Origin of the sequence: Bradyrhizobium rifense (genome assembly GCF_008123425.1) — a bacterium.
Classification (GTDB): domain Bacteria; phylum Pseudomonadota; class Alphaproteobacteria; order Rhizobiales; family Xanthobacteraceae; genus Bradyrhizobium; species Bradyrhizobium rifense.
In genome coordinates, this window is the sequence record NZ_VSSS01000015.1 from 1 (window position 1) to 56,539 (window position 56,539).

Annotated in this window: 53 protein-coding genes (1 of these 53 cut by a window edge); 39 read left to right on the plus strand and 14 right to left on the minus strand. The window is 64.2% G+C overall.

The window, feature by feature from the left end; all coding sequences use genetic code 11:
• From FXB40_RS08465 to FXB40_RS08500, 8 genes are all read left to right on the plus strand, one after another.
• Positions 1-2,765 (plus strand): efflux RND transporter permease subunit (locus FXB40_RS08465; RefSeq protein ID WP_148771755.1); only part of this gene is annotated, 2,765 nt, incomplete at its 5' end.
• 33 nt (positions 2,766-2,798) lie between these two features.
• The gene (locus FXB40_RS08470; RefSeq protein ID WP_148771756.1) at positions 2,799-3,398 is read left to right on the plus strand and encodes a TetR/AcrR family transcriptional regulator; all 600 of its coding nucleotides are present in this window, start codon (positions 2,799-2,801) and stop codon (positions 3,396-3,398) included.
• Between the two features lie 70 nt (positions 3,399-3,468).
• Entirely contained in the window at positions 3,469-4,092 is a 624-nt protein-coding gene (locus FXB40_RS08475; RefSeq protein ID WP_148771757.1) for a flavin reductase family protein, read from the plus strand.
• Positions 4,093-4,276: 184 nt separating this feature from the next.
• Positions 4,277-6,544, plus strand: a complete 2,268-nt coding sequence (locus tag FXB40_RS08480) for an acyl-CoA dehydrogenase (RefSeq protein WP_187436738.1) — start codon at positions 4,277-4,279, stop codon at positions 6,542-6,544.
• Complete coding sequence (locus FXB40_RS08485; protein WP_148771759.1) at positions 6,544-7,827, plus strand: acetyl-CoA C-acetyltransferase; 1,284 nt, start codon at positions 6,544-6,546, stop codon at positions 7,825-7,827. The genes FXB40_RS08480 and FXB40_RS08485 overlap by 1 nt, the downstream gene beginning before the upstream one ends.
• A gap of 2 nt (positions 7,828-7,829) precedes the next feature.
• On the plus strand, positions 7,830-9,926 hold the full coding sequence (locus FXB40_RS08490) for a 3-hydroxyacyl-CoA dehydrogenase NAD-binding domain-containing protein (RefSeq protein ID WP_187436739.1): 2,097 nt from the start codon (positions 7,830-7,832) through the stop codon (positions 9,924-9,926).
• A gap of 7 nt (positions 9,927-9,933) precedes the next feature.
• A complete protein-coding gene (locus FXB40_RS08495) occupies positions 9,934-10,344 on the plus strand; it encodes an acyl-CoA thioesterase (RefSeq protein ID WP_148771761.1) in 411 nt (136 codons plus the stop codon).
• Between the two features lie 222 nt (positions 10,345-10,566).
• Positions 10,567-10,758, plus strand: coding sequence for a hypothetical protein (locus tag FXB40_RS08500; protein WP_008137732.1), 192 nt, complete (start codon positions 10,567-10,569; stop codon positions 10,756-10,758).
• 118 nt (positions 10,759-10,876) lie between these two features.
• Here the strand turns inward: FXB40_RS08500 and FXB40_RS08505 are convergent, their stop codons facing one another.
• Positions 10,877-11,329, minus strand: coding sequence for a nuclear transport factor 2 family protein (locus FXB40_RS08505; protein ID WP_148771762.1), 453 nt, complete (start codon positions 11,327-11,329; stop codon positions 10,877-10,879).
• A gap of 154 nt (positions 11,330-11,483) precedes the next feature.
• Between FXB40_RS08505 and FXB40_RS08510 the strand changes: the two genes are divergently transcribed.
• Complete coding sequence (locus tag FXB40_RS08510; protein WP_148771763.1) at positions 11,484-12,158, plus strand: HAD family hydrolase; 675 nt, start codon at positions 11,484-11,486, stop codon at positions 12,156-12,158.
• 90 nt (positions 12,159-12,248) lie between these two features.
• Positions 12,249-13,097 carry a DeoR/GlpR family DNA-binding transcription regulator gene (locus tag FXB40_RS08515; protein ID WP_148771764.1) on the plus strand — a complete coding sequence of 283 codons (849 nt, stop codon included), beginning with the start codon at positions 12,249-12,251 and terminating at the stop codon, positions 13,095-13,097.
• Between the two features lie 100 nt (positions 13,098-13,197).
• Here FXB40_RS08515 and FXB40_RS08520 read toward each other — a convergent pair whose 3' ends face one another.
• On the minus strand, positions 13,198-13,884 hold the full coding sequence (locus tag FXB40_RS08520) for a glutathione S-transferase family protein (RefSeq protein ID WP_148771765.1): 687 nt from the start codon (positions 13,882-13,884) through the stop codon (positions 13,198-13,200).
• A gap of 103 nt (positions 13,885-13,987) precedes the next feature.
• Between FXB40_RS08520 and FXB40_RS08525 the strand changes: the two genes are divergently transcribed.
• The gene (locus FXB40_RS08525) at positions 13,988-14,551 is read left to right on the plus strand and encodes a TetR/AcrR family transcriptional regulator (protein WP_210352147.1); all 564 of its coding nucleotides are present in this window, start codon (positions 13,988-13,990) and stop codon (positions 14,549-14,551) included.
• Positions 14,552-14,558: 7 nt separating this feature from the next.
• Here the strand turns inward: FXB40_RS08525 and FXB40_RS08530 are convergent, their stop codons facing one another.
• Both FXB40_RS08530 and FXB40_RS08535 read right to left on the minus strand, forming a co-directional pair.
• Positions 14,559-14,981 carry a type II toxin-antitoxin system VapC family toxin gene (locus FXB40_RS08530; RefSeq protein WP_148771767.1) on the minus strand — a complete coding sequence of 141 codons (423 nt, stop codon included), beginning with the start codon at positions 14,979-14,981 and terminating at the stop codon, positions 14,559-14,561.
• The gene (locus FXB40_RS08535; protein ID WP_148771768.1) at positions 14,978-15,259 is read right to left on the minus strand and encodes a type II toxin-antitoxin system Phd/YefM family antitoxin; all 282 of its coding nucleotides are present in this window, start codon (positions 15,257-15,259) and stop codon (positions 14,978-14,980) included. The genes FXB40_RS08530 and FXB40_RS08535 overlap by 4 nt, the downstream gene beginning before the upstream one ends.
• Positions 15,260-15,489: 230 nt before the next feature.
• On the opposite strand from FXB40_RS08535, the gene glpD reads away from it, so the two are divergent.
• The 13 genes from glpD (at position 15,490) to FXB40_RS08600 (ending at position 30,809) form a co-directional block, all read left to right on the plus strand.
• The gene (gene glpD / locus FXB40_RS08540) at positions 15,490-17,040 is read left to right on the plus strand and encodes a glycerol-3-phosphate dehydrogenase (protein WP_148771769.1); all 1,551 of its coding nucleotides are present in this window, start codon (positions 15,490-15,492) and stop codon (positions 17,038-17,040) included.
• Positions 17,037-18,113 carry an ABC transporter ATP-binding protein gene (locus tag FXB40_RS08545; RefSeq protein WP_148771770.1) on the plus strand — a complete coding sequence of 359 codons (1,077 nt, stop codon included), beginning with the start codon at positions 17,037-17,039 and terminating at the stop codon, positions 18,111-18,113. The genes glpD and FXB40_RS08545 overlap by 4 nt, the downstream gene beginning before the upstream one ends.
• A gap of 12 nt (positions 18,114-18,125) precedes the next feature.
• Positions 18,126-19,211 carry an ABC transporter ATP-binding protein gene (locus FXB40_RS08550; RefSeq protein ID WP_148771771.1) on the plus strand — a complete coding sequence of 362 codons (1,086 nt, stop codon included), beginning with the start codon at positions 18,126-18,128 and terminating at the stop codon, positions 19,209-19,211.
• Positions 19,211-20,113 (plus strand): carbohydrate ABC transporter permease, encoded by a 903-nt coding sequence (locus tag FXB40_RS08555; protein WP_148771772.1) that lies wholly within the window; start codon positions 19,211-19,213, stop codon positions 20,111-20,113. Before FXB40_RS08550 ends, FXB40_RS08555 begins: the two co-directional genes overlap by 1 nt.
• Complete coding sequence (locus FXB40_RS08560; protein WP_148771773.1) at positions 20,113-20,919, plus strand: carbohydrate ABC transporter permease; 807 nt, start codon at positions 20,113-20,115, stop codon at positions 20,917-20,919. The genes FXB40_RS08555 and FXB40_RS08560 overlap by 1 nt, the downstream gene beginning before the upstream one ends.
• Positions 20,920-20,929: 10 nt before the next feature.
• On the plus strand, positions 20,930-21,259 hold the full coding sequence (locus FXB40_RS08565) for a DUF2160 domain-containing protein (RefSeq protein ID WP_148771774.1): 330 nt from the start codon (positions 20,930-20,932) through the stop codon (positions 21,257-21,259).
• 76 nt (positions 21,260-21,335) lie between these two features.
• On the plus strand, positions 21,336-23,132 hold the full coding sequence (locus FXB40_RS08570) for an ABC transporter substrate-binding protein (protein WP_148771775.1): 1,797 nt from the start codon (positions 21,336-21,338) through the stop codon (positions 23,130-23,132).
• Positions 23,133-23,530: 398 nt separating this feature from the next.
• Positions 23,531-24,967 carry an FAD-binding oxidoreductase gene (locus FXB40_RS08575; protein ID WP_148771776.1) on the plus strand — a complete coding sequence of 479 codons (1,437 nt, stop codon included), beginning with the start codon at positions 23,531-23,533 and terminating at the stop codon, positions 24,965-24,967.
• Positions 24,968-24,978: 11 nt separating this feature from the next.
• A complete protein-coding gene (locus FXB40_RS08580) occupies positions 24,979-26,064 on the plus strand; it encodes an ABC transporter substrate-binding protein (RefSeq protein WP_148771777.1) in 1,086 nt (361 codons plus the stop codon).
• A gap of 38 nt (positions 26,065-26,102) precedes the next feature.
• Positions 26,103-27,212 (plus strand): ABC transporter ATP-binding protein, encoded by a 1,110-nt coding sequence (locus tag FXB40_RS08585; RefSeq protein ID WP_148771778.1) that lies wholly within the window; start codon positions 26,103-26,105, stop codon positions 27,210-27,212.
• Positions 27,213-27,214: 2 nt separating this feature from the next.
• Positions 27,215-28,981 carry an ABC transporter permease subunit gene (locus FXB40_RS08590; protein ID WP_246207464.1) on the plus strand — a complete coding sequence of 589 codons (1,767 nt, stop codon included), beginning with the start codon at positions 27,215-27,217 and terminating at the stop codon, positions 28,979-28,981.
• A 31-nt stretch (positions 28,982-29,012) separates the two neighbouring features.
• Positions 29,013-29,918 carry a 4-hydroxy-tetrahydrodipicolinate synthase gene (gene dapA, locus FXB40_RS08595; protein WP_148771779.1) on the plus strand — a complete coding sequence of 302 codons (906 nt, stop codon included), beginning with the start codon at positions 29,013-29,015 and terminating at the stop codon, positions 29,916-29,918.
• Positions 29,919-29,930: 12 nt separating this feature from the next.
• Positions 29,931-30,809 carry an IclR family transcriptional regulator gene (locus tag FXB40_RS08600; protein WP_148771780.1) on the plus strand — a complete coding sequence of 293 codons (879 nt, stop codon included), beginning with the start codon at positions 29,931-29,933 and terminating at the stop codon, positions 30,807-30,809.
• Positions 30,810-31,138: 329 nt separating this feature from the next.
• On the opposite strand, the gene FXB40_RS08605 is transcribed toward FXB40_RS08600, so the two are convergent.
• The 5 genes from FXB40_RS08605 to FXB40_RS08625 all read right to left on the minus strand — a co-directional run bounded on the left by FXB40_RS08605 (position 31,139) and on the right by FXB40_RS08625 (position 37,798).
• Complete coding sequence (locus FXB40_RS08605; RefSeq protein ID WP_148771781.1) at positions 31,139-32,233, minus strand: alkene reductase; 1,095 nt, start codon at positions 32,231-32,233, stop codon at positions 31,139-31,141.
• A 179-nt stretch (positions 32,234-32,412) separates the two neighbouring features.
• On the minus strand, positions 32,413-32,916 hold the full coding sequence (locus FXB40_RS08610; protein ID WP_148771782.1) for a DUF1993 domain-containing protein: 504 nt from the start codon (positions 32,914-32,916) through the stop codon (positions 32,413-32,415).
• A 109-nt stretch (positions 32,917-33,025) separates the two neighbouring features.
• Positions 33,026-34,342 carry a lytic murein transglycosylase gene (locus FXB40_RS08615; RefSeq protein ID WP_148771783.1) on the minus strand — a complete coding sequence of 439 codons (1,317 nt, stop codon included), beginning with the start codon at positions 34,340-34,342 and terminating at the stop codon, positions 33,026-33,028.
• Positions 34,343-34,505: 163 nt separating this feature from the next.
• On the minus strand, positions 34,506-36,446 hold the full coding sequence (locus tag FXB40_RS08620; protein ID WP_148771784.1) for a glycosyltransferase: 1,941 nt from the start codon (positions 36,444-36,446) through the stop codon (positions 34,506-34,508).
• A complete protein-coding gene (locus FXB40_RS08625; RefSeq protein WP_148771785.1) occupies positions 36,443-37,798 on the minus strand; it encodes an HlyD family secretion protein in 1,356 nt (451 codons plus the stop codon). The genes FXB40_RS08620 and FXB40_RS08625 overlap by 4 nt, the downstream gene beginning before the upstream one ends.
• A 291-nt stretch (positions 37,799-38,089) precedes the next feature.
• Here FXB40_RS08625 and htpX point away from each other — a divergent pair, with 291 nt between their 5' ends.
• Together htpX and FXB40_RS08635 are read left to right on the plus strand one after the other, a co-directional pair.
• Positions 38,090-39,046 (plus strand): zinc metalloprotease HtpX, encoded by a 957-nt coding sequence (gene htpX, locus FXB40_RS08630; RefSeq protein WP_148771786.1) that lies wholly within the window; start codon positions 38,090-38,092, stop codon positions 39,044-39,046.
• A gap of 135 nt (positions 39,047-39,181) precedes the next feature.
• Positions 39,182-39,823: a tetratricopeptide repeat protein gene (locus tag FXB40_RS08635; RefSeq protein WP_148771787.1), complete on the plus strand. Its 642-nt coding sequence runs from the start codon at positions 39,182-39,184 to the stop codon at positions 39,821-39,823.
• Positions 39,824-39,984: 161 nt separating this feature from the next.
• Here FXB40_RS08635 and FXB40_RS08640 read toward each other — a convergent pair whose 3' ends face one another.
• Together FXB40_RS08640 and FXB40_RS08645 are read right to left on the minus strand one after the other, a co-directional pair.
• Positions 39,985-40,338 carry a hypothetical protein gene (locus FXB40_RS08640; protein WP_148771788.1) on the minus strand — a complete coding sequence of 118 codons (354 nt, stop codon included), beginning with the start codon at positions 40,336-40,338 and terminating at the stop codon, positions 39,985-39,987.
• A 177-nt stretch (positions 40,339-40,515) separates the two neighbouring features.
• Positions 40,516-41,328 (minus strand): M90 metallopeptidase family protein, encoded by an 813-nt coding sequence (locus FXB40_RS08645; protein ID WP_148771789.1) that lies wholly within the window; start codon positions 41,326-41,328, stop codon positions 40,516-40,518.
• A 229-nt stretch (positions 41,329-41,557) separates the two neighbouring features.
• Between FXB40_RS08645 and FXB40_RS08650 the strand changes: the two genes are divergently transcribed.
• Positions 41,558-41,851 (plus strand): antibiotic biosynthesis monooxygenase, encoded by a 294-nt coding sequence (locus tag FXB40_RS08650; RefSeq protein ID WP_148771790.1) that lies wholly within the window; start codon positions 41,558-41,560, stop codon positions 41,849-41,851.
• A 56-nt stretch (positions 41,852-41,907) separates the two neighbouring features.
• On the opposite strand, the gene FXB40_RS08655 is transcribed toward FXB40_RS08650, so the two are convergent.
• On the minus strand, positions 41,908-43,353 hold the full coding sequence (locus tag FXB40_RS08655; RefSeq protein ID WP_148771791.1) for a helix-turn-helix domain-containing protein: 1,446 nt from the start codon (positions 43,351-43,353) through the stop codon (positions 41,908-41,910).
• 209 nt (positions 43,354-43,562) lie between these two features.
• Here FXB40_RS08655 and FXB40_RS08660 point away from each other — a divergent pair, with 209 nt between their 5' ends.
• From FXB40_RS08660 to FXB40_RS08670, 3 genes are all read left to right on the plus strand, one after another.
• Positions 43,563-45,197, plus strand: a complete 1,635-nt coding sequence (locus tag FXB40_RS08660) for an isocitrate lyase (RefSeq protein WP_148771792.1) — start codon at positions 43,563-43,565, stop codon at positions 45,195-45,197.
• A 22-nt stretch (positions 45,198-45,219) separates the two neighbouring features.
• A complete protein-coding gene (locus FXB40_RS08665; RefSeq protein ID WP_045005285.1) occupies positions 45,220-45,426 on the plus strand; it encodes a DUF4170 domain-containing protein in 207 nt (68 codons plus the stop codon).
• A 190-nt stretch (positions 45,427-45,616) separates the two neighbouring features.
• Positions 45,617-46,171 (plus strand): hypothetical protein, encoded by a 555-nt coding sequence (locus FXB40_RS08670; RefSeq protein WP_148771793.1) that lies wholly within the window; start codon positions 45,617-45,619, stop codon positions 46,169-46,171.
• Between the two features lie 39 nt (positions 46,172-46,210).
• Here FXB40_RS08670 and FXB40_RS08675 read toward each other — a convergent pair whose 3' ends face one another.
• Positions 46,211-47,104, minus strand: a complete 894-nt coding sequence (locus tag FXB40_RS08675) for a metallophosphoesterase family protein (protein ID WP_148771794.1) — start codon at positions 47,102-47,104, stop codon at positions 46,211-46,213.
• A gap of 92 nt (positions 47,105-47,196) precedes the next feature.
• On the opposite strand from FXB40_RS08675, the gene FXB40_RS08680 reads away from it, so the two are divergent.
• From FXB40_RS08680 to FXB40_RS08700, 5 genes are read left to right on the plus strand one after another with little or no spacing between them, the layout of a single operon-like run.
• Positions 47,197-47,688 (plus strand): NUDIX domain-containing protein, encoded by a 492-nt coding sequence (locus FXB40_RS08680; protein ID WP_148771795.1) that lies wholly within the window; start codon positions 47,197-47,199, stop codon positions 47,686-47,688.
• Between the two features lie 47 nt (positions 47,689-47,735).
• Complete coding sequence (locus FXB40_RS08685) at positions 47,736-48,887, plus strand: hypothetical protein (RefSeq protein ID WP_148771796.1); 1,152 nt, start codon at positions 47,736-47,738, stop codon at positions 48,885-48,887.
• Complete coding sequence (locus FXB40_RS08690; RefSeq protein WP_148771797.1) at positions 48,884-49,819, plus strand: glycosyltransferase family 2 protein; 936 nt, start codon at positions 48,884-48,886, stop codon at positions 49,817-49,819. The genes FXB40_RS08685 and FXB40_RS08690 overlap by 4 nt, the downstream gene beginning before the upstream one ends.
• A 54-nt stretch (positions 49,820-49,873) precedes the next feature.
• Positions 49,874-50,389: a GNAT family N-acetyltransferase gene (locus FXB40_RS08695; protein ID WP_148771798.1), complete on the plus strand. Its 516-nt coding sequence runs from the start codon at positions 49,874-49,876 to the stop codon at positions 50,387-50,389.
• Positions 50,390-50,445: 56 nt separating this feature from the next.
• A complete protein-coding gene (locus tag FXB40_RS08700) occupies positions 50,446-50,913 on the plus strand; it encodes a hypothetical protein (RefSeq protein WP_148771799.1) in 468 nt (155 codons plus the stop codon).
• A 54-nt stretch (positions 50,914-50,967) separates the two neighbouring features.
• Here the strand turns inward: FXB40_RS08700 and FXB40_RS08705 are convergent, their stop codons facing one another.
• Positions 50,968-51,552 carry a hypothetical protein gene (locus FXB40_RS08705; protein WP_148771800.1) on the minus strand — a complete coding sequence of 195 codons (585 nt, stop codon included), beginning with the start codon at positions 51,550-51,552 and terminating at the stop codon, positions 50,968-50,970.
• 326 nt (positions 51,553-51,878) lie between these two features.
• Here FXB40_RS08705 and FXB40_RS08710 point away from each other — a divergent pair, with 326 nt between their 5' ends.
• From FXB40_RS08710 to FXB40_RS08725, 4 genes are all read left to right on the plus strand, one after another.
• Positions 51,879-52,631, plus strand: coding sequence for a haloacid dehalogenase type II (locus FXB40_RS08710; protein ID WP_148771801.1), 753 nt, complete (start codon positions 51,879-51,881; stop codon positions 52,629-52,631).
• An 83-nt stretch (positions 52,632-52,714) separates the two neighbouring features.
• Positions 52,715-53,485, plus strand: coding sequence for an IclR family transcriptional regulator (locus FXB40_RS08715; protein WP_148771802.1), 771 nt, complete (start codon positions 52,715-52,717; stop codon positions 53,483-53,485).
• Positions 53,486-53,775: 290 nt separating this feature from the next.
• Positions 53,776-55,056 carry an MFS transporter gene (locus tag FXB40_RS08720; RefSeq protein WP_210352144.1) on the plus strand — a complete coding sequence of 427 codons (1,281 nt, stop codon included), beginning with the start codon at positions 53,776-53,778 and terminating at the stop codon, positions 55,054-55,056.
• Positions 55,057-55,066: 10 nt separating this feature from the next.
• On the plus strand, positions 55,067-56,539 hold the 5' portion of the coding sequence (locus tag FXB40_RS08725; RefSeq protein WP_148771804.1) for an N-acyl-D-amino-acid deacylase family protein. The gene runs 138 nt beyond the window's last position; only the first 1,473 of its 1,611 coding nucleotides appear in the window; the start codon lies at positions 55,067-55,069; its stop codon lies beyond the right edge, outside the window.

The following is a 56,539-nucleotide window of genomic DNA, read 5'->3' on the forward strand; positions in this document are numbered from 1 at the left end:
CTGCCAAAGTAGTGCTAGGCCCCGTCGTCAACGACGAATTCTCTGACGTCGACTCCATCCTCTACATGATGACCGGCGACGGCGCCGATTACGCCCAGCTCAAGAAGGTCTCCGAAGGTTTCCGCCAGCGCCTGCTCAAGGTGCCCGGCGTGACCAAGGTCGACGTCTACGGCAATCAGGACGAACGCATCTTCGTCGAGTTCAGCCACGCCAAGCTCGCCACGCTGGGCATCACGCCGCAGGCGCTGTTCGACTCGCTTGCGAAGCAGAACAACGTGACTCCGGCCGGCACGGTCGAGACCTCGTCGCAGCGCGTGCCGCTGCGCGTCACCGGCGCGCTCGACGGCGCCAAGGCCGTGGCCGAGACCCCGGTCGAGAGCAACGGCCGCGTGTTCCGCCTCGGCGACATCGCCACCGTCACCCATGGCTATGTCGATCCGCCAAGCTTCGTCGTCCGTCAGGAAGGCAAGGCAGCGATCGGCATCGGCGTCGTCACCGCCAAGGGCGCCAACATCCTCGATCTCGGCAAGGAGGTCGAGAAGGCGACGGCCGAATTCATGAAGGCCGTGCCGCAGGGCGTCGACGTCAAGCTGATCGCCGACCAGCCCAAGGTGGTCGAGCACGCCGTTGGCGAGTTCGTGCACTCCTTCATGGAAGCGCTCGTCATCGTGCTGTTCGTCTCGTTCCTGGCACTCGGCTGGCGCACCGGCATCGTGGTCGCACTCTCCGTGCCGCTGGTGCTCGGCATCGTCTTCATCGTCATGAACACGATGTCGCTCGACCTGCATCGTATTACGCTCGGCGCGCTGATCATCGCGCTCGGCCTGCTCGTCGACGACGCCATCATCGCAGTCGAGATGATGGTGGTGAAAATGGAGCAGGGCTGGGACCGCATGCGCGCGGCCTCCTTTGCCTGGGAATCCACTGCGTTTCCGATGCTCACGGGAACGCTGGTCACGGCCGCTGGCTTCCTCCCCATCGGCTTTGCCAATTCCGCGGTCGGCGAATATGCCGGCAGCATCTTCTGGATCGTGGCGATCGCGCTGGTCGCCTCGTGGTTCGTGGCGGTGATCTTCACGCCCTATATCGGCGTCATGCTGCTGCCCAACATCAAGGTGCATCACAATCACGATCCGCACGCCGTCTACGAGACCCGCATGTACCGCGGCCTGCGCGCCATCGTGCAGTGGTGCGTCAATCACCGCATCACCGTGGTGGCTGCGACCGTCGGCGTCTTCATTGCGTCCATCGTCGGCTTCGGCCATGTCCAGCAGCAGTTCTTCCCGCTGTCGGAGCGGCCCGAGCTGTTCCTCCAGCTGCGCCTGCCCGAAGGCACCGCCTTCAACGTCACCGAGAAGGCGGTCAAGAAGGCCGAGACGCTGCTCAAGGACGACCAGGACATCGAGACCTATACGTCCTATGTCGGCCAGGGCTCGCCGCGCTTCTGGCTTGGCCTCAACCCGCAGCTGCCGAACGAGGCCTTTGCCGAGATCGTCATCGTCGCCAAGGGCGTCGAGGCGCGTGAGCGCGTCAAGGCCAAGATCGAGGGCGCTGTCGCCGACGGCATGCTGACCGAAGCGCGCGTGCGCGTCGACCGCTTCAATTTCGGTCCGCCGGTCGGCTTCCCCGTCCAGTTCCGCGTGATCGGCCCCGATGCCAACAAGGTGCGCGAGATCGCCTACCAGGTTCGCGACGTCATGCGGCAGAACAAGAATGTCAAGGACGTCCAGCTCGACTGGAACGAGCAGTCGCCCTATCTCAAGCTCGTTGTCGACCAGGACCGCGCCCGCGCCATGGGTCTGACCCCGCAGGACGTCTCTCAGGCGCTGGCGCTGCTGATTTCGGGCTCGCAGGTGACGACGGTGCGCGACGGCATCGAGAAGGTCGGCGTGGTGGCCCGTGCGGTCGGCTCCGAGCGTCTCGACCTCGGCGGCGTCGGCGATCTCACCATCACCTCGAAGAATGGCGTTGCCGTGCCGCTGCAGCAGATCGCCAAGATCGAATATGCCCACGAGGAGCCGATCATGTGGCGGCGTAACCGTGACATGGCGATCACCGTGCGCTCGGACGTCGTCGACGGTGTGCAGGCGCCCGACGTCACCAACCAGATCACGCCGAAGCTGCAGGCCATCAAGGACTACCTCGAGCCGGCCTACCGCATCGAGCCGGGTGGCGCGTTCGAAGAGTCTGCGAAGGGCAATGCCTCGATCTTCATCCTCTTCCCGCTGATGGTCATGGTGATGCTGACGCTGCTGATGTTCCAGCTGCAGAGCTTCTCGCGCCTGATCCTGGTGTTCCTGACCGCGCCGCTCGGCATCGTCGGAGCCTCGCTCGGGCTCAACGTCGCCAACGCTCCGTTCGGCTTCGTGGCATTGCTCGGCCTGATCGCGCTCGCCGGCATGATCATGCGCAACGCTGTCATCCTGGTCGACCAGATCGAGACTGACGTCTCCCACGGCCTGACCCGGCGGGAGGCGATCGTGGAAGCAACCGTCCGCCGCGCCCGTCCGGTGGTGCTGACGGCGCTCGCCGCCATCCTCGCCATGATCCCGCTGTCGCGCTCGGCTTTCTGGGGCCCGATGGCGATTACCATCATGGGCGGCCTGTTCGTCGCGACCTTCCTGACGCTGCTGTATCTGCCGGGCCTCTACGCCCTGTGGTTCCGCAAGAGCCTCGACGAGGCGGGCACCCCCGAGCAGCCTGCCGCGCCGCAGCATGGGAGCGATGACCAGCACGCAATTCCGCTTGCTGAAGCGGCTGAATAAGTGAGAAGACTAACGACGGACGAGTCCTGACACATGACACTGGTTGCGGAACATATCGAAGGCGACACCCGGGATCGTATTCTTGAGGTGGCTGAGCGGCTGTTCCGCGTGATCGGCTATCAAAAAACCACGGTCGGGGACATCGCCAAAGAGCTCCGGATGAGCCCCGCCAACGTCTATCGCTTCTTCGAATCGAAGAAGGCGATCCATCAGTCGGTGGCCCGTTCGCTGATGGGCGAGGTCGAGCTCGAGGCGCAGCGGATCGTGGCGAGGCCCGGTCCGGTGCTTGAGCGCTTCCGCGAACTGCTCACCACCATCAACCGCATGAACACCGAACGCTATGTCGGTGATTCCAAGCTGCATGAGATGGTCGAGATCGCCATGCAGGAGGACTGGGACGTCTGCGTCACCCATATGGAGTGCATTGCGGGCGTCATCGGTCAGATGATCGCCCAGGGCGCCGCTACCGGCGAGTTCGAGGCACCGGACCTGCAACTGGCCTCGCTCTGCGCCTGCACCGCCATGATGCGCTTCTTCCACCCCCAGATGATCGCCCAGTGCGCCACCAAGCCGGGCCCGAGCATCGACCAGATGATCGATTTCGTCATCGCGGGTCTGTCCCCGCGCCACTGACGGGCCGGCGGGTTTCCGCCTATAAGCTGCTTCGCATTGCCCGGGACGGCGGATAGCGGAGAAGCAGCGCGTGACCGACAAAGACCTGTATTTCTATGAGCCCTCCAAGGGCCACGGCCTCAAGCACGATCCCTTCAACGCCATCATCGCGCCGCGGCCGATCGGCTGGATCTCCTCGCGCGACAGCAAGGGCCACGTCAATCTGGCGCCCTACAGCTTCTTCAACGCCTTCTGCTACGTGCCGCCGATCATCGGCTTCTCCTCCACCAACTGGAAGGACTCGGTCGAGAACATCCAGCAGACCGGCGAGTTCGTCTGGAATCTCGCCACGATGGATCTCGCCAAGCACATGAACGCGACCGCCGCGCATGTTGCCCCTGAAGTCGACGAGTTCGAGGTCGCGGGTCTCACCGCCGTGCCGGGCAAGCTCGTCAACGTGCCGCGCGTGGGCGAGAGCCCCGTCGCGTTCGAGTGCAAGGTGTCCGACATCGTCCGCCTCAAGGGCGCCGACGGCAAGGAAGCCGACGCCTGGCTGACGCTGGGCGAAGTCGTCGCCGTCCACATCGACAAGGCCATGATCAAGGACGGCGTCTACCAGACCGCCGCCGCCCGCCCGATCGTGCGCGCGGGGCGCCGCGGCGACTACTTTGAGATCAAGCCGGAAAACATGTTCGAGATGGTTCGGCCGGATTAGGCCGGGCTACCGCTCTTCCCACCGCTTCCCCTCCCGGAACCGTCCCAACGCCCCGCCGTTATGGTCCCCGGGGGCGGCCGCCCGGCCGCGTCAATTCGTATCTTTTTGCGCGCGAAGTGTTCACGCACCGCCGGCCAGTTTCCGCTAAAATACCCTGTAACCGCGCCGTTGCATGAGGTCCGCCATGAGCTTCCGCCGCGACACCATCACCAAGCCGATCTTCTCCTGGGCGCGCGGCGTGCTGCCGGCGATGTCCGACACCGAGCGGGAGGCGCTGGAGGCCGGCGACGTCTGGTGGGACGCCGATCTCTTCACCGGCAATCCTGACTGGTCCAAGCTGCTCAAAATTCCGCAGGCAACGTTGACGGACGAGGAGCGGGCTTTCCTTAACGGTCCCGTCGACGAGCTCTGCGCCATGCTCGACGAGTGGAAGATCTTTTGGGAATGGCGCGATCTTCCCCAGGAGGCCTGGGCCTTCATCAAGCGCGAAAAGTTCTTCGGCATGATCATTCCGAAGGAGTTTGGCGGCCTCGGCTTCTCGCCCTATGCCCACTCGGAAGTGGTGCGGAAAATCTCGACCCGCTCGATCGCAGCCGCCGTCACCGTGATGGTGCCGAACTCGCTCGGCCCCGGCGAGCTCCTGATGCGCTTTGGCACCAAGGAGCAGCAGGAACGCTGGCTGCCGCGGCTCGCCGACGGCCGCGACATTCCCTGCTTCGGCCTCACCAGCCTGGAGGCCGGCTCCGATGCCGCCTCGATGGTCGACACCGGCATCATCTGCAAGGGCAATTTTGAGGGCCGCGAGGTTACAGGCCTCAGGTTGAACTGGCACAAGCGCTACATCACACTCGGTCCCGTCGCGACGCTGCTGGGTCTCGCCTTCAAGGCCTACGACCCAGACCGTCTCGTCGGCGATCAGGAAGAACTCGGCATTACCGTCGCGCTGATTCCGACCAATCTGCCCGGCGTCGAGATCGGTCACCGCCATCTGCCGTCGATGCAGGTGTTCCAGAACGGCCCGAACTGGGGCCGCGACGTCTTCATCCCGCTCGACTATGTCATCGGCGGTGAGGCACGGCTGGGGCAGGGCTGGAAGATGCTGATGACGGCGCTCGCCGCCGGCCGCGGCATTTCGCTGCCGTCGCTCTCCGCTGCAGGCGCTGCCTATGCCGCGCGCACCACCGGCGCCTATGCCCGCATCCGCGAGCAGTTCGGCATCTCCATTTCCAAGTTCGAGGGCGTCGAGGAGCCCCTCGCGCGCATCGTCGCCACCGCCTATCAGCTCGATGCGGCGCGGCGGCTGACCTGCGCGGCGCTCAACGCCGGCGTCCATCCCGCCGTGATCTCCGGCATCATGAAGCTGCACGCGACCGAGCGGATGCGCATCGCGGTCGATGACGCCATGGACATCCATGGCGGCAAGGCCGTGATCGACGGTCCGCAGAACTATATCGGCAATCTCCACCGCGCCGTGCCCGTGGGCATCACGGTCGAGGGCGCCAACATCCTCACCCGCAATCTCATCGTGTTCGGGCAGGGTGCGATCCGCGCCCATCCCTATCTGCTCGACGAGATGAATGCGCTGGCCGACACTGATCGCGAGCGTGGTCTCGCCGCGTTCGACAAGGCGTTCTGGAAGCATGTCGGCCATAGCTTCCGGACGCTGTTCCGTGCCTTCGGCCAGAGCTGGACCTTCGGCGCCTTCGCGATGGCGCCTGACGCGGGCGACGCTACGCCATTCTATCGCCAGCTCTCGCGTTACTCCGCGGCGTTCGCGCTCTGCGCCGATATGGCGCTGCTGACGCTCGGCGGTGCGCTGAAGCGCAAGGAGATGCTGTCGGCGCGCTTCGGCGACATCCTCTCCGAGCTGTATCTTCTCTCGGCCGCGCTGAAGCGCTGGCAGGACGAGGGGCGGCAGAAAGAAGATTTTGCCGCGCTGGAATGGTGCATGGCGAGCGGCTTCCGGACGATCGAGAACCGGCTTGCCGAAATCCTCGCCAATCTGCCGAACCGCTTCGTCGCCGTGATCCTCAAGCTCGTGGTCCAGCCGTTTGGCGCCCGCGTGCTCGGTCCGTCCGATCGTGTCGTGCATCAATGCGCGAGCATCGTGCTGGAGCCCTCGGTCGCGCGCGACCGCCTCACGCCGGATCTCGCCCATGTCGACGACGACAGCGGCTTTGCCCGCCTCGAGCGTGCCTTCAGGCTGGTCACGGGGAGCGACGCCATCGCCAAGCGCATGCGCGCCGCCCATATCCGCGACGCCAATGACGCCGTCACCAAGGGCGTGATCACGCAGGCCGAGGGCGAGCAGCTTTCAGCCGCTCATGAAGCCGTCACAAAAGTCATCGAGGTCGACGATTTTGCGCCGGAGGCGCTATCGCCGATTTACAAGAAAACGGGCGACGTGCATCAGTTCTTCCAGGAACTCGGTGAACAGAGGGCGGCGAGCTGATGGCACGACCGGTTTTCATCGTCGACGGCAGCCGGACGCCGTTTCTGAAGGCGCGCTCGGGCCCCGGGCCGTTCACGCCGGTCGATCTCGCCGTGCAATGCGGCCGGCCGCTGCTGGCACGCCAGCCATTTTCGCCCACGGATTTCGACCAGGTCATCCTCGGCTGCGTCAACGTGATCGCGGACGAGATGAACCCGGCCCGCGTCGCGGCGCTCCGGCTCGGCATGGGTGAGGACATGGTCGCCTTCACCGTGCAGATCAATTGCGGCTCCGGCATGCAGTCGATCGACACCGCCTACCGCTACATCCGCGAAGGCCATGCCGACATGATCCTGGCCGGCGGCACCGAGGCGCTCAGCCACGCGCCGCTGGTCTGGCCGGACTCCGGCGTGCGCTGGTTCGCCGGCCTTGCCACCGCCAAGGGCGTGGCCGCGAAGCTCGCCGCGGCCTTCAAGCTGCGCCCACGCTATCTCAGGCCGATCATTGGCCTGGAGCGCGGGCTGACCGACCCCATCACCGAACTGAACATGGGGCAGACCGCCGAAGTCGTCGGCCATCTCTTCGGCATTACGCGCGCCCAGTCGGATGCATATGCGGCCGAGAGCCATCGTCGGCTCGCGCATGCGCAGGCGGAAGGTTTTCTGAAAGGTGAGGTTGAGACCGCCTTCTCCCGCGACGGAAAATTCTTCGACCATGATGACGGTGTGCGTCCGGACTCAACAGCCGAGACGCTCGCAAGACTCCGGCCGGTGTTCGAGCGTCCCTGGGGCCAGGTGACGGCCGGCAATTCCTCGCAGATCACCGACGGCGCCTCCTGGGTGATCCTCGCTTCCGACGCGGCGGTCGCAAAGCACAGACTGACGCCGAAGGCTGCGATCGTCGACAGCAATTGGGCCGCGCTCGATCCTGCTATCATGGGCCTTGGCCCCGTGATGTCGGCAACGCCGCTGCTCCAGCGTAACAACCTGACCCTCCAGGACATCGAGACCTGGGAGCTGAACGAAGCGTTTGCGACGCAAGTGCTCGGCTGCCTCGCTGCCTGGAACGACGACAAATTTTGTCGCGAGATTTTGCGACTCGACGGTGCCGCCGGCGAGATCGACCGCGACAAACTCAATGTCGACGGCGGCGCGATCTCGCTCGGCCATCCCGTCGGCACCTCCGGCAACCGCATCGTGCTGCATCTCGTCAACGCGATGAAGCGGCTCGGCACGCGGCGCGGGATTGCCACCGAATGTATCGGCGGCGGGCTCGGCGGTGCCATGCTGATCGAGGCGGTGTGACCATGGATTCAAAGATCATGACCGCGCTTGGCGACCGTGTGCTCTCGCTCGGGCCGCAGCCCGCGTCAGACGGTCCGTACAAGAACTTGAAGCTGACGCGCGATGCGGACGGCGTCGCCTGGCTGCTGTTCGACCGCACTGACGCCAGCGCCAATACGCTGTCCGCCGACGTGATGGAGGAGTTCGACGCCGCGCTCGCGGCGATCGAGACCGAGCGGCCTGCAGGTCTTGTCATTCGCTCGGCAAAACCGTCCGGCTTCATCGCCGGCGCCGACGTCAACGAATTCCGTGGCGCCAGCGATCCCGCGATGGTGGAAACCCGCATCCGCGCCGCGCACGCGGTGGTCGACCATCTGGAAGCGTTGAAGCTGCCGACGGTCGCGGTCATTCACGGCTTCTGTCTGGGCGGCGGGCTCGAGGTCGCGCTCGCCTGCCAGTCGCGCATTGCCGTTGACGGCGCGCGCTTCGGCTTCCCTGAGGTGATGCTGGGCCTGCATCCCGGCCTCGGCGGCACCGCGCGTTTCACCGCGCTGGTCAATCCGACCCAATCGATGGCGCTGATGCTGACCGGCCGGACGATCGATGCGCGTCGCGCCAAATCGCTTGGTCTCGTCGATACAGTGACGCAGGAGCGCCACGTTCGTAACGCCGTGAAGGACGCGCTGTTTGGTCGGCTGAAGAAGGCAAGTCCGGGCCTCCTTGCGCGCGCAGCGAATTTCGGACCGGTGCGTGGGCTGTTGGCCAAGCGCATGCGCAGTGAGGCGGCGAAGGCTGCACCCCGCGAGCATTATCCCGCGCCTTACGCGCTGATTGATCTCTGGGAGACGCATGGCGGCAGCAAATCCGCGATGCTGAAGGCGGAGCAGGCGTCGTTTGCCAAATTGATGGTGACGCCGACCGCGCAGAATCTGATCCGCGTGTTCTTCCTGCGCGAGCAGATGAAGAAGGCGGCCGGCTCCGGCAACACGGTCAAGCACGTCCATGTCATCGGCGCCGGCGCCATGGGCGGGGATATCGCGGCATGGTGTGCAGGGCAGGGGCTGCGCGTCTCGCTGGCCGACATGAAGGCCGAGCCGATCGCGGGCGCGGTGAAGCGTGCCGCGGAGCTCTACGGCAAGATCATCCGCAAGCCGACCGAGGTGCGCGATGCGCTCGATCGCCTCATCCCCGACATGGACGGCGAGGGCGTCCGCAACGCCGATCTCATCATCGAAGCGGTACCGGAAAAGCTCGAGCTCAAGCAAAAGGTCTATGCCGGCCTCGAGCCCAGGATGAAGCCGGGCGCGATTCTCGCCACCAACACGTCGAGCATTCCGCTCCAGGATCTGCGCACCACGCTGACGCGGCCGGAGCGCCTTGTTGGCCTACACTTTTTCAATCCGGTGTCGCGACTGCAGCTGGTCGAGGTCGTCAGCCACGACGGCAACGATGCGCAAGTGCTGAAGGAGGCGCTCGCCTTCGTCGGCGCGATCGATCGCCTGCCGTTATCCGTGAAGAGCTCGCCCGGCTTCCTCGTCAACCGCGCGCTGACGCCCTACATGCTGGAAGCGATGGTGATGCTGGACGAGAAGACCGACCAGCGCCTGATCGATGCCGCCGCCGAACAGTTCGGCATGCCGATGGGGCCGATCGAGCTGGCCGACCAGGTCGGGCTCGATATCTGCCTTGCGGTCGGCGACATGCTGCGCACGAAGTTCGGCGATCTGCTGCCGCCAACGCCGGCCTGGCTGCGCGAGAAGGTTGCCAAGGGCGAGCTCGGCCGCAAGACCGGCAAGGGGTTTTACACCTGGAAGGACGGCAAGGCGGAGAAGGCGCCATTGCCCGAGACCGGTCCGCGCGTCACCGACCAGATGATCGACCGCCTGGTGCTGCCAATGTCCAACGTCTGCGTCGCGTGTCTGCGCGAAGGCATCGTCGACGATCCCGATGCGGTCGACGGCGCCATGATCTTCGGCACTGGCTACGCGCCGTTCCGCGGCGGTCCGCTGAACTATGCGCGTGCACGCGGCGTGGAGAATGTCGTATCGACCATGCGCGCGCTGGCCGAACGATTCGGCGAACGCTGCGCGCCCGACCCGGGCTGGGACAATTTCAAGTGAGACCAACATGACTGAAAAGTCCGATGCCGAGCCGAACGGCGATCTCTGCATCCGCACACTGGCGATGCCTGCCGACACCAATGCCAATGGCGACATTTTCGGTGGCTGGCTGCTCAGCCAGATGGACGTCGGCGGCGGCGTGTTCGCATCGAAGGTCGCTAAGTCGCGCACTGTGACAGTTGCGATCGAGGCGATGAATTTTCGCAAACCGGTCTATGTCGGCGATCTCGTCTCCGTCCACGCCAATCTCGTGCGCGTCGGGCGCACGTCCATGACTGTGCATCTGGAAGCCTGGGCGCTCCGCCGCAGGGAGGAGCATCCGTTTCTCGTCACCGACGGCAATTTCACCTACGTCTCGATCGACGATCACGGTCGTCCGCAGCCGATCAGTCGCATCGATCCGCCGATCGCGACGTAACCGCGCGCGGCCTTGCGCCTCATCTCACGAAGACGTGCAGCACCGTGAAACGAGGCGAGCGTGAGTCAGCGCGCCGCGGCTTTGCCAACAAGCAGTCATAAAACGGATGAGGTCCCGGCGTACTCAATAGCCCGTCGATTCGGGGTGGAAACGGCCGATTTGCCCTCAGGAACCTTTGGGCAAAGTCGTCGTTATTTGCCCGCACTGAGGAATCTACGGGCCATGCCGGACAGCTACATCATCGAAGTGAATTCAGAAACCGCGGGCATCGTCGTTCGCGGTCAGGGCGGCTACTGCTTCTTCGCCTCGTCCCATCAATTCAATCGCCTCGAAGGCCAGCTCTTCCGCAACGCGCGCGAAGCCGAGCGCGCTGCGCGCAAGCTGGTTAACGGCGATGTGAAGGAGGCGGCGTAAGCGCCGTCATTCCGGGGCGCGCAAAGCGCGAGCCCGGAATCTATCATGTTGCAGAAATTGCCGACCAAATGGAATCCGGGCCCGCGCCTTTCGGCGCGTCCCGGAATAACGGCAGCAATCACAACTTCGTCGCGGCGCGCGACAACAGCTTCCACGCGTCGCCCTGTTTCTGCCAGTTCATCAGGATGTGAAGGTTGGTCGGCACTTTTTTCCCATCGACCACCATCTCCTGTTCCGCCACCCAGTGGAAGCGCACGATCGCGGCGGGGCCGACGACCTTGATGGTCGGATCCTGATAGGCGATCGAGAGAAACTTCGATTTGCCGTCGGTCGCGTTGGTGATGAAGGTCGCCTTGTCCTCGACTTTGCCGTTGGAATGGCTGTAGCTGAGATCGTCCCAGCACAGCGCGCCGAGCGCCTTCGGGTCGGCCGCGATCTGGGCGAGGCGGAAGGCCTCGACCTGCTTCGCCACGGCTTCTTCGTCCGCCGAAGCAGCCAGCGCCGGTGTCGAGAGCGCAAGCGCGGAGACGGCAAGAGTCGAGAGAGCCAGATCGCGTCGGTTGATCGTCATCGTTTCCTCCTTTTTGGTCTTGTGTGGAGTGTTGCAGCCGCGCGCGGCTTTGTCGAGTGGCGCGTGGTCGTCATGCACGTGCGTCATTGCGCGCGCGAGGCTCTATTGATACGTCTTCGGCATTGATGCGTCGCGCATTCGGGAAAGTACGGACATGATCGAGACAATGGGCAGGGCATTGCTGTTCGATATCGACGGCACGCTTGCCAACACCGACCCGCTGCACCTCAAGGCGTTCAACCAGGTGCTCGGTCCTCACGGCCATGTTTTCGACCACGCACGCTTCTCCAGGGAGCTGCAGGGCTTCGCGAACGTGTCGATCGGCGAGCGCTTTCTGCCCAATGAAACATTGGAGCGGCGCGCCGCCATCCTCGGCGAGAAGGAGGAGGTGTTCCGCACGCTGGTCGCGGGGCAGATCGAGCCGCTGCCGGGCCTGATGGCGCTGCTCGACCGCGCGGACTCCGCCGGCATTCCCATGGTTGCCGTGACCAATGCGCCGCGTCTCAATGCCGAGCTGCTGTTGTCCGGCCTCGGCATCACGCATCGCTTCAAGACGCTGGTGATCGGCGACGAGCTGCCGCATGGCAAGCCACATCCGCTGCCCTATCAGGAGGGGCTGCGCTTCGTCGGTGCCAGCGCAGCCGGCTCGATCGCCTTCGAGGATTCCCGCTCTGGCGTGCAGTCGGCCGCCGCCGCCGGCATTCCGACCATCGGCATCCGGACCAGCCTTAGCGATGCTGACCTTGTTGGCGCCGGCGCGGTTGCCTCCGCGAGCGCGTTCGACGATCCGGCGCTGCTCGCGCGGCTCGCGAGCGCGATGGCGTGGTGAGGGCTTCATCCATTAACCGTGATCGGCACGCGCATTGACCGCGCGCGCGAACCGCCGCACCATGCATCGTTCTGATCTGAGGCCATTGCCGTGACCGGATTGACCCATCGCCAAGCCGAAATCCTCAACATCGCCCGCGCCTCCGGCCGGGTCATGGTCGAGGAGCTGGCGCGCCGGTTCGAAGTCTCGGCGCAGACCATCCGCAAGGACCTCAACGATCTCTGCGAGCGCCGTTCGCTGACCCGCGTCCATGGCGGCGCGATCATCGCCTCGGGCGTCGAAAATCTCGCCTACGAGGCGCGCCGCTTCGTCGCCGCCGACGAGAAGAAGGCGATCGGCGCTGCCGCTGCCTCGCTGATTCCGAACGGCTGCTCGCTCTTCATCAACATCGGCACCACGACGGAGGAGGTTGCGAGCGCGCTGACCTCGCATGAGGATCTCCTCGTCATCACCAACAACCTCAATGTCGCCATGCTGCTCTACCGCCATCCCCGCATCGAGGTGGTGGTTGCCGGCGGCACGGTGCGGCGCGCCGACGGCGCCGTGGTCGGCTCGACCGCGACGCAGCTGATCGGCCAGTTCAAGGTCGACTACGCCATCATCGGCGCGTCCGCGATCGACGAGGAGGGCGCGCTGCTCGACTTCGACTATCGCGAGGTGCAGGTGGCGCAGGCCATCATCGCCAATGCCCGCAGCGTCATGCTGGTCGCTGACTCCACAAAACTTCGCCGTAGCGCGCCGGTCCGCATCGCCCATATCAGCCAGATCCAGACGTTCGTCACCGATCAGGAGCTGCCCGAGCGCCTTTCCACCATCTGCCACAGCAAAGGCATCGAGGTGGTGGAAGCTATGCCGAAGGGCGCCGGCGATATCGATGATGCTCAGGCCGAAGTGCAGGACGCCGCGCCCGAAGCAGCACCGGTGGTGCGGCTGCGGTAGGTGCTGTGTTCGTAAACGGGTGATGTTTGTCCTCAGAGGTGTGCAGATCGATCCGCGTAGATGAATGCGGACCGACCCGAAGCGGACATCATGCCAATATTCATAGACCAAAACGTTTCAGGTCTTCCTGCAGGAAATCTTGACCTGTCCGGTTCTTCACGCTCGGCAGATTTGATATTTTTTCCCGCCAGGTAATGAGGGATTTGCACTCACCAGGAATCAATATCCCCGCTGCTTCAGCGAAGTTCAGACTCGCAAACACCGTGATATCCGCCATCGAGAAGGCATCGCCGGCCACGAATGGTTGGCTCTTCAGGACGCCGTCGAAGTACGTCATGCCGCGGATGGCCTTGGCGCGCTGCCGCTCCCCCCATTCCTTTCTCCCGGCCCATTCCGGAGCCACATAGGGCTGCATCGCGGGCCCGAGACCCGGCGTGGCGTAGTGAAAGTAGCCATCGATCGCGCCCATGAGCTCGGCCTCGGCGCGATTCTGCATCATGTGTATCAGGGCCTTCTCACGCGGGGTCTTGCCGGTGAGGACCGGATGGCCGTCGAGATGGTCCAGATATTCGGTGATGGCCGTCGATTCGGAAATCAAGGTGCCGTCATCGAGTTCGAGCACCGGGATTTTTCCTGAGGGATTGATCGCAAGGAACGGCGCTTGCTTGTGCTCTGCCCCGATCAGGTCGACGCTGATGAACTCGACCTTGTCGTCGAACCCCTTCTCGGAAAGTACGATGCGAATGCGCGATGGATTCGGAAATCCGGGCCGATCATAGATTTTCACGGGAGTGTTCCTTTATCTATCGATAGATAGGTAGATGAGCGATGTAGGGGCTTTGCAATGGCGGAGTCAAGGGCTATCTATCGATAGATAGGCGGAGGCGATGATGACGGCCGATACGAAGCAGGTGATCATGGATACGGCCCGCGCGATGGTGCAGGCGCGCGGTTACAGCGGCCTCAGCTTTCGTGAACTGGCGAAGGAGGTGGGCGTTAAGAGCGCCAGCATCCACTATCATTTCCCGACGAAAGGCGACCTCGGCGCTGCGCTTGCGCGTCGTTATGCCGACGAGGCGATCGAGATCTTCGACGCCTTCCTTGAGGCTTCACCGGACATCGGAGCCTGCATGAGGAAGTATACGGATGTCTTCCGTTCCGCCCTGTCGAACAACAACAGGATGTGCCTGTGCGGAATTATGGCCGCCGAGCACGATGACTTGCCGGCCGAGGTGAGAGCCGAAGTCGACAGGTTCACCGACGTCAACATTCGGTGGCTGATCAAGCTACTGTCGCGTGGAAAATCGAAGGCGGCTGCCGGGGCGATCGCGCAGCGGGCGCTGGCGATTTTCGCAGCCGTCGAAGGCGCGCAGCTCGTGGCGCGCGGGCGCGGCGACATAGCTGTCTACGATCAGGCGATCGAGGCCTACCGGACGGCCGGCTTGCTGCCCTGAGCTGCTGTCAGCCGTCCCACGGGTTGATCAGCGTCACGCCGAACGCTGCAAAATCTTTCAGGTTGCGTGTGACGAGCGCGAGATCGTTTGTAAGTGCGGTCGCGGCAAAGAATCCGTCCATGACCGACAATGCAATGCCGCTTCTGCGGCTTTGAGTCATCAGATCGCCCCAGCGCTCGGCCACCGCATGGTCGATCGGCAGGATGCGCCCTGCAAACCGGGCCGGCAGATCGTGTGCGAGCCAGGCGGTTAGCGCCGCGCGCCGACGGCCATCATCCAGCAAGGCGATGCCGCGGCGAAGCTCGGCGATCGAGGCAACGCTGATGAACGCACGATCCTCATCGACCGTGTCGAGCCACGCCAGAACTTTTGGGGAAGGCGCCGGTCGCTGAACCTCCGACAGAATGTTGGTGTCGAGGAGCAGGTTCACGGCATCTCGTCGCGTGGTTCGTCCTGCTCACGTTCAAGTTCGAGGTCGGCGCCGCGTAGCGGCGAAGCCAGCAGGAATTCGGCGAGCGTGCCTTTGCGCGCTGTCTTTCGCGCCCATTCTTCGACGGAAACGACCACGGCATTGGGCCTGCCGTGACGGGTGATGATCTGTGGGCCGGTTTGGGCGCGATCGACCACCTCGGACAGGCGTGCCTTGGCATTGGCAAGCGTCCAAGTGTCGGTCGGTGGCGAATCGGGAGCGGTGCTGTGGTCTGTCATGTCGAATAGGACCAGTATGACTATTGTGACTAATAGAGTCAAAGTGACTATTCAAGCGCGCCGCTGCGCCCCGGATCATCATTTCAGACGCCTATTTCGAGGGCGAATTGCCCACCAGAAAGTTCCACTTTCGCTTCCCTTCGCCTCTCTTTCATCTTGCTTTCGTTTTTCGGTGTGATCTAATCAAAAACGAAAGTTGCCACTCGACGGAACGAGTGGGTCGCCGGGGGATGCGTCTGTTGGAGCGTATTTTCGACCTCGCCATCATTGGAGGCGGTGTTAACGGTTGCGGCATCGCGCGCGATGCCGTGGGCCGGGGAAACACTGTGTTCCTGTGCGAAATGAACGATCTGGCCAGCGGGACGTCGTCCTGGTCGACCAAGCTGGTGCATGGCGGCCTGCGCTATCTCGAATATTACGAGTTCCGGCTGGTCCGCGAAGCGCTGATCGAGCGCGAGATTCTCTGGGGCATCGCGCCCCACATCATCCGTCCGCTGCGTTTCGTCTTGCCGCATCATGCGGGCTTGCGCCCCGCCTGGCTGCTGCGTCTGGGCCTGTTCCTCTACGACCACATCGGCGGCCGTCATTTGCTGCCGGCGACCCGCTCGGTTGATCTGCGGCGCGACGAGGTCGGCCGTCCGCTGATCCCGAATCGCTACAGCCGCGCATTCGAATATTCCGACTGCTTCGTCGATGACGCCCGTCTGGTCGTGCTCAATGCGCGCGACGCCGCCGACAAGGGCGCCGAGATTCGCACCCGCACCCGCGCGACGGATATCAAGCAGTCCGATGGCGTCTGGACCGTCAGCATGGTCGACACGCTGACCGGCGCGCGCTCGCAGATCCAGGCCCGCGCGCTGGTCAATGCCGGCGGCCCTTGGGTCGAGGACGTGCTCGGCCGCGGTGCCGGCGTCAACGCGAAGGCAAAAGTGCGCCTGGTGCAGGGCTCGCATATCGTGGTCAAGAAGCTCTACGACCACGACCGCGCCTACATGTTCCAGAACGCCGACGGCCGCATCATCTTCGTCATCCCCTATCAGGACGATTTTACGCTGATCGGCACCACCGATCGCGACTATGACGGCGATCCCTCCAAGGTGAAGGCGACGGCAGAAGAGATCCAATATCTCTGCGCCGCCGCAAGCGAATATCTCGCCAAGCCCGTCACGCCGGAGGATGTGGTCTGGACTTATTCCGGCGTGCGGCCGCTCTACGACGACGGCGCCAGCGAGGCCAAGGCTGCGACCCGCGACTACGTGTTCGAACTCGACACGCTCGGCGGTTCGCCGCTGCTGTCGATCTATGGCGGCAAGATCACGACCTATCGCCGCCTCGCTGAAGAGGCGCTGGAGCGGCTCGCGCCGTATCTTCGCAGTGCGAAAGCGCGCGAAGGCTGGACCGGCAAATGGCCGCTGCCGGGCGGCGACATGGATGTGTCGGCCGTCGACGGCCTGATCGGCGAGCTGCAGCGCGGCTATCCCTTCCTGAGCCAGGAGCATGCGCGACGTCTCGCGCGCGCCTATGGCACCCGCGCCATCAAATTGCTCGGCGACGCCAAATCGGCCGCCGATCTCGGCCAGGCCTTTGGCGCAACTCTGACCGAACGTGAGGTTCGCTACCTGATGACCAACGAATGGGCGGTGACCGCCGAGGATATCGTCTGGCGCCGCTCCAAGCTTGGCCTGCGGCTATCTGCCGACGAAATTGCCGCCCTGGACGACTGGATCAGGAGCCACGTTGTGTCGCAAAGTCCTCTGCTGGAAGCAGGAGGACGCTCATGAGCGTGACACTCGATCACGTGACGCGGACCGTCGACGGGGTCCCGCACATCCGCGACGTCTCGCTGACGCTCGAGAGCGGCACGCTCAACGTGCTGCTCGGGCCGACGCTGTCGGGCAAGACTTCGATCATGCGGCTGCTCGCCGGCCTCGACAAGCCGACCACGGGCAAGCTGCTGGTCAACGGCAAGGACGTCACCGGCGTCGACGTGCGCCAGCGTTCGGTCGCAATGGTCTATCAGCAGTTCATCAATTACCCCTCGCTCACGGTCTATGAGAACATCGCTTCGCCCTTGCGCGTGCAGGGCAAGCCGCGCGAGGAAATCGAGACGCGCGTGGCGGAAGCCGCCCGGCTGCTGCGACTCGAGCCGTTCCTGAAACGCACGCCGCTCCAGCTTTCCGGCGGCCAGCAGCAGCGCACCGCGATGGCGCGCGCGCTGGTCAAGGGCGCCGACCTCGTGCTGCTCGACGAACCGCTCGCCAATCTCGACTACAAGCTGCGCGAAGAGCTGCGCACCGAGCTGCCGCGCATCTTCGAGGCGTCCGGCGCGATCTTCGTCTACGCCACGACAGAGCCGACCGAGGCGCTGCTGCTTGGCGGCAACACGGTGTGCATGTGGGAGGGGCGGGCGCTCCAGATCGGCGAGACGCCCAGCGTCTACCGCCGACCGCAGACGCTCCGCGTCGCCCAGGTGTTCTCCGATCCGCCGCTCAATCTCGTTGGCATCGAGAAGAAGAACGGTTCCGTGCAATATGCGGGCGGCATCGCTGCGCCGGCCTCTGGTCTCTATTCCTCACTTGCTGACGGCGCCTATCGCGTCGGCTTTCGTGCTCATCAGCTTGCGCTCGCCAACGGCCAGGCCGACCGCCATGCCTTCCATGCCACGGTGACGGTGACCGAGATCACCGGTTCGGAGAGTTTCGTGCATTTGACCCGCGACGGATCGAACTGGGTTGCGGTGCTGCACGGCGTGCACGAGTTCGAGCCCGGCCAGACCATCGATGCCGTGCTCGATCCCAATGATGTCTTCGTCTTCGACGCGGCCGACCGTTTGGTCGCCGCGCCGGGCTCGTGAGGGAGGTGCGCCATGGCTCGCATTGACCTCGTCGATCTCGCCCATTCCTACGGCGGCAATGATGCGCCGCAGGAAACCTTTGCGCTGAAGCCGGTGACCATGACCTGGCGGCAAGGCGGCGCCTATGCGCTGCTCGGCCCGTCCGGCTGCGGCAAGACCACGCTGCTCAACGTCATCTCCGGCATCATCACGCCGTCGCGGGGGAAAATCCTGTTCGACGACAAGGACATCACACCGCTGTCAACCCAGAAGCGCAACATCGCCCAGGTGTTCCAGTTTCCGGTGATCTACGACACCATGACGGTGGGGCAGAACCTGGCGTTTCCGTTGAAGAACCGCGGCGTGCCGAAGGCCGAGATCGACAAGCGTGTCGCCGAGATCGGCCGCCTGCTCGACCTCGAGCCCTATCTGAACCGCAAGGCGACGCGGCTGACGGCTGACGCCAAGCAAAAAATCTCGCTCGGCCGCGGCCTCGTCCGCTCCGATGTCGCCGCCGTGCTGTTCGACGAGCCGCTGACGGTGATCGATCCCGAGCTGAAATGGCAGCTCCGCTCCAAGCTGAAGGCGCTGCATCGCGAGCTCGACCTGACGATGATCTACGTCACCCACGACCAGACCGAGGCGCTGACCTTCGCCGACACCGTCGTCGTCATGCATGACGGCCGCGTGGTGCAGAGCGGCACGCCGGCCGAGCTGTTCGACAAGCCGGCCCATACCTTCGTCGGCTATTTCATCGGCTCGCCCGGCATGAACATCCTGCCGGCCGAAGTGAAGGGACGCGAGGCGCGGATCGACGGCCACGTCATCGCGCTCAACCGCAGCTACGACAGTCTTCCCGCTGCCGCCAAGATCGAGATCGGCGTACGTCCGGAATTCGTCGAGGTCGTCGCACCCACACCCGGGCTGCTCACTGCGAAGATCGAGCGCCTTGACGATCTCGGCCGCATCCGCTTTGCGCGCGCGCGTCTCGGCGATGCCAAGCTCGCGGCGCGGGCGCCTGCGGGCTTTACCAGCTCGGACGGTACCGCCGGGCTGAAATTCGATCCGGCGCACATCCACGTCTATGCCGACAGCCTTCTGGTGGAAGGAGCCGCCTGATGGACAAGACCATCAACCAAAAAGCCTGGTTCCTGGTGCTGCCGGTGTTCCTGGTCGTCGCCTTCTCGGCGGTGCTGCCGCTGATGACGGTGGTAAACTATTCGATGCAGGACACCTTCGGCAACAACCAGTTCTTCTGGAACGGCGTCGGCTGGTTCAAGGAATTGCTCGATCCCTCGACCGATCTCGGCGGCCGCTTCCTGGCCTCGCTCGGCCGCAATCTGTTCTTCTCGCTGGTGATCCTCGCGATCGAGGTGCCGCTCGGCATCGTGGTGGCGCTGTCGATGCCGCGCCAGGGTTGGACGGTCGCAGCCTGCCTGGTCATCCTCGCGCTGCCGCTGCTGATTCCGTGGAACGTGGTCGGTACGATCTGGCAGATCTTTGGCCGTCCCGACATCGGCCTGCTCGGCTACGTGCTGAATGCCATCGGCATCGACTATAATTACGTGTCCAACGACATCGACGCCTGGGTCACGGTCATCGTGATGGACGTCTGGCATTGGACCAGCCTCGTCGCGTTGCTCTGCTATGCCGGCCTGAAGTCGATCCCGGAGGCCTATTACCAGGCCGCGCAGATCGACGGCGCCTCGCGCTGGGCCGTGTTCAAGGCGATCCAGCTGCCGAAGATGAACCGCGTGCTGCTGATCGCCGTGCTGCTGCGCTTCATGGACAGCTTCATGATCTATACCGAGCCGTTCGTCGTCACCGGCGGCGGGCCCGGCAACTCGACCACCTTCGTCTCGATCGAGTTGGTCAAGATCGCGCTCGGCCAGTTCGACCTCGGCAAGGCCGCAGCACTCTCGCTGGTCTACAATCTGATCATCCTGATCGTCTGCTGGATCTTCTACACCGTCATGACCAATGCCGGTAACGAACGCAAACCGCAGGAAGGAGCCGTGTGATGCACTCGATCCCCGGCCGCCGCCTCATCATGGGGCTGTTCCTGATCTTCCTGCTGTTGCCGATCTACTGGCTCGTCAACATGAGCTTCAAGACCAACGCCGAGATCGTCTCGACGATGACCCTCTGGCCGCATGCGCCGACGCTGCAGCACTACAAGCGCATCTTCACCGACGAGAGCTGGTATTCCGGCTATATCAATTCGCTGGAATACGTCATCCTCAACACCATCATCTCGATCTCGGTGGCGTTGCCCGCGGCCTATGCGTTCTCGCGCTACCGCTTCCTCGGTGACAAGCACCTGTTCTTCTGGCTGCTGTCGAACCGTATGGCGCCGGCGGCGGTCTACGCGCTGCCGTTCTTCAACCTCTATTCGGCGATCGGCCTGTTCGATACGCCGTGGGCGGTTGCGCTGGCGCACTGCATCTTCAACGTGCCCTTGGCGGTGTGGATCCTCGAGGGCTTCGTCTCCGGCGTACCGCGCGAGATCGACGAGACCGCCTTCCTCGACGGCTATTCCTTCCCGCGCTTCTTCATCCGGATCCTGGTGCCGCTGATTGCGAGCGGCATCGGCGTCGCCGCCTTCTTCTGCTTCATGTTCTCCTGGGTTGAGCTGCTGCTGGCGCGGACCCTGACCTCGGTGCAGACCAAGCCGATCGCGGCGATCATGACCCGCACGGTGTCGGCGGCCGGCATGGATTGGGGCCTGCTGGCGGCCGCCGGTGTGCTCACCATCATCCCGGGCGCGCTGGTGATCTGGTTCGTCCGCAACTACATTGCGCGCGGCTTCGCGCTTGGCCGGGTCTGAGGAGGTTTTCATGGAATCCATCGCATGGATGGCCTGGACGCTGCCGACGGCGATCTTCTTCGTCGCGCTCGCCTGCACGCTCGCAACGATGACGTGGCTCGCGTCGGTCTATCCTGAAGCCGAGCGGGTCGGCGTGCTCAGTATTCCGACCACGCGCGGCGACCGGCTGTTCATCTCGCTGATTTTGGCTGCCGTCATCCATCTGGTGTGGATCGGCCTGGTCGGCACCAACCCGATCGCCTCGCTGCCGATCGGCGAGGAGGGGATTGAGATTTCGAGCCTGTGGCTCGCATCAGGAATTTCGCTGGCGACGGCCGTGCTCATTTTCCGCACGGTCTGAAGCTCGCGAAGGGACGGCCAGATCCGGGACCAACCCGGGCCTGTATAAAGTTTTGTCGCTGCAACGGAGGAACAACATGCGACAGTTTAGGAGAAGGAAAGGCCCATTGACCAAGATTAGCTTTCTGACCGTATCGAGCGCCGCGGCCATTCTCGCCACCGCGTTCGCTGCCTCGGCGCCGGTTCGCGCCGCCGACGATGCCGCCATCCAGAAGTGGATTGCGGAATTCCAGCCTTCGACCATTTCGAAGGACGACCAGAAGAAGGAGCTGGAGTGGTTCGCGAAGGCCGCCGAACCCTTCAAGGGCATGGAGATCAACGTTGTCTCCGAGACCATCGCGACCCACGAATACGAGTCGCAGACGCTCGCCAAGGCGTTCTCCGAGCTGACCGGCATCAAGCTCAAGCACGACATCATCCAGGAAGGTGACGTGGTCGAGAAGCTGCAGACCCAGATGCAGTCCGGAAAGAACGTCTATGATGGCTGGATCAACGACTCCGACCTGATTGGCACGCACTTCCGCTACGGCCAGACCATCGCGCTGTCGGACTACATGACCGGCGAGGGCAAGGACGTCACCGATCCCCAGCTCGACGTCAACGACTTCATCGGCAAGTCGTTCGGCACCGCGCCGGACGGCAAGCTCTATCAGCTGCCCGACCAGCAGTTCGCGAACCTTTACTGGTTCCGCTACGACTGGTTCACCAACCCTGACTACAAGGCCAAGTTCAAGGCCAAGTATGGCTACGATCTCGGCGTGCCCGTGAACTGGTCGGCGTATGAAGACATCGCCGAGTTCTTCACGAACGACATCAAGGAGATCAACGGCATCAAGGTCTACGGCCATATGGACTATGGCAAGAAGGACCCGTCGCTCGGCTGGCGTTTCACCGACGCCTGGCTCTCGATGGCGGGCAACGGCGACAAGGGCATTCCGAACGGTCTGCCGGTCGACGAGTGGGGCATCCGCATGGAAGGTTGTCGTCCGGTCGGCTCGTCGATCGAGCGCGGCGGCGACACCAACGGTCCGGCTGCGGTCTACTCGATCACCAAGTACCTGGAGTGGATGAAGAAGTACGCTCCGCCGCAGGCGCAGGGCATGACGTTCTCTGAATCGGGTCCGGTCCCGGCGCAGGGTAACATCGCCCAGCAGATGTTCTGGTACACCGCCTTCACCGCCGACATGGTGAAGCCGGGCATCGCCGTGATGAACGCGGACGGTACGCCGAAGTGGCGTATGGCTCCGTCGCCGCACGGTTCGTACTGGAAGGAAGGCATGAAGCTCGGCTACCAGGACGCCGGTTCGCTGACGCTTCTGAAGTCGACCCCGGCGGATCGCCGCAAGGCAGCCTGGCTGTATCTCCAGTTCATCGTCTCCAAGACGGTGTCGCTGAAGAAGAGCCATGTCGGTCTCACCTTCATCCGTGAATCCGACATCTGGGACAAGTCGTTCACCGAGCGTGCGCCGAAGCTCGGCGGCCTGATAGAGTTCTACCGCTCGCCCGCGCGCGTGCAGTGGACCCCGACCGGCAACAACGTGCCTGACTATCCGAAGCTCGCGCAGCTCTGGTGGCAGAACATCGGCGATGCGTCGTCCGGTGCGAAGACGCCGCAAGCCGCGATGGATGCTCTTGCCGCCGCGCAGGACTCCGTCATGGAGCGTATCGAGAAGTCGGGCGTGCAGGGTGCCTGCGGTCCGAAGCTGCACAAGAAGGAGTCGGCCGAGTTCTGGTTCGCCAAGGCCCAGAAGGACGGCACGATTGCTCCGCAGCGCAAGCTCGCCAACGAGAAGCCGAAGGGCGAAACGATCGACTACGACACCCTGATCAAGTCGTGGCCGGCCACCCCGCCCAAGCGCGCCTCGCTGCAGTAAGCGACGCCTCATAACGACGAAAGGCCGGGAGCAATCCCGGCCTTTTTGTTTTTGCGCAGGCAATGCGCATCCAACTTTTTTCTGCTGTCACCTTCCGCACAACTTGTTTCCCACCCTCGGTGTCATCGCCCGGCTTGATGACCGGGCGATCCAGTACTCCGAGACGGTTGTGATCGAATCGATGGACTGCGGCGTACTGGATTCCCCGCTTTCGCGGGGAATGACAGCGGAGGTCCGGAGTCGCGTTCCCTGCGACGCCGGCAAATGATCGAACGCCCCCCGCTTGACTCCCTGTCACGCTGAATTCATGATCAGCATAATGCGATTGAAGTAATCTCAATACGATTATTTCAGCGGATCCCGTTTGGGCCAGCGTCGGCCCGTCCCGGAGGCGGTCGATGGCATTGATCGAGGCGTTCAGGCAGTTGCTGGGCGACACGGCCGTGCTGACTCGCGAGGAGGATCTCGCGGGGCTCACCGAGGATTGGCGCGGTCGTTTCCGCGCGCCGGCGCTCTGCGCGGTGTTGCCGTCGACCACGGAGCAGGTCGCGGCCATCGTCCGCCTCTGCGTCGCGCATGAAACGCCGATACTGCCGCAGGGCGGCAACACCAGCCTGTGCGGCGGAGCGACGCCGTCGGGGCAGGGCAAGCCGCCGGTGATCGTCGCGCTGACCCGCATGCGCCGGATCCGTTCGCTCGATCCCGTCAACAACACCATGGTGGTGGATGCCGGCTGCGTGCTCGCAACCATTCAGGAGACCGCTGCCGCTGCCGGCCGGCTGTTTCCGGTGAGCCTCGGCGCCGAAGGGTCCTGCCAGATCGGCGGCAATATCGGCACCAACGCCGGCGGCACCGGCGTGCTTCGTTACGGCAACACGCGCGACAATGTGCTCGGGCTGGAGGTGGTCCTGCCGGATGGATCGATCTGGGACGGCCTCTACGCGTTGCGCAAGAACAACACCGGGTACGACCTCAAGCATCTCTTCATCGGCTCCGAGGGCACGCTGGGCATCATCACCGGCGCGGTGCTGAAGCTGCATCCACTGCCGACGGCGGAGGCGGTCGCCTGGCTCGCGGTCGACAGCCCGCAGAAGGCGCTGGACGTGCTCGGCCTGTTCCAGGCCTCTTGCAGCTCACGGCTCTCGGCCTTCGAGCTGATGAATGCGAAGCAGATCCAGCTCGTGCTGGAGCAGGTGTCCGGCCGGCGTTGCCCGGTCGCGGAGATCGACACCTGGCACGTCCTCGTCGAATTGTCCGATACCGGCGATGCCGCAGCGCTCGCGGCGACGATGCAAGTGGTGCTCGAACAGGCGCTCGAGGCGGGGCTGGTCAGCGACGGCGTCGTCGCTGCGAGCGAGGCGCAGCGCAAGGCGATGTGGCTGGTGCGTCACAGCGTCTCGGAAGCCAACAAGAAAGCCGGCGTGGGCCTCACCTCGGACACCGCGGTTCCGGTGTCGACCGTGCCGGCTTTCATCGACCAGGCGATGGCAGCCGTGCGCGCGGTCGTGCCGGATCTGCCGTTCATCATCGTCGGCCACATGGGCGACGGCAACATTCATCTCATTCCCTTCTTCAGCTTTGCCGAGTGGGACGCCGTGCCGGAGCGCGACGCCGTGGCGCAGCGAATCCGCCGCGCCATGAACGATGTCGCAAGCTCGCTGCGCGGCACCTTCAGCGCCGAGCACGGCGTTGGACGCACGCTGACCGACGAGATGTCCCGATACAAGCCGCCGGTCGAGCTCGCGCTGATGCAGGCGGTGAAACAGGCATTCGATCCAAAGGGTCTCTTCAATCCTGGCCGCGTTCTGCCACCACCATCCATTGCAACATCATAGAGGGGACTGACATGACAAACGCTCCGAAGATCATCACTTCCCGACGCCGCCTGGTGCTCGGTGCAGGAGCGGGCGCCGTCGCGCTCGCTGCGCCCTCGATCTGGTCGCCGTCCCGCGCCGCGGGCAAGCGCATTGTCGTGCGCGACGATGGCGGCATCTACACCAAGGCCTATGGCGCGGTGTACTACCGGCCGTTCACGGAGGCGACCGGGATCGAGGTCGTCGGCGTGCAGGCCAATGCCGAGCCGGTCGCGCAGATCAAGACCATGGTCGACACCAAGAACTACACCTGGGACATGGCCAAGATCTCCTGGCCCGCGATCCAGATCCTGACCACGGGCGGCAAGCAATATCTCGAGAAGCATGGCCTCGAAGCCGAGCCGGTGATCAAGTCGATCCCCGCCGAATATGAGTCGCCCTATGGCGTCGCGACCAACGTCTACACCACAGTGCTCGCCTATCGCACCGACGCCTTCAAGGGCCGCAAGGCGCCGCAATCCTGGGCCGATTTCTGGAACGTGGCGGACTTCCCCGGCCGCCGCTCGGTGCGCAAGCATCCGTTCGACACGATCGAGGAGGCGCTGATGGGAGCGGGCGCACCGACCGCGCAGGTCTATCCCTGCGATCTCGACAAGGCCTTCGCCTCGCTCGACAAGATCAAATCGTCGGTCGCGGTGTGGTGGACCAGCGGCGCGCAGGTCGAGCAGATGCTGACCTCGGGCGAGATCGACCTGCTTCCGACCTGGGTGTCGCGTGCGCAGTCGGCGCAGGCGGCAGGCGCCCCCGTCGAGATCGTCTGGAACCAGGGGGTCTGGGGCGCCGACAATTGGTCGATCCTCGCCGGCACGCCGAACGCGGATGCCTGCCGTGAGTTCATCAAGTTCGCCTCCGATCCGAAGCGACAGGCTGCGCTGGTCGAATACTTCCCGGCCGGCCTCACGCAGCCGGAGGCCTTCAACTACGTCAAGCCGGAGGTCGCCAAGAACTGCCCGACCTATCCCGACAACATCAAGGCCGGGCTGAAGATCGATCCGAAATTCTGGTACGACAACCAGGCCGCCGTCATCGAGCGCTTCAACAGCTGGATCCTGGCTTGACCGGCGCCAAGGGAAGCGCGAAGCGATCGGAGCGGCCCATGGTCTCGTCGAGCCTGCGCATTCACGAGCTGTGCAAGCGTTATGGCGACTTCGTTGCGCTGGCGCCGACCAGCCTCGACGTCGCCAAGGGCGAGTTTCTCACGCTGCTCGGCCCGTCCGGATCGGGCAAGACCACGCTGCTCAGCCTGATCGCAGGCCTCGCCCATCCCGACGAGGGGCGGATCCTGATCGACGATGCCGACGTCACGCACAGTCCGGCCTACGATCGCGATATCGGCGTCGTGTTCCAGAACTACGCGCTGTTTCCTCACATGACGATCGAGGACAACATCGCGTTTCCGCTGAAGATGCGGAAGGTGGCCGACGCCGAGGCGCGCCGGCGCACGGCCGAGGCGCTGGAAACGGTGCGGCTGCCGCACGTTGCAAAACGCTATCCGCGCGAGCTGTCCGGCGGCCAGCAGCAGCGCATCGCGCTGGCGCGCTGCATCGTCTATCGCCCTGCGATCATCCTGATGGACGAGCCGCTCGGCGCGCTCGACAAGAAGCTGCGCGACCAGATGCAGCTCGAGATCAAGCGCATCCATCGCGAGCTCGGCACCACGATCGTCTACGTCACCCACGACCAGGAAGAGGCGATGACGATGTCTGACCGCATCTGCCTGATGAATGCCGGTGCGATCGAGCAGCTCGGCACGCCTGCGGACCTCTATTTCCGTCCGCGCTCGGTGTTTGTCGCAGACTTCCTCGGCGAGTCCAATTTGCTCAGCGCCACCGTGCGTGGCGTCGACGGCGATGGGCTCGACATCGTCCTAGCCGCGCAGGCAGCGCCCTCGCGCGCGGTCGGCAATGGCGGGAGTTTCGCTGCAGGCGAGCCGATCAAGGTGATGGTGCGTCCCCAGAATCTCGTGGTCGGGGACGCCGGCGGTGGAGGCCAGCTTGCCGGCCGGCTCTCTGGCCGGCTTTTGGATGTGATGATCAGCGGCAGCCTGACGCGGCTCTACATCGCGCCGGAGACGGCAGGCATGCCGCAACTCGTCGCCGCGCATCCGACCCGCAGCGGCGCGGCGCCCTACGAGATCGGGCAGCTTCTGTCGCTCGGATGGCATGCAGCGGACGCCGTCGCCATCCGCGACGGGAAGGGGATCTGAGCTTGGCCGCCCCGCGCGCGATACAGCGGAATCTGGCCTGGACACGGGCGGCGATGGGCGCGCCGCTGGTCCTGCTGCTTATGCTGTTCCTGGTCTATCCGGTCGGCCAGCTGCTGCTGCTCAGCGTCTACGGCGACAATGGCTTCACGCTGGCGCAATACCGGCAGCTCTTCGCCTCATCGGTCTATCTCGACGTTCTCCTGATCACGCTGAAGATCTCGCTGGTCACCACGCTGGTCTGCGTCGTCACGGGCTATCCGATCGCCTATCTGATCTCGGTCGTCGACAAGGAGCGCAAGACGACCCTGCTGTTCTGGGTGCTGCTGTCGTTCTGGACCAGCTTCCTGGTCCGCGCCTTCGCCTGGATCGTGCTGCTCGGGCGCAACGGCGTCATCAACAAGCTCCTGATCTCGCTCGGCATCATCTCGAGCCCCGCGAGCCTGCTCTACAATTTCGGCAGCGTCCTGGTCGGCATGGTGAATGCGCTGTTGCCGCTCGCCGTGCTGACGATGCTCTCGGTGATGGAGAACATCGACCGCAACCTGCCGCGCGCGGCCGCCACGCTCGGGGCGCAGCCGGGCATGGCGTTCTGGAAGATTTATTTCCCGCTGTCGCTGCCGGGTGTCGCCGCGGCGGGAATCATGGTGTTCGTCACCGCGATCGGCTTCTTCATCGTGCCGGCCCTGCTCGGTGGGCGCCGCGAGACCATGATCACGCAGCTCATCATCGACCAGGTCCAGCAGACCATGAACTGGGGCTTTGCCGGCGCGATCTCGGTGTTGCTGCTGTTCGTGGTCTTCATCGTCTTTGCTGCCTACGACCGGCTGCTCGGCCTGTCGACCATGACCGGCGCGGCCGCGCCGCGCAATGCGGCGCCGTCGCGTTTGTCGGGTCCCCTTCAGAAGGCGGGCGACGCGCTCCTCACGCTGCTCGGGGCGATCTCCGACCGGATTCTCCGGCTCCTGCCGTCACGCCGTCGCGGCCGCAATCCCGATCAGGCCGGCATGGGCTTGCAGGCCTTCGTCTGGATCATGCTGCTCATCATCAGCGCGCCGACCATCCTGATGATCCCGCTGTCGTTCGGCAGCGGCGGTCTCAACTGGCCGCCGCAGGGTTTTACCCTGCATTGGTATGAGACCGTGCTGAGCTCGCCGCTCTGGACCCAGGCCATGCTGCGCTCGCTTCTGGTCGGGGTCGGAACGGGGCTGCTCGCGATGCTGATCGGCACGCCGGCCGCGTTCCTGCTGGTGCGCAGCGACATCCGCGGTAAGGCGGCGTGGCTGGCCTTCATCCTGTCGCCAATCGTGGTGCCGCGCATGATCATCGCAGTCGGCCTGTTTTACGTCTTCGCCCGCATGGGCCTCGTCGGCAGCGCCTTCGGCCTCATTCTCGGACACACTGTCGTCGCGGTGCCCTATGTGGTCATCACCATGATGGCCGTGCTGCGCAATTACGACACGCGGCTCGACCATGCCGCGCAGAGCCTCGGCGCGCGTCCGTTCGCGACGCTGCGCTACGTCACCTTCCCGATCCTCGCTGCCGGCATGATGTCGTCATTCCTGTTCGCCTTTGCGACCTCGTTCGACGAACTCACCATCGCGCTGTTTGCGACCGGCGGCCTCAACGCGACGCTGCCAAAGCAGTTCTGGGACGAGGTGACGCTTCAGGTCTCGCCCGCGATCGCCGCCGTCTCGACCTGCCTGTTCATTTTCATGGGGCTGCTGATCTTCGTCGCCGAACGCCTGCGCAGGCGCGCTGCGGCGAGGTAGCCGTCCCGCATTCCAACCAGAGGTTCACATCATGCTCACTGCCAATCGCCTCCGCGGCCTGTTCCCGGCCATTCCGACCCCGGTCAAGACCGACGACACCATCGATGCCGGCGCGGTCTCGGCCCTGTTTGCCTGGCTCAACAAGCAGGGCATCGACGGCGTGGTGCCGCTCGGCGGCACCGGCGAGTATGGCGCGCTGGCGCGCGCCGAGCGCATCAAGATGGCCGGCTTGTCGGTGAAGGCGATGGCGGGCAAGGGCCCGGTCATCGCGGGCGTGCTGGACACTGGCTTCCACGATGCCTTGCAGGCGGGCAAGGAATTCGCAGCGGAGGGCGTGGACGGTCTCCTGGTTCTTACGCCATATTATACAAATCCGACTCAGGCTGGCGTCCGCGACTATTTCCTGCGCTATGCCGATGCTTCGCCCGTGCCCATCCTGATCTACGAGATTCCCTATCGCACCCGGATCGCGATCGAGCCCAAGATCCTGCATGAGCTCTCCAGGCATCCCAACATCATCGGCATGAAGGCCTGCAATCTCGACATGTACCATTTCCTCCAGGTCGTGGCCGGCGTCGACGAAAGCTTTGCGGTGCTGAGCGGCGAGGACAGCCTGTTCCCGCTGCATCTCGCGGCGGGCGCGAAGGGCGGCATTATCGTGACCGCATGCCTGTTGCCGCGCGCCTGGCGCCAGATCTTCGAGACGGCCATTGCGGGCAAGACAGCGGAGGCCTTGAGCCTCCATCGCCGCTTGATCCCACTGATGAACATGGCATTCGCCGAGACCAATCCGGGGCCGATGAAGGCGGTGATGGATCTCGTCGGCGTCGAGGCGCCGCGCATGCTGGCGCCGCTGGTCCAACCGGCGCCGGCGCTGGTCTCGGCATTCCGCGCCGAGCTCAGCCGGCAGTTGGCGATCTCGGAGGGCATCGCTTGAGAGGATGGCAGCATGGCGCGTAGCAGCCGCGAGGGTGGCGGCCGGCCTGCGAAGGCAAAGGCCGCCAAAGCCGGCGAGAAGCCTGGCGCGAAGACGACGGACAAGGCCGACGAGCCGCGCTCGTCTCTGTTCGTCGGCTCGACCGAGAAGGCGTTCCAGGTCCTGCATGCCTTCGACGGGCCGCAGCGTCACATGACGCTCGCCGACATCGCGCGCGCCGCCGATCTCGATCGCAGCGCCACTCAGCGTCTGGTCTACACGCTCGAAACGCTCGGCTATCTCAAGCGGATCGAGGGCACGCGCAACTATGGCCTCACCTCGAAGGTGCTCCAGTTCTCGCACAGCTATCTCAAGGCCAACGACCTGATTGACCGGGCCTCGCCCTATCTGCTCGAGATCAGCCGCAATCTCGGGGAGACGACCAATTTGCACGAGCTGGATGGCCACGAGGTCGTCTTCGTTGCGCGCTTTCCGGGTGCGCACCTCATCAACATCGACATCGTGATCGGCAGCCGATTGCCGACCTTCTTCACGGCGTCGGGCACCGCGATCCTATCGGCGCTGCCCGAGGAGGAGCGCCTCGCGCTGCTCGAACGGACGCCGCTGGCGCCGCTAACGCCGTTCACCGTGACGGACCCGAAGGCGCTGTTTGAGCGCGTTCGCGTCGCCGCCCAACGCGGCTATGCTGTCGTCATGAACGAGACCGTGATGGGCGATATCTCGGTCGCTGCCCCCATCATCGACGAACATGGCCGCGCCGTTGCCGCGATCAACATTTCGGTGCCGACGACGCGCTGGACCAGGGAGCGCGCCGAGGCCGAGCTGGCGCAGCACGTCCACGTCGCCGCAACCTCGATCTCCAAATCGAAGTTCAACCGCTACGCGGCGTGATACAATAGCGAGCCGCAAAGAAAAATGCCTGGAGTGATCCCGGACTTCGTCTTTCTTGCGAGCTCACTTTATAGCCACATCGTCATTGCGAGCGAAGCGAAGCAATCCAGAATCTTTCCGCGGAGGGAGCCTGGATTGCTTCGTCGCTTCGCTCCTCGCAATGACGAGTTCGTGGCAAGCGCTTTCCACTCTATTGGTGTCATCGCTCGCGAAGGCGGGCGATCCAGTACGCCGCGGCCTCTCGGTTGAATCTCGCTGCTGGTGGAATACTGGATGCCCCGCTTTCGCGGGGCATGACAGCTGTCGTGTGGTTGGTTTCCGCTGCAGCCTTACTTCGCCGCCGCCAGCGCCGGGTAATCCGTGTAGCCCTTGGCGCCGCCGCCGTAGAACGTGTTCTTGTCCCAATCGTTCAGCGCCGCGCCCTTCTTCAGCCGCTCGACCAGGTCCGGGTTGGAGATGAAAGGCTTGCCGAAGGCGATCAGGTCAGCCGCGTTCGCGTCGAGCACCTTGGTCGCGAGATCGAAATCGTAGCCGTTGTTGGCGATATAGGCGCCCGAGAAGCGTTTGCGCAGGCTCGCATAGTCGAATGATGCGAAGTCGCGCGGGCCGCCGGTGGCGCCTTCGACGACGTGGAGATAGACGAGCTCCAGCGCGTTGAGGCCGTCGGTGATGTGATCGAACAAGGCTTGCGGATTGGAATCCACGATGTCGTTGGCGGGTGTCACCGGCGAGATGCGGATGCCGGTGCGGTCGGCGCCGGCTTCCGCCACGACGGCCTTGGAGACCTCCAGCATCAACTTGGCGCGGTTCTCGATGGAGCCGCCATAAGCGTCAGTGCGCTTGTTGGCGCCGTCCTTGGCGAACTGGTCGAGCAGGTAGCCGTTGGCGCCGTGGATCTCGACGCCGTCGAAACCGGCCTCCAGCGCATTCTTCGTGGCGTGCTTGAAGTCGTCGATGATCCCCGGAATTTCGGAGAGCTCGAGCGCGCGGGGCTCGGAGACGTCGGCGAAGGTGCCGTTCACAAAGGTCTTGCCCTTGGCGCGGATCGCGCTCGGCGCTACGGGGGCTGCGCCGCCCGCCTGGAGGTCGACATGCGAGATACGGCCGACATGCCAAAGCTGGATGAAGATCTTGCCGCCGCGCTGATGCACTTTGTCGGTGACCTTGCGCCAGCCGGCGACCTGGTCCTTCGAGTAGATGCCGGGAGTGTCCTGGTAGCCCTGGCCCTGCTGCGAGACCTGGCTCGCTTCGGTGATCAGCAGGCCCGCGGAAGCGCGCTGGCCGTAATAGTCGGCGGCGAGCGGAGAGGGGACGAAGGTGCCGGGCGCAGCGCGGTTGCGCGTCAGCGGCGCCATCACCAGCCGGTTGGCCAGCGTGATCGGGCCGAGCTTGTAGGTCTCAAACAATTTGGTCGAACGGCTCATTGGTGTGCTTCCGGGGGTTAAGAGGTCCGGAACACTTGTGCATTGCGGCAATCAGCGCAAGGGATGAGCCATACGGAAAGTGCAGGCGAGCTGCGCGGCAAGGCCCGTGCAGCATAATTCATACGCAATTTCGGCCCCGGCAGCGTGATTTCGCTGCCGGGGCCGTGCGATTGCGCAAATCAGTTCGCGCCGAGGAAATCGCGCTTGCCGATCTCGACGCCGTTGTGACGCATGATGCCGTGGGCGGTGGTGGCGTGGAAATAGAAGTTCGGCAGCGAGACCCCGCTGAAGAACTGCTGGCCCTTGAGCGTCATGGTCCGGTCGGGGCCCGCCGGGAAGGTCACGTCCTTGCTGTCGGCGCCTTCGAACTGCTCCGGCTTGTACGATTTCACGTAATCGATCGTCCTGGCGAGCCGCTGCTTCAGCTCCTCGAACGTCTTTTCCGTGTCGGGCATCGAAGGCACCTCGCTATGGGTCAGCCTGGCGCAGCCCTTGGCGGCGAAATCGCTGGCGAGCTGGATCTGCTTCGACAACGGCAGCATGTCCGGGAAGAGGCGCGAGCCGAGCAGGACGCTCGGGTCGATCTTTTTGGCCGTACAATGCGCCTCGGCCTTGGTGAGCAGGCCGGTCAGGCTGTTCAGCATCTGCAGATAGGCGGGGACGACGGCGTCGTGGAAGGACATGTGATGCTCGCTTCAGTGGTGGGAGACCTCAGGAGAAAACCTGAGCCACTCACATGGGAGCCTCATGGAATAATACAATCGCCGAAGTGGCTTGTGCGGTGCGAAAATTCTACCGCACCGTCGCCGCCGGCTGCGCCTGGGCCGTGCCGCCGCGCATGCGGGCCAGAAGCTCCGCGGTCGGCCAGGAATCGGCCGGCAGGCCGTATTTGATCTGCATCGCCTTCACGGCGGCGCGGCTCTGCTGGCCCAGCACGCCGTCGACCTTGCCAACATTGAAGCCGGCCTGGACCAGCAATTGCTGCAATTGCTTGAGCTCGTTGAATGGCAGTTGCGCGACCTGCCCGGCCGGCCTGCGCATTGGGGCGGCGCCCGCGATGCGGGAGGCGAGATAGCCCGCGGTGGTCGAATAGATCAGCGAGTTATTCCATTCGGTGTAAGCCGCGAAATTCGCATACGCCATGAAGGCTGGCCCGTTGCGTCCCATCGGCAGCAGCACGGACGCCGCGAGATTGTCATTCGGCAGCGGCCGTCCGTCGGGATAGGTGACGCCGAACTGCGCCCACTTCGAGCGCGGCAGCTGCACGCTGAGATCGGTCTGATCCCATGGCAGCTTCTGCGGCACCTTGATCTCTTCCAGCCACGGCTCGCCGCGCCGCCACTTCAAGCCGTTGGCGATGTAGTTCGCGGTCGAGCCGATCACGTCGTCTTCGCTGCGCAGGAGGTCGCGCCGGCCGTCGCCGTCATAGTCGACGGCGTAGTTGACGTAATGCACGGGCAGGAACTGGGTCTGGCCGAGCTCGCCGGCCCAGGAGCCGATCATCTCGTCGGGCGTGAGATCGCCGCGGTCAATGATCTTCAGCGCGGCGATGGTCTCGTTCACGAACATCTCCGAGCGCCGGCAGTCATAAGCCAGCGACACCAGCGATTTCAGCGTCGGCAGATTGCCCATGTTGACGCCGAAGTCGCTCTCAAGTCCCCAGAACGCGGCGATCACGGCCGGCGGCACGCCATATTCCTTCTCGGCGCGCGCGAACGCCGCCGCGTGTTGCTTGATGTGCTGCTGGCCGTTCTGCATGCGATAGGGCGCGGCCATGCGGCCGGCGAATTCGGTGAAGAGCTGGCCGAACACGCGCTGGCCGCGGTCGCGATTGACGATGCCCTGGTCGTAGACGAGGTAGGGCGAAGCCTCCGATATCGTCCGCTGCGACACGCCGGCCGCAACCGCGTGGCTCTTCACGTCGGCCAGGAAGCGATCGAAGTTTTGCCCATTGTGGCACGACGCTGCGCGCGGCGACGGCGCGGTGGCCTTCGGCGCGGCGGGAAGCACGGGTCGGCCGGGAGGGGGAAGGAGTTGCTGCGCAGATGCTGCGGAGAATGACAAGAAAATAGTCGTAAGCGCAGCGATCGCGTATCGTGTCTTGGACATCAAGCTTACCGGTTCGGGGGCGGGGCCATTGGCGAATCCTACCGTAATGCGCCGGCCGTGGTCGATAAAGAGGTGGCTTGTGTACTCCGACGCATGGTCCCGCGTCGAGGCGGAGCACCCCGAGGCTATCTCGGGAGAGGCCGCGCCCTTTCCCCGCCTTCGTCTAGCCGAACAGCCGCAGCAGCAGCGCCTTGCCGACGGGGACGGCATTAATTCCCCTGTAGGCGCGCACATATTCACCGGCGTAGAAGGCCCTGATCGCATGGACCCGTATATCCATGCTTTCTTCAAAGCGTACTGCAAATCCATCCCTCGTCCGCCGCACCACGACGGCGGCGATCGAACGGCCATAGATTCGGCATTCAAGCTTGCTGCCGATCGCCGGTGGATCGGGGTCGAGAAGGCGGGCGCCACTGATGGATATATCAGCGAGCCGCGCCAGGTATGATTTGCCGCCCTGTTGCAGCAAGATCGGCTCGTTGCGGTTGAATCGCTCCGCCTTGCGCTTGCGCGGCTGCTCGATGCAGACGAAGCAGACGATGGTGAGGATAAGCGCGTTGTAGAGGCTCCATGCCAGCGCCAGCCCGCCATAGGCGATGTTCTCGCCACGCAGGTGCAGGATGAAGGCGTAGGCGATGGCCGCGAGCGTGATGATGAGCGCACTGCCATAGAGCCGCAGCAGCGGCCACTCCACGAATTTCCGGCTGCGCTCGCCGCCCTTGGCCGTGACCTTGAACTTGTGTCCTTTCGGCTTCAATATGCCGGTCGCGACCGCCTTGAGGACCGCGGGCGCCGCAACGAGCTGCGACACATCCGTCATTATCGCAAGCGAACGGCCGCGCGACAGCCACGCCATGGTGAGGCCATGCCAGACGTAGAACGGCAGGAAGTACCGCAACAGCTCGGAGAGATCGGCCTGCACCGCCTTGATGTCGAAAAGCAGGAACAGCCAGGGCACCACCAGCCCGAATATCTTGGTCACGTAGACGGCCGTCCAGCTCATGAAGGCATCGACCAGCGACAGCCGGTCGATGAACGAGAGTTTCGAATCACGCGACAGGGGCCCGCTGCGGCCGCGCACGATCTGCATGAAGCCGAGGCACCAGCGCCCGCGCTGGGTGATATATTCCTTGAGTCCTTCCGGCGCGAGACCGATGGTCAGTCGCTCGTTGAGATAGATGGTGTTGAAGCCAAGCTCATTCAGCCGCAGCGTGACGAGATAATCCTCGGTGACCGAGTCGGTCGGAAAGCCGTTGATCTGCGTCAGTGCGTCGTAGCGGATGAGGGACGACGTGCCGCAGCAGAAGGCGACGCCCCAGGCGTCCTTTGCTGGCATCAGGATGTCGAAGAAGAAGCGCTGCTCGTCCGGCCAGACGTCGGCGGCGGCGAGGTTGGTCTGGATTGGATCCGGGTTGATGAAATGCTGCGGCGTTTGCACCACCCCGACGGAGGCGTCATCCATCAGGCTGATGGTCCGACTGAGGAAGTCGGGCCGCGGCACGAAGTCGGCGTCAAGAATTGCGATGAAGGCCGGCGGCTTCGGCAATTCGCCGACATGTCTGAACGCGTGGTTGATGTTACCAGCCTTGGCATGCTGGTTGTCGGCGCGCGTGAGATAGCGGCAACCGAGCTCTTGCGCGAGGCGTCGCAGCCAAAGGCGACGTCCGTCGTCGAGCACCCAGACGCGGTAGTTGCCGTACTCCATTCCTGTCGCGCCGATGATGGTCCGCTCCAGGATCGATTTGTCCTCGTTGTAGGTGCAAATGAAGACGTCGATCAACGGAGCTGCGGGATCCCTGGCGCGGCTGTCGACCTTTGCATCGCCCGAACGGTCGATGGTTCTACTGAGGAAGAGCATCGATAGCGCGACCGCGATCAGCGAAGCGGATTCCGCCAGTATGAACGGAAGGCCGATCAGGAAATCCGCGGTCAGCCCGGGCGGCGGCACGGTCTTGGTGATGCGCCAATGGAAGTAGCGCAGCAGCAGGATGAACGACACGCCGGTCAGGAGGGAACGCGCCGGTGTGTTCTCGCGCCTGAGAAGCGGCACCACCACCATGAACGCACCGATCGCAAGAAAGCCGGGCGCCAGCGCGTCCATCATGGCGCCGTCTCGCGCCGCGCGAAGATGACGCGGCCGGTCCGTCCCACCGTGCAGTCGTGGGCCGCGGCGTCGGCAGGCGCCACCGTCACGCGGTAAGGCTCCTTGCTCAATGTGTCGGGATTGATGGCGAGGTTGGCCGGGGCGCCTGCAGCCCCGGTGAGATTTACGACGGTGCCTGAGATCGGAGCTCCGCCGTCATTCGGCTCGAATGTGGTGTGATCGCCAAGCTGCAGCCGATTGTACACGTTCTCGGTGACATTGGCCGTGATCACGGTACCGGTGCAATCCAGCACCTTAAGCAGGGGCTGGCCGGCCTGCACGTCCTCGCCGGGCGAGGTCATCATTTCCCAGACCCGGCCGGTGACCGGGGTTCTGATGCTCGCCTCGGAAAGGTCGGCGAAGCGGACCTCTTCTATTATGATCTCGTTGGCGAGCCAGGCGATCTCGGTGTCGGTGTGTACAAGATCGGCTTCCAGGTCCTTGGCGCGCTGACGCATTTCCTCCTCGCGCTGTACCGAGCTTGGGCGGTCGTTGTAGCTGTCGCCAAGGAACGAGCCGCTCCTTGCCGCACGCAGCTCGATCTGCGCGGCGTCCAACCGCTTGCGCGCGCCGAGCTCGGTCTGCTGCGCTACCGACAGCTCGCGGGTCAGCCGCGCCAGCTCGACCGTGGACACGTTGCCGGATTTCGCGAGCGAAGACGCCCGGTCGACCGCTGCGTTTGCTTCCTCTCGCCGCGCGGCGGCTGCCTCGATCGATGTCTGGATTTCGGCGATGCGCGCCTCGAGCTGAAGGACACGTCCGTCCCTGAACAGCGCGGCCTGCCGGGCGAGGTCCTGCTGGGCGGCCTGAGCGGTCTCGAGCTTCGATGCGAGGCTCGGCCGCTCGTTCTCCAGTCGCGATTTCTGCCGTCGAAGGTCGTCAAGCCGTGTGCGATCGCCGCGCGAATTCACGACACGCAGCACGACCATGCCGGCGTCGAGATGCGCCTGGTCCTTGATCGCAGCCGGGGCTGCAGCAACGCGTCCGCTGATCGGCGTGCGCAGAGTGACGAGACGGGAGTTCAGCACGGCCTCGACACTGGAATTCTGCCACATTGCGCGCAGCGGCAGCCAGCCGAATACGGCTATCACGGCAAGCCCTGCCGCGATCTTCAGGCTCCGCCGCAATAGGAGCCGGCGTTGCGGCGGACCCGTGGGTTCGACCCGCGCCGCGGGCTGCTGTGGCTGCTTCTCATGGGCAAAAAGCTCCTCCTGCAGCGTCTGCTGCAGGCCCTTCGCGTCTGAGGAACCAACGGCTTCGCCTGAAGGAGGGGACGCATCGTGAACGGAAGCGGCCTGAGACCGATCCATCATAGCAGTCACCTGGTTGGCGGGAGGCAATGCAACTGACCAATGCGCGAGCCGCGCTCCCGTGGCTTGCGTCTCCGGATTTAGCCCGGGCTACGCTTTCCAATTACCTAGGCTCTTGCGTGGGTTTTTGTATAAATACACGTCAAGGTTTAGGTGTGCGGCGCCGCGACGCAGTCGCAGCCCTTGCGTCGCGGGGGGCCAACTTCATAACTCAAGGTCGTTGTTGAATCCCTGGCTCAGATTGGCAGCTGGGGTTCGCTGCACTGGCTTATGCGTCAACAATGGGACGTCGCCATGAACTATCTGCGTACCGCAATGCTTCTCGCAGGCCTCACCGCCCTGTTCATGGGCGTGGGCTACCTGATCGGCGGCGCCTCAGGCGCCATGATCGCGCTCGTGATTGCGGCGGCGACCAATCTCTTCACCTATTGGAACTCCGACCGCGCGGTGCTGTCGATGTACGGCGCCCATGAGGTGGACCGTCAAAGCGCGCCGGAGCTGGTCGGCCTCGTCGCGGAGCTTGCGGGCCGCGCCAGCCTGCCGATGCCACGCGTGTTCCTGATGGACGAGGCGCAGCCCAACGCGTTCGCGACCGGCCGCAATCCCGAGAACGCCGCCGTCGCAGTTACCACTGGCCTGATGAATCAGCTCAGCCGTGAGGAGTTGGCCGGCGTGATCGCGCACGAGCTCGCGCATATCAGGAATCACGACACGCTGCTGATGACGATCACCGCGACCATCGCCGGCGCCATCTCCATGCTGGCGCAGTTCGGGATGTTCTTCGGCGGCAACCGCGACAACAACGGTCCCGGCATCGTCGGCTCGATCCTGATGATGATCCTGGCGCCGCTCGGCGCCATGCTGGTGCAGATGGCGATCAGCCGCACCCGCGAATATGCCGCCGACAATCTCGGCGCGCGCATCGCCGGCCAGCCGATGTGGCTGGCGTCGGCGCTGGTGAAGATCGAGGGTGCCGCACATCAGGTGCCGAACTATGATGCCGAACGAAATCCCGCGACCGCGCATATGTTCATCATCAACCCGCTGTCGGGTCATGGCGTGGACAGTCTCTTCGCCACGCATCCCTCGACGCAGAACCGCATCGCGGCGCTCCAGCAACTCGCAGCCGAGCTCGGAACGCAAGCCGCGCCGTCGGTCGGCGCCAACGAAAACTATCCGCCGCAGGGCCCGTGGGGCCGCTCGTCTTCAAATGGTCCTGCACGCGGTCCTTCCAATGGTCCTTGGGGCTGATGCGGAACCGGTCGAATTTGGCTGGCTTTGTGACCTGGTGCACACAGGGTCGGCCCTACCGGTGTTAACACCCTGATCGAGAGTGTTCCTTCGAAAGGGGATGCGTGGCCGGCCCGTCGCCGGTCGCCGTCGAAGATGACCAGAGTTGCTGTGCCATTGTTGATCGTCCTGGGCGTGGCCATCGGCCTGTCCACGCATACGGTCGTGAATTGCGGTGATGAGGACGAGCCCGACATCTGCTCGGCCGTGATCGGCTTCTCGCCGTTTCGCGGCTCCCTGATCGCCTTCGCCTATGAGGGGCGCGGTCGGATCGCGCTACGCCACGGCGACAACAACCGGGCGATCGCCGATTTCAACGAGGCCATCCACCTCAATCCGAACCGCGCCTCGCTCTATCGCGATCGCGCGCAGGCCTACCGTCAGAACGGCGAGCTGAGCCTTGCGATTGCCGATTTTGACGAGGCGATCGCGCTCGATCCCAAGCTGGCCGCGCCCTATCACGAGCGCGGCCTCGCGCTCGCCGCCAAGGGCGATCTCGACCGCGCGATCTTGAGCTACAGCACCGCTGTCCGCCTCGCTCCAACGGACGCGCAGGCCCGCCTCGACCGCGGCCTTGCGTTCCTCGCCCGCGGCCAGTCCGACGATGCCCGCGCCGATTTCGAAGCTGCCATTGCGTTGCCGCCCGGCAAGGACGGCCGCACACGCGACGCCGCGCGCGCAAAACTCGCCGAGCTTGCCCACGCCGAGCCGACACAGGTCTCCACACCGCGGCGGTGAGAGGTGTTCTCCCTCGCCCCGTTCTCACGGGGAGAGGGTCGGGGTGAGGGGCTCTATCCGCGCGTGATATCGTCGAGGGACCTGTACCCCCTCACCCGGATTGCATCTGCGATGCAATCCGACCTCTCCCCGCAAGCGGGGCGAGGTGGAAAAAGCCGCGCCTACTTCGCCTTCTTCGCTTTGGCCTTCTTGGCCTTTGCAGCCTTTTTCGCCGGTTTCTCCTTCACCGGCTTCTCCGCCTTCACCTCGACAGGCGTGCTGGCGGCTAGCCGCATGGCGCGGGCGTAGCTGTCGGCGACGTTGTCGGCGGACATCTGGAGGCGCCTTGCGGCGGAGGTGGCCTGCTCCATGGTGGCCTTCGCCATCATCTTGAAGCGGGCGCCGGTCTCCTTGCCCTTGGCCTTGGCCGCAAGGCCGCTGAAGCGATCCCGCCGCTCCTTGGCGCGGGTCATCAGGCCCGTCTGCAGCTGTCTGGCCAGTTGCCGGATCACGACATCCAGGTCGGCGTCCGCCATGTCTTCTATCCTCTTCGAAACAGTCCCAATCGATGCGGCGGGACTATGCAGATCGGGCCCCACCTTGGCAATTCCCGCCCGGGCGTCATCCGCAGCTTCCGGTTACCAAAACAGAAAAGCCGCGCATGTCGCGCGGCTTCTGGCATTGGCTTGGCGCGAGGTGCGCCTGCGTCGGCCTTATTTCAGCGAGGCGACCGGTCCGGCCGAAGCGGCTGCCGGATCGGGGTCGAAGCCGAACACGCCGACCAGATATTTGTAATAGTCCGGCATCTTCTCCTTGAGCGCTTCGCGGGTCTTGGGATCGTGGAATTCGCTCTTGCCGGCCAGGAAGATGCTGGCGGTCACCGCGAAGAACTCCATGTGGTTCTTCAGCGCATAGGCTTCCTTGGGCAGGAAATCCTTGGACTTGGCATAGGCGTAATAGCCGATCACGCCCTTGTTGGCGTAGCCGTCGGGCAAGAGCCGCGCGTGATAGGCGTGCAGCATCTCGTGGAGCAGCACGGCCTCTTTCTCGTAACGCATCATGTCCGGCCGAACCATGATCACACCGAGCCCGGAATCGACCGCGAGGTCGACGGCGTTCGGATTGGTCCAGCGCTGCTTGTCGTGGTCCCACACCGTCAGCGTCCGCGGGGTGGTGCGCTGGATGTCCGGCGTGACCCGGCCGTAGCACGCGGTCGCAGCACCTTCGTCGAGGCAGGCCAGCTCGCTCGCGATGATTGGAACGGTCCGGAAGAAGCGCAGCACGCGCGGGGAGAACCCGGCGCCTTCGACGACGTCGATCTGCTGCTTCAGATTCTCGGTGAGCTTGTCGACGTCCTTGCGATCGGCATTCTCCGACACATCGAACATGTAGCCGCGGTAGCTCTGGAAGCCGGGCGGCACCGCCTTCGCGGCATCGGCGGACGCGACGTCGAGCGAGCCGGCGTTGGACGGATTGGCGAAGAGCGCGCCGACAATGGTCGCGGTCAGCAGCAACGCAATGCGCATGATGAACCCCCTGATGTCACTTCACGCGGCAGGATAGGCTGCCGTTGTTTGCGAAAAGTGAGTGGGGCGAGACTAAGGCACCGATGTTGAGGCGTGCTTAACCGTTGGTTGCAGATCGCGCAGGCGGATTAGGGCAGGGTTAACCAAGCAGGGTATCCCGGCTCCGCGCTTCGGCGTAGGATCGAAGCTGGGCACCATGCCCCACAGCAATAGCCGAAGGGAGGATGCCATGTATGCCGCCATCCGTCAGGCCAAGGCGAAAAGCGGAAGCGCCGAAGAGCTGGCGCGCCGCATCAAGGACGGCGCCGTTCCGATCATCAGCGACGTCGACGGCTTCAGGGCCTATTACGTGGTCTATGCCGGCGACGACACGGTGACCGCGATCTCCATCTTCGACAAGTTCGAGCAGGCCGAGGAAGCGAACAAGCGCGCGATTGCCTGGATCGAAAAGAATCTGGGGTCATTGCTGGCGGGGCATGCGAGCGCCGCGGCGGGACCGGTGATCGTGCATACGCTGGCGTAAGTCCGTCGTCATTGCGCTTCGCTCGCAATGACGAGACTGAGGCAAATGCGCGCGCCTCACAACTCCCGCGCGTTCGAGAACGCGAACGAGCTCACCCGCCTTGTCGTCTCGTCCAGGATCAGCGTGCGCGTGATCGGCGGCTCGGCGCGCTGGGCGCAGTTTTCGCGCTCGCAGAGCCGGCAGTTGACGCCGATCGGCGTGCCTTCCGTCTTCTCCAGATCCATGCCGCCGGCATAGACGAGGCGCGCGGCGTGGCGAATCTCGCAGCCGAGGCCGATAGCGAAGCGCGGCTGCGGCTGCGGGTGTGGCGCGACGGGCCGGCGCACCATCTGCGCGATTGAGAAATAGCGCGTGCCGTCGGACAGCTCGATCACCTGCTTCAACAGGCGATCCGGCGTGTCGAAGGTCGAGTGCACGTTCCACAGCGGACAGGTGCCGCCGAATTTCGAGAACGGGAACGTACCCGACGAAAAGCGCTTCGAGACGTTGCCGGCATTGTCGACGCGCAGCAGGAAGAACGGAATGCCACGCGCGTTCGGTCGTTGCAGCGTGGTGAGGCGATGGCAGACCTGCTCGAAGCCGGAATTGAAGCGCTGCGCCAGCACGTGGATGTCGTAGTTGAGCGCTTCGGCGGCAGCCAGGAACGCCGGATAAGGCATCATCACGGCGGCGGCAAAATAGTTGGCGAGCGTGATGCGGAACAGCCGCCGCGGCGCGTCGTCGAGCGGGCCGGCGCGGCCGATGATGGTCTCCAGGGCTTGCCCGCATTCGCCCAAGCCCAGCTGGAAGGCGAGCTGGAAGGCGCGGCCGGCAGGGTCGACCAGCTCGGAGATCAGGAGCTGGCGGCGGTGACGGTCGAAACGCCGCAGCGTCTCGCGCATCACGTCGACCGGCATGATCCGGGTCTGGATCGAATGCTTTTCGCGCAGGCGCGCGGCGAGCGCGGCATAGAGCCCTTCGGCCGGGACGTTCAGTTCGTCGCGAAGAGTCTCCGCGGCCAGCTCGAGCTCCGGAAAATAATTGCGGTTGGCCTCGATCAGCTCGCGCACGCGCTCGACCGGATTGGCCTCGTAGCGCGTGCCGACGTCGCGGTCGGCCATTTGCGCTGCCGCCAGCGTCTCGCCCTGGCGTGCCTCGGTATAGGCCGCGTAGAGCCGTTGCAGCGCATGAGTGACGCCGGGACAGAGTTCGGCGAGGTCGCGCAGCTCCTGCTTGGGCACGTCGATCTGGCGGAACAGCGGATCGGAGAAGATCTCGTTGAGCTCGGCAAAGAAGCGGTCCTCGTCGGCGGTGGCGAGATCGCGCAGATCGAGGTCATAGGTTTCGGCCAGCCGCAGCAGGATCTGCGCGGTCACCGGGCGCTGGTTCCGCTCGATCAGATTGATGTAGCTCGGCGAGATACCGAGCCCCTCGGCGATCTGGGTCTGGGACAGCCCCAATTGCTGCCGGATCCGCCGGAAGCGCGGACCGACGAACAGCTTTTTCCCGGACTCGGCGGGCATCTCTCGCATCTCCACAGTCCACTAAGGGCAGTCTTGTTGACCTATATTTTTACAAACTTTACAAAATTACATCTGTTACATGTTCTTATGTTACATGACATCACCATTCAAATACAAGGCCTCTATACGAACTTCTCTTTCTCGCGTTTAGCTCATGTCACGCATTTCGCAATGCACTGTCATAGATGTCGAGAAGAGAGAGCACGCACATGAACTACCAGCCCCGTGGCATCAGCACCCTTCAGGGCCCGGCCTCGTATCAGAGCGAGGTTGAGGCGGCCCAGGCGCTCCTCAAGAACCAGCCGACCTGGAACGGGGTGTCGGCCGAGGCCGTGGCGCGCATGCGCCTGCAGAACCGCTTCAGGACCGGCCTCGACGTCGCCCGCTACACCGCGGCGCTGATGCGGGCCGACATGGCGGCCTATGACAACGATCCGACCAAGTACACCCAGTCGCTGGGCTGCTGGCACGGCTTCATCGCCCAGCAGAAGCTGATCTCGGTCAAGAAGCACTTCGGCGGCAAGACCGATCGCACCTATCTGTACCTCTCGGGCTGGATGATCGCGGCGCTGCGCTCCGAGTTCGGACCGCTGCCCGACCAGTCGATGCACGAGAAGACCTCGGTGCCGGCGCTGATCGAGGAGCTCTACACCTTCCTCCGTCAGGCGGATTCCCGCGAGCTCAACGACATCTTCCGCAACCTCGACGAGGCGCGCAAGGAAGGCGACAACACCCGGGAGAAGGAGTTGATCGCGAAGATCGACAACTTCCAGACCCACGTCGTGCCCGTCATCGCCGACATCGACGCCGGCTTCGGCAACGCCGAGGCGACCTATCTGCTCGCCAAGAAGATGATCGAGGCGGGTGCCTGCGCGCTCCAGATCGAGAACCAGGTCTCCGACGAGAAGCAGTGCGGTCACCAGGACGGCAAGGTCACCGTGCCGCATGAGGTGTTCATCGCGAAGATCCGCGCCTGCCGCCATGCCTTCCTCGAGCTCGGCGTCGAAGACGGCGTCATCGTCACCCGCACCGATTCGCTCGGCGCTGGTCTCACGCAGCAGATCGCCGTCAGCCACAAGCCGGGCGACCTCGGCGACAAGTACAACAGCTTCCTCGATTGCGAGGAAATCACCGCGGAGAACGCCCGCAACGGCGACGTCATCATCAACCGCAATGGCAAGATGCTGCGTCCGAAGCGGCTGCCCTCGAACCTCTACCAGTTCCGTCCCGGCACAGGCGAGGACCGCTGCGTGCTCGATAGCATCACCTCGCTGCAGAACGGTGCGGACCTGCTCTGGATCGAGACCGAGAAGCCGCATATCGAGCAGATCGCCAAGATGGTCGACCGCATCCGCGAGGTCGTCCCGAACGCCAAGCTCGCCTACAACAACTCGCCCTCGTTCAACTGGACGCTCAACTTCCGTTGGCAGGTGTACGATGCGATGAAGGAAGCCGGCAAGGATGTCAGCAAGTACAACCGCGCCGAGCTGATGAAGCCGGAATACGACGAGACGCCGCTGGCGATCGAGGCCGATGAGCGCATCCGTACCTTCCAGGCGGATTCGGCCAAGCGTGCCGGCATCTTCCACCACCTGATCACGTTGCCGACCTATCACACGGCCGCGCTGTCCACCGACAATCTCGCCCGCGAGTATTTCGGCGAGCAGGGCATGCTCGGCTACGTGAAGAACGTCCAGCGCCAGGAGATCCGTCAGGGCATCGCCTGCGCCAAGCACCAGAACATGGCCGGCTCCGATATCGGCGACGACCACAAAGAATACTTCGCAGGTGAAGCTGCCCTGAAGGCGGGCGGCGCGCACAACACGATGAACCAGTTCGGTTAAACCGGGTAACAGGAGACTGACAATGACCAGCAGCAATTTCTGGGTGATCGGCGGCGAGTTCGGTTCGATGAACTTCCACAAGCTCGTCGAAGGCTCGGCCCAGGTGCAGGGTCCGTTCAAGACCCGCAAGGAAGCCGAAGATGCCTGGCGCTCGGTTTCGGAAGAGAACCGCCACAAGGCCGGCGTCCGTTTCTCGATCGTGGAAGAGCCGTCGCGGGTTTCGGCCTGACGGCTGCCCAACAAATCCAAGAAGACGTCCAAGGACGGATGGTCCCATCCGGCGCAAGCCGGGTGGGATCGTCTGTTTTTGGCACACATCAATGGTCTGTGGGTGTCGTAAGTATCTGGAATGATGGACCCTTTGCGGGCGCTGTGGTTGCTGATAGGTTAACGGCGGAAAGTCGAGGACGAGGCCGACCATGTCAGAGCCCGAGACCAGCGGGACCCATCCCAGCCAGCCGCGCCCGGTGCGGCTGCGCGACGCGCTGCTGCGCGCGCGGATCGAGGCCGCCGACCGGACCGGCGTCGTCGTCGATCTCAGGGATGCCGAGGTGGCGCGGCTCGAGATCCTCAACGACGCGCTCGACCCGCTGTTCGCCCAGGTGCCCGAGCAGATCGATCTGTTCGACCGCGGCATCAGCCAGGGCGATACGCCGCGGCTCTGGATCGACGTCGTCGCCCACATCATGATGGGGCGCGACAAAAGGATGTATCGCTTCGTCCAGGACACCCGCTTCGGCCGCATCGTGCTCGCAGAATCGCACGACACCGCGGTGATCGTCGAAGCCGTGACCGACTACGTCGCCCGCCGCATGATCGAGCGCGAGCATGCCATGGTGGTGCTGCCCGAGCCGAAGCCGGAGGTCGCGGAGCCGCCCCGCCGCTCGCGCGTTTGGCCATTCGTGTTCGGCTTCATCCTCGGTGCCGCCGCGCTGTTCGGCGTCGCCGTACTCGCGGCGTTGCGGAGCTGGTAATTGCTCTCCGTCGTCCGTGCGCGCGCTGACGCGCGCCTCTCAGAGCAGCCGCGTGCGTTTGATCTCCCGCATCTGCATGCCCTGATCGATGCTTCGCACGATCTGCTCGCAGCGCCAGCCGGCATTGTCCTTCTCGATTGCAAACAGATTGTAGGCCGCCGCCGGATAGCGCCCGTGCGCGAGCGCCGAGGCCGACGGCACGCCAATCGCGGGAATGTTGCCGTTGGGGCCGTCGAACCACATCGTCGAGTGGATGTGATCGTGCCCGTGCAGGACCAGCTCGACACCCCGCCGCTTGAGCAGCGCCAGCAGGCTTGCGGAATCCGTCAGCCGCTTCTGGCGCGCATCGGACTTCAGCGGATGATGCACCAGCAGCACGCGGAAGACGTCCTCGGCGGCGAGTTGCGCGAGCACCTGCTCGAGCGCTGCGAGCTGATCGCGCCCGAGCGTGCCCGTCGCCATCAGAGGCGGCGTCGGCACCGCGCTGGAGAGGCTGATCAGCGCGAGCGGCCCGCGCCGGCGCACGCCGGGAAAGCCGATGCTGCCGTCGTCGTTGGCAAGATAGGGCGCAAAGGTCTCGCCGAAGCGATGGCGCGTGGCGCGGACATAAGCGTCGTGATTGCCGGGAATCGTGGTGACGCGGTCGGGCGAGCCGACCCCGTCGAGCCAGGCGCGCGCCGGCGCGAACTCCGCCTCCATCGCCAGGTTGACGAGATCGCCGGTCACCGCGATGTGGTCGGGCGCCTGCGCCTGCATATCGGCGACCAGCGCGTCGAGCACGTCACGGCGCTGGTATTTGTGACGATTGCGCGTCCAGTTGACGTAGCCGAGCGCGCGCTTGCCGGCGAGCTCGATCAGCCGCGGCTTCGGCAGCGGCGGCAGATGCGGGTCGGACAGATGGGCGAGCGTGAAAGGTGCCGAGAAAGATTTCATGACGCGCGAGTGCCTCGCTATTCCGTTGCTGTAATGGCAAGGTCGCGCTCATCACGCAAGGGAAGCCTGGAAGGGCGCATCACGAGAGACTAATGGGCAAGCGCCTCGACCAGATCCGACGGAGATTCGAGCCGCTGCTGCGGCGTGTCTTCCACGCCTATTTCCTGCTGGTCCGCGGCATGACGCTCGGCGTCCGTGCTGTGGTGCTCGATGCCGACAACAAGGTGTTTCTGGTCAAGCACAGCTACGTCTCGGGCTGGTATCTGCCGGGCGGCGGCGTCGACTACGGCGAGACCATGGAACAGGCGATGCGCCGCGAGCTCAAGGAGGAGGGCGATATCGACCTCACCGGGGAGGCCGTGCTGCACGGCATCTTTCTCAACAGCCACATCTCCCGCCGCGACCATGTCGCGGTCTATGTGGTCAGGCATTTCCGGCAGGACCGGCTGCCGGCGCCCAACCGCGAGATCATCGAATGCGGCTTCTTCGACACCGCCGCGCTGCCGGAGGAGGCGACCCCCGGCACGCGGCTGCGGATCGCGGAAGTGCTTCACGGCAGGCCCCTGATTGCGACGTGGCGCTGAGGGCGGGCTATGCTAGTACCGGTCCGAATGGGCGCCACGGAAACCTGATGAAAGCCGCAAAACTTGCCTTCGGCCTGATCTGCCTCGCGATCCTCATCAGCAACATTGCGACAATGTCGCGCTGGAGCGAGACGCGCGGGGTCTATGACGACATCTGCTATCTGCGGCAGGCGCATCTGTTCCAGCGCTTCGGCGCCGGTGGGCTCGACACCAACGCTAGCAGGGACGACGACCGTTATTTCGAAGGCAAGCTGAAGGAAATCGCCTTCGTCAATTGGAAGGATCCGATCCGCTGGCCCTGCCACAATCCGATGCCGGGCGGCAAGGTCGTGTTGCAATATCCGCCGGGCACCGGCTTTCTGCTGGCGCTGTTTCCGCAGGGACATCAGGTCGTGCCGCTCTACATTGCCGCGAGCCTGATCGTGTGCGGCCTCGCGCTCTCAGGCATTGCCATGGCGCGGACGCTGCCGTCGATCCTGGGCGCCGGCGTGTTCGGCGCGCTTGCCGTCTACCTCATGATCAATCCGGCGAAAGCGAGCTACTCGGTCGCGCCGACCATGGCGCTGTGCGCGGTCGCGGGTTTCCTGACGGCACTGTGGCTGGTCAGGGACAAGCGTAGCGTCCTGCTGATCGCGCTGATCGGTCTCTTGCTCGGCGCATCCGTCAACTTCAGACTGCCGAATGGCCTGCTCGCGGTCGGCTATTTCCTGTTCCTCGGCATTTCCTTCCTGTGGACGCGCTCGGTTGCAACATTCGTGCAGGGCCTCGCCTTCGGCGCCGGCGTGCTCGTCGGCATGGCTCCGACGCTGGCCGCCCAGGCCATCAACGCCGGCAGTGCGCTGGCGACGACCTATGGCAGCGCCGACGTGGTTGCGCCGGGTTTGGACTTCGCCGTGCTTGGCCAGTACCTGCGCGACATGCAGATCGTGCTGATCGTGCTCGCGATCGGCGCGACGCTCTCGCTGTTGTGGTCGCGCGACGGGCATGTGCGGCAGGCGGCCTTCCTCGTTGCCGGTAATCTCGTCGTCAACCTCGGCTTCTTCCTGAGCCATCCGATCTTCACGCCGTACTACGTCGTGCCGATCGCGATGCTGTCGTTGTGGACGCTGTCGTTTGCCCGGTTGCTTCAGCCGGCTGAGGTGCGCGAGGCTGCATCGGTCCGGCGCGAGCCGGCCAGTCTGGGAGCGCTGCCGCAATGACATCCGTCCAACCCCGCATCGCCGTGCTGGTGCCCTGCTACAATGAGGAGGCGGCGGTCGCGACCGTCGTCGCCGACTTCCGCAAGGCGCTGCCCGCGGCGGAGATCTATGTCTACGACAACAATTCGCGCGACCGCACCGCTACCGTCGCGCACGAGGCCGGCGCGATCGTGCGCAGCGAACGGCGGCAGGGCAAGGGCCACGTGGTGCGTCGCATGTTCGCCGATGTCGAGGCCGACATCTACGTGCTGGTCGACGGCGACGCCACCTACGATGCGCCGAGCGCTCCGCGCATGATCGACAAGCTGCTCGACGAACATCTCGACATGGTGGTGGGCTTTCGCATCGACCAGTCGCAGGCCGCCTACCGTCTCGGTCATCGCACCGGCAACCGCATGCTGACCGGCTTCCTGTCCTCGACCTTTGGACAGGAGTTCAAGGATATCCTGTCCGGCTACCGCGTATTCTCGCGGCGCTTCGTCAAATCGTTCCCCGTGCTGTCTGATGGCTTCGAGATCGAGACCGAGCTCGCGGTCTACGCGCTGGAGCTGTCGCTGCCGGTCGCCGAGGTCGAGACGCCCTATTACGCGCGCCCGGAAGGCTCGTTCTCGAAGCTGAACACCTGGCGCGATGGCTTTCGTATTCTCGGCACTATCCTGAAGCTCTACCGGTCGGAGCGGCCGCTGCGCTTCTTCACGGTGATCGGAATCCTGCTGGCGCTGGCCGCGATCATCCTGGCGATTCCGATCGTCGTCACATTCATCGAAACCGGCCTCGTGCCGCGCCTGCCGACCGCAGTGCTGTCGATGGGATTGACGATCGTAGCGCTGCTGTCGGTCTCGTCGGGCCTCGTGCTCGACACCGTGACGCGGGGACGGCGGGAGATGAAGATGCTGGCCTATCTGTCCCAGCCGGCGCCGAAAAGAAACTGACGTAGTGCGCTCCCATGGACGGCAGGACGTCCAGATGCTACTCCGCGAAGCAACATGAACGATCTCTCAATCACCATCCGTCCCGAAGCTCCAGGCGACGCCCAGGCGATCGAACGGCTGCACGAGCGCACCTTCGGCCCCGGCCGTTTCGTGCTCAGCGCCTACCGCATCCGCGAGCATGTCGACCATCTGCTCGACGTCTCCTTCACCGCCCGCATCGGCACACTGCTGGTCGGCTCCGTCAGGCAATTGCCGGTCATGATCGGCGAGATACCGGCGCTGCTGCTCGGGCCGCTCACCGTCGAGCCACCGTTCCGCAGCCGCGGCATCGGCCGCATGCTGATGGAGCGGGCGCTGCAGGACGCCAGGGACAAAGGCCATCGCCTCGTGCTGCTGGTCGGCGACGAGCCCTATTACAGCCGCGTCGGTTTCAAGCTCGTCCCCAAGGGACGCGTGACCATGCCGGGCCCCGTCGATGCCGCCCGCGTCCTGGTGTTCGAGCTCGTCGACGGCGCCTTCGAGGGCGTCTCGGGCACGGTCGCTCCCGACTGGAGCAGGGCGCACGGGTAGCGTAGGATCGGTTCTGGTCGGTGCCGCCAGCGCACTAGGCACCAGTCGAGGCTCACATGTTCCGGGTGACAGCCGACAGATTGCAGGCCTATCTCGATTTTGATCCGGAGCGAAAGCGCGATCTGACCGAGTTGCACAAGCTGGTCGTCTCGGCCGCGCCAGCCCTCAAGCGCTATTTCCACCGCGGAACGCCCGCGGGAGAGGCGGGAATGCGCATGAAGATGATCGGCTATGGCAAGTTTCGCTACGCCGTCAAATCAGGGAAAAGCACGGAGTGGCCGGTGATCGGTGTTGCGCTCCAGAAAAACTACATCAGCGTGTACGTCGCGGTGACCAGGCAAGGCGCGCCGGTCGTATCCCGTTATGCCGGAAAACTCGGCGAATTGCGCATGGGCGGCAACAATTTCAGTTTCGAGCGGTTCGACGACCTCAAGCACGATGCGGTATCGACCCTCTTCGCGGAGGTTGCCGGCATCTTCAGCTCGGATCCTGAAAACCCCGTTCGCTATATGCAGGGCTCGTGACTGGCCGGTGCTGCCCCCAGGCGCGATGGCAATGCAATCCAAGCTCACCGTGCACTAGCGCGATACGGTGGGCGGCATCGTCACGGGCGGAAACGCATTGGGATCTGGCCGGGTCCACGGCAGAGACGATTGCGGCGCAGGCGGCGACGGCTGGGGCTTCTTCCTGCATTGGCTTCGAAAGTCGCGGATCGCGTCGAGGCCGACCTTGAGGTTGTCACCGTCTCTGATGGTCTTGCCGACAATGAAGCGCAGTGTTCCGGTCGCCTCGAATTCAGCCAGCCACTCGGCGTCGGCGGAAACGATGAAAGTGTATAACCAGCCGGGATCGTCCGTCATTTTCAACGCGTCGATTACCGATCCGCCGCGTTCGCCGTCACCGAGCAGTGCGACATCAGGATAGCGTCCGCTTTTCAGGATTTCCGCAAATTTGGCGCGCTGCTCATCCTTCATTCTTACTGCGACTTCGATGTTTCCTGATCCATTGGCACACGATAGTTCGAAGCGACCCACGGCGTCTGTCGCTTCGGAGTCCGCCTGATTCAGAAAGGATCGCCCGTCAGTCGTCTGGGTTCGCCAGCGATAGACGCCCTCTTGCGCCATCGCCTGCTGGCAGAGACCAGCGAAAGCGAGCGCGTGCACCAAAGCGGCCCATAGGCACGGCCGGACCTTGCTCCATATTTTGGTGCGCAATTCACTGCTCCTCACGAATGGGGGACTTTCCGCCTACTATATTGAAGCGAAGAACAGATGTCGCCCTGTGGCGCATCGCAGACGTCGGGCTGCCGCGTCGGCGGCTCCGGCGAATAGGTCGGCCGCTGGCACTTGTGCGTGCCCGCGTGACGTCGCTTCAGGTCGGTGCGAACGGGAATAATCGGAGCGGTGGGAAGATCATGGTTAGCGAAACGCGTCCGGCTGGAGCCGGGCAAACCGCGGCCAGCTATGTTCATCGGATAAGAACGGCCCAGATGCCCTTCAGTCGTCGCCAACTTCTCGCGATCACGTCGTTGACTGTCGCATCCGGGATTGCAAACGCCTCCCCGCGATCAGGCACGCCGATCCGAGCGATCGCCTTCGACGGCTTTCCGATTTTCGATCCGCGTCCGATCTTTGCTCTTGCCGAGAACCTGTTTCCCGGACGTGGTGCCGAGCTGTCAAGCGTCTGGCGAACGAAGCAGTTCGAGTACACATGGCTCCGCACCATGAGCGGACATTATCGCGACTTTCTTGGCGTCATCGATGACGCCCTGGTGTTCGCCTGCAAGTCGCTCGATATCGAGCTGACCGGCGTCAAGAGAAGTATGCTGGTCGAGAGCTATCTCAAAATGATGGTCTGGCCCGACGTAGTGCCCGCCTTGTCCATGCTGAAGGACAACGGCATGCGATTAGCATTCCTGAGCAATTTCTCGCCCGCGATGCTCGACGCCAATATTCGCGCGGCTGGGCTCGAGGGCATCTTCGAATTTCAGCTGAGCACGGATGCGGTTCGGGCCTACAAGCCCGACCCGCGGGCCTATCAGATGGGCCTCGATGCTTTTGGACTGAAGCGCGAAGAGGTTCTCTTTGCGGCCTTCGCCGGCTGGGACGCGTCCGGCGCGAAGCTGTTCGGCTATCCGACGTTCTGGGTCAATCGGCAGAAGCAGCCGCGCGAACAGCTCGACGCCAGTCCGGACGGCGAGGGGCTTGGCATGATTGACCTGGTGCACTTTCTGTCGAGCTAGCGCCAGCGGACAGCTGCACGCTGTACCATCGGCGCGGTTTATGCCAAAACCGGAAGGCGAAGCTGACGAAGGACATGTGAAGTTTGGCCGCATCCAAAAAGGGCACCTCGCCCGCGGAACGCCAGAACGGGATTGATCGGACCATCGATCTCCTGGAAGCGCTGCTGCATTTGCGCGAGCCCTCCAAGCTCAGCGACCTCGCGAAGCAAATGGGCGCGCCGCGATCGACCGTCTATGCCATCGCCAACCGCCTGATCGAGGCGGACCTGCTGGAGAGCGTCGGCGAGGGCGGTCAGGTCTATTTCGGCAAGGCGGTGCATCTCTACGGGCGGGCCTATGCGGAGGCCAATCCGCTGCATCGCCGATGCCGCGAGGCCCTCGACCGGCTGGCGACCCAGCACAGCGCCACGGCGCAACTCTGCGCGTTGCGCGGCCGCAAATATGTGGTGGTCGATACGCGGGATGGGTCGGGCCTGTTCCGGATCACGACGGATGTTGGCATCGAGGTGCCGCTGCCGTGGACTGCATCCGGCCGGTTGCTGCTGGATCATATGAGCCCGGCAGACATTCGCGCGTTCGTTCCGAAAGAGGATTTTCGCCTTCCGGACGGCCGCGTCCTCGATATCGACGATTTCGTCAAGGACGTCGCACGCGCCAGACGTGACGGCAAATGCGTGACGACGGCGCTGTCCGACCGGTTTACGTCATGTCTTGCCGCCCCCATCCGGGACAAGAAGGGTGTTGCGGTCGCGACGCTTTGCTTCGTTGTTCCCGCGGATTCGGTGAAGGAGCGCAGGACCGCGCTGCTCGACGACCTCGTCGCCACCGCAACCGAACTCTCTGACCACCACTAAGCCATTGAACTGAACCGAGCGGCAGCGTTGCGACCGATGTACTTGCATCGCTTCGGGCGCCGTCCTCGCGTGTCCAGGTGGGCGGGCCCGCATGTGCAGGCTTGACAGGATGCCGCGCGAATAACTAACGTGACGCTATAAGATAATATTGTCCACTATAAGAGACAATGCAATTGCAGGCGCGGCGACGTTCTCCCGTGCCCCATGTCGGGGCGAGAGACGCGCCCCTGCGTTCCAAGCGAGGATTCAAAATGGCGGATGCAGGCCAACAGGTACCCGGACGACGCTGGATGATCGGTTGTCTCCTCGGCGTCGGCATTCTCATCAACTACATCGATCGTGTCGGGCTCTCTGCCGCGACGCCCGAGCTCACCAGGGAGCTCGGCCTCACCGCCACTGACATCGGGCTGCTCGGCAGCGCGTTCTTCTGGACCTATTCGCTGCTGCAAGTCCCCGGCGGCATGGTGCTCGACCGCTTCGGCGTCACCATGGTCGGCCGCGCCAGCAGCTTCCTCTGGGCGGTCGCCGCCACCATCACCGCGCTCGCCAGCGGACTTTGGGGCATCGCCGGCGCGCGCCTGTTGCTCGGCGTCGCGGAAGCACCGGCCTTTCCGGCAAGCCAGAAGGCGACCGGCCATTGGTTTCCGCTCGACGAACGCGCGCGCTCGACTGCGATCTTCGATTCCGCTGCCAAATTCTCCAACGTGATCGGCGTGCCGCTGGTCGCCTATGTGATCTTTCTCTACGGCTGGCGCTGGGGTTTTGGCGTCACCGCGCTGCTGAGCTTTCTGTATTTCGTCGCCTATTACGTCATCTATCGAAATCCGAGCGAAGATCCGAAGCTCTCCAAGGCGGAGCATGACTACATCGTTGCCGGCGGCGGCACGCCGGAAGGTCCTGCCACGGCGGGGCAGAGCCGCATGCTCGGCTACCTCTTGCGCAACCGCAAGGTCTGGGGGCTGACCATCGGGTTCTCCGCCTATGGCTACACCTTCTATCTCTTCCTCACCTGGTTGCCGGGCTATCTCGCGCAGACCATGCACATGAACCTGATGTCGGCCGCGGGCTATTCGACGATTCCCTGGATCTTCGCGACGTTGTCCGACCTCCTGATCGGAGGGTTCCTGGTGGATCATTTGATCGCCCGTGGTTACGACAGCACGCGGGTGCGCCAGTCGGTGATCATCGTCGGCATGCTGATGGGGCTTGCCGTGATCGGCGCCGCCTTCACCGTGAAGCCGGGCTGGGCGCTGCTGTGGTTGTCGATCGCGATCTCGGGATTGTCAGCCGCGGCGCCCGTGGGATCTTCGATCGTGTCACTGATCGCGCCGAAGGGCGGAGCGGGAACCGTCGGCGGCATTCTGAATTTCACCAACAACATGATGGGCGTGCTCGCACCGATCGTGACCGGGATCGTCGTCGACTGGACTCAATCCTTCGCCGGTGCCTTTATGATTGCCGGCGTCGTGCTGCTGATCGGCATCTTCTTCTATGTCGTGGTGCTCGGACGGATCGAATCGATTCCCGATTTCGAAGAGGCGTCGCCACCAGGCGCCGTGCCTGTTCACTGAGGAGAGGGGCATGTCCCAGAGTTCCAACAGCAAGGACACGCTCATCCGCAATGCCCGGCTGATCGACGGCACCGGTGCGCCGTGGTTCGAGGCCGACCTGCGCATCAGCCATGGCCGCATCGCGGCGATCGGCGCCTCGCTGCCGGCGGAGGACGCCGACATTATCGACGCGCGCGGATGCTATCTCGCGCCGGGCTTCATCGACGCCCATTGCCATGACGATTTGATCTGCCTGCGCGAACCTGACAGACCCGAGAAGGCGTTGCAGGGCGTGACCACGCTCGTGGTCGGCAATTGCTGCTTCTCGCTCTATCCGGCGACCGCAGGCTCCGCCGAGATGCTGCGCCTGCACTTCTCGGGTCTCGCCGGCGAAACCCGACCCGACGAAGTCTTCGACAGTTTCGACGGCTACCGGCTCGCCCTGGAAGGGCCGGGCGTGGCGCTCAACCTGGTCTCGCTGGTCGGACATGCCGCGATCCGGCTCGCCGTGCTCGGTTACGATCGCCGCGCGGCGACGGCGCAAGAGATCGCGGCGATGCAGGCGCTGCTCGCGCAGCAACTTAAGCAGGGCGCTGCCGGCCTGTCGCTCGGCCTCGTCTATCCGCCGAGCGCCTATGCCGATACCAACGAGCTGTGCGCGCTGGCGGAGACGGTGCGGGCTCACGGCAAGCTGCTCACCGCGCATATCCGCAGCTACGAAGCGGGCCTCCTCAATTCCATCGACGAGTTCATCGCGATCCTGCGCGCCTCCGGAGCGGCGGGGCTGTTGTCGCATCTGCAATCGGCGGGAAAGCCGAACTGGGGCGCGATCCCCAAGGCGCTCGACCGGCTCGAGGCCGCGCGCGCGGAGGGGATCGATATCTCGTTCGACATGTATCCGTATCCTGCCGGCAGCTCCTACATGCTGCAATTGCTGCCGCCGGCGGCGCTCGAAGGCGGCATCGACGCGCTGCGCGCGCGGCTGCGCGATCCGGCCCAGCGCGAGGCGCTGCGCGTGCTGGTGGAGGAGGGCGATCCCGATCCGCATGCCGCGCAGTCCAAGATCGTGCTGATCGGCTGGCACAATGTGCGCATCTCCGGCACCGGCAATCCCGCATTGAAGCCGCTCGAGGGCAAGTCGATGGTCGATGCCGCGCGCGAGCTCGGCATCTCTCCGTTCGATCTCATGGTTCGCTGCATCGAGGAGGACCAGGGCCAGACCGCCATCATCATGTTCCAGCTCGATGAGGCCGATTTGCGCGCGGCGTTCACCCATCGCCTGCACATGGTCGGCTCCGACGGCATTCCGCGCCCGGGCACCAAGCCGCATCCGCGCGCCTATGGCAGTTTCCCGCGCGTCGCCGGCCGCCTCACGCGCGAGCAAGGCTGGTTGACGCTGGAGGATGCGGTGCGGCGAATGACGGCGATGCCCGCCCAGCGCTTCGGCCTGTCCGACCGAGGCATCCTGCGGCCGGGCATGGTCGCGGATCTCACGCTGTTCGAC

Bases quoted from the DNA above. Each gene is read 5' to 3' on its own strand.
- FXB40_RS08470 (WP_148771756.1), top strand. From the start codon at position 2,799: ATGACACTGGTTGCGGAACATATCGAAGGCGACACCCGGGATCGTATT.
- FXB40_RS08480 (WP_187436738.1), top strand. From the start codon at position 4,277: ATGAGCTTCCGCCGCGACACCATCACCAAGCCGATCTTCTCCTGGGCG.
- FXB40_RS08485 (WP_148771759.1), top strand. From the start codon at position 6,544: ATGGCACGACCGGTTTTCATCGTCGACGGCAGCCGGACGCCGTTTCTG.
- FXB40_RS08490 (WP_187436739.1), top strand. From the start codon at position 7,830: ATGGATTCAAAGATCATGACCGCGCTTGGCGACCGTGTGCTCTCGCTC.
- FXB40_RS08495 (WP_148771761.1), top strand. From the start codon at position 9,934: ATGACTGAAAAGTCCGATGCCGAGCCGAACGGCGATCTCTGCATCCGC.
- FXB40_RS08500 (WP_008137732.1), top strand. From the start codon at position 10,567: ATGCCGGACAGCTACATCATCGAAGTGAATTCAGAAACCGCGGGCATC.
- FXB40_RS08505 (WP_148771762.1), bottom strand. From the start codon at position 11,329: ATGACGATCAACCGACGCGATCTGGCTCTCTCGACTCTTGCCGTCTCC.
- FXB40_RS08510 (WP_148771763.1), top strand. From the start codon at position 11,484: ATGATCGAGACAATGGGCAGGGCATTGCTGTTCGATATCGACGGCACG.
- FXB40_RS08525 (WP_210352147.1), top strand. From the start codon at position 13,988: ATGACGGCCGATACGAAGCAGGTGATCATGGATACGGCCCGCGCGATG.
- FXB40_RS08535 (WP_148771768.1), bottom strand. From the start codon at position 15,259: ATGACAGACCACAGCACCGCTCCCGATTCGCCACCGACCGACACTTGG.
- glpD (WP_148771769.1), top strand. From the start codon at position 15,490: ATGCGTCTGTTGGAGCGTATTTTCGACCTCGCCATCATTGGAGGCGGT.
- FXB40_RS08545 (WP_148771770.1), top strand. From the start codon at position 17,037: ATGAGCGTGACACTCGATCACGTGACGCGGACCGTCGACGGGGTCCCG.
- FXB40_RS08550 (WP_148771771.1), top strand. From the start codon at position 18,126: ATGGCTCGCATTGACCTCGTCGATCTCGCCCATTCCTACGGCGGCAAT.
- FXB40_RS08555 (WP_148771772.1), top strand. From the start codon at position 19,211: ATGGACAAGACCATCAACCAAAAAGCCTGGTTCCTGGTGCTGCCGGTG.
- FXB40_RS08560 (WP_148771773.1), top strand. From the start codon at position 20,113: ATGCACTCGATCCCCGGCCGCCGCCTCATCATGGGGCTGTTCCTGATC.
- FXB40_RS08565 (WP_148771774.1), top strand. From the start codon at position 20,930: ATGGAATCCATCGCATGGATGGCCTGGACGCTGCCGACGGCGATCTTC.
- FXB40_RS08570 (WP_148771775.1), top strand. From the start codon at position 21,336: ATGCGACAGTTTAGGAGAAGGAAAGGCCCATTGACCAAGATTAGCTTT.
- FXB40_RS08575 (WP_148771776.1), top strand. From the start codon at position 23,531: ATGGCATTGATCGAGGCGTTCAGGCAGTTGCTGGGCGACACGGCCGTG.
- FXB40_RS08580 (WP_148771777.1), top strand. From the start codon at position 24,979: ATGACAAACGCTCCGAAGATCATCACTTCCCGACGCCGCCTGGTGCTC.
- FXB40_RS08585 (WP_148771778.1), top strand. From the start codon at position 26,103: ATGGTCTCGTCGAGCCTGCGCATTCACGAGCTGTGCAAGCGTTATGGC.
- dapA (WP_148771779.1), top strand. From the start codon at position 29,013: ATGCTCACTGCCAATCGCCTCCGCGGCCTGTTCCCGGCCATTCCGACC.
- FXB40_RS08600 (WP_148771780.1), top strand. From the start codon at position 29,931: ATGGCGCGTAGCAGCCGCGAGGGTGGCGGCCGGCCTGCGAAGGCAAAG.
- FXB40_RS08605 (WP_148771781.1), bottom strand. From the start codon at position 32,233: ATGAGCCGTTCGACCAAATTGTTTGAGACCTACAAGCTCGGCCCGATC.
- FXB40_RS08610 (WP_148771782.1), bottom strand. From the start codon at position 32,916: ATGTCCTTCCACGACGCCGTCGTCCCCGCCTATCTGCAGATGCTGAAC.
- FXB40_RS08615 (WP_148771783.1), bottom strand. From the start codon at position 34,342: ATGTCCAAGACACGATACGCGATCGCTGCGCTTACGACTATTTTCTTG.
- FXB40_RS08620 (WP_148771784.1), bottom strand. From the start codon at position 36,446: ATGATGGACGCGCTGGCGCCCGGCTTTCTTGCGATCGGTGCGTTCATG.
- FXB40_RS08625 (WP_148771785.1), bottom strand. From the start codon at position 37,798: ATGATGGATCGGTCTCAGGCCGCTTCCGTTCACGATGCGTCCCCTCCT.
- htpX (WP_148771786.1), top strand. From the start codon at position 38,090: ATGAACTATCTGCGTACCGCAATGCTTCTCGCAGGCCTCACCGCCCTG.
- FXB40_RS08635 (WP_148771787.1), top strand. From the start codon at position 39,182: ATGACCAGAGTTGCTGTGCCATTGTTGATCGTCCTGGGCGTGGCCATC.
- FXB40_RS08640 (WP_148771788.1), bottom strand. From the start codon at position 40,338: ATGGCGGACGCCGACCTGGATGTCGTGATCCGGCAACTGGCCAGACAG.
- FXB40_RS08645 (WP_148771789.1), bottom strand. From the start codon at position 41,328: ATGCGCATTGCGTTGCTGCTGACCGCGACCATTGTCGGCGCGCTCTTC.
- FXB40_RS08650 (WP_148771790.1), top strand. From the start codon at position 41,558: ATGTATGCCGCCATCCGTCAGGCCAAGGCGAAAAGCGGAAGCGCCGAA.
- FXB40_RS08655 (WP_148771791.1), bottom strand. From the start codon at position 43,353: ATGCCCGCCGAGTCCGGGAAAAAGCTGTTCGTCGGTCCGCGCTTCCGG.
- FXB40_RS08660 (WP_148771792.1), top strand. From the start codon at position 43,563: ATGAACTACCAGCCCCGTGGCATCAGCACCCTTCAGGGCCCGGCCTCG.
- FXB40_RS08665 (WP_045005285.1), top strand. From the start codon at position 45,220: ATGACCAGCAGCAATTTCTGGGTGATCGGCGGCGAGTTCGGTTCGATG.
- FXB40_RS08670 (WP_148771793.1), top strand. From the start codon at position 45,617: ATGTCAGAGCCCGAGACCAGCGGGACCCATCCCAGCCAGCCGCGCCCG.
- FXB40_RS08675 (WP_148771794.1), bottom strand. From the start codon at position 47,104: ATGAAATCTTTCTCGGCACCTTTCACGCTCGCCCATCTGTCCGACCCG.
- FXB40_RS08680 (WP_148771795.1), top strand. From the start codon at position 47,197: ATGGGCAAGCGCCTCGACCAGATCCGACGGAGATTCGAGCCGCTGCTG.
- FXB40_RS08685 (WP_148771796.1), top strand. From the start codon at position 47,736: ATGAAAGCCGCAAAACTTGCCTTCGGCCTGATCTGCCTCGCGATCCTC.
- FXB40_RS08690 (WP_148771797.1), top strand. From the start codon at position 48,884: ATGACATCCGTCCAACCCCGCATCGCCGTGCTGGTGCCCTGCTACAAT.
- FXB40_RS08695 (WP_148771798.1), top strand. From the start codon at position 49,874: ATGAACGATCTCTCAATCACCATCCGTCCCGAAGCTCCAGGCGACGCC.
- FXB40_RS08700 (WP_148771799.1), top strand. From the start codon at position 50,446: ATGTTCCGGGTGACAGCCGACAGATTGCAGGCCTATCTCGATTTTGAT.
- FXB40_RS08710 (WP_148771801.1), top strand. From the start codon at position 51,879: ATGCCCTTCAGTCGTCGCCAACTTCTCGCGATCACGTCGTTGACTGTC.
- FXB40_RS08720 (WP_210352144.1), top strand. From the start codon at position 53,776: ATGATCGGTTGTCTCCTCGGCGTCGGCATTCTCATCAACTACATCGAT.